Here is a 57,671-nt window from a genome sequence, read left to right as displayed (position 1 = left end):
CGGTTTGATAAATTAGAAATCATTGCATCGATCTTGTCGCCTTCAGCCTTGCGTAGTCGATCAATGAGACCAACAAACAACCTGTTGTAGTTTTTGTTTGTCAATCCGCAAATGTCGCGCCTGAGGATATAGCTTTCAAGAACTTCCAGAGCCCTGTCGATTTCATTCGCCACAGTAGGTTCAATGGCGAGGTAAATTACCAAAGGCATGACGGTCGACACGTCAAATGCATCTGCGAAACGCCCAAAGTTACCGATTGGATCATCAATGTCTTGATTGAATAAGCGCTGTTCGATGGCCGCGGTAGCCGAAATAGACTCAAGTTCCTTTGTCACATTATCAAATGGGCGCTCGGTGAGGATCCATCGGCGATAGCTCTCGAATAACCCCTCAATCGAAACTAGATTGCCGACGTGCATGGCCAGATGATCTGTAAGCATCCAGTCGAGACGCGCCCGTGTCTGCCGCCCACGAGAAGCCACTTGACTCCAAAACGCACGGTCCAATGGAAGCCAATGCTTCTCGTAGAGCTTGTCCACCACGAGAGAATGGTCGGCTTGGCCCAGCCCCTTTGCCCGCTGAAATATGAAATTGCGCATCAAGTCACCGGGAGTTAGGTCTACGCCGCGGCTGTTGAGCGTCTCAAATATTGTCTGGGGATCGTCTCCTCCTTCCAATTCGATTGATACCGCGGCCAATCCCTCCTTGAGCGCTTCGAACAGGATTTCAAGCCGGTGTTCTTCGAATACACCATCCTGAATTACCTGGCTTTCAATGCAACCTTTGAAATAGGAGTGAGCAGCAACTGAGAGCCTGACGACTCCATCTTCGTCAGTCGGAGGCGGAGAGACTGCATCCAGATCGGCAGTTGGGTCGATTATTGAAACGAAAGATCGTCTATCCGTGATCGATGGCCAGAGCTTAAATCGCTCAACACTTGGGCGCTCCATCACGCCGTCATTCAATAAATACTTTTGAATCTCTGTTTCATAGTTTGAGCCATTGGCCTTGGCGACATCTCGCAATGCCGCCAAAAGTAGCTGGAACGTCGTTAGCCTCTGCTGTCCATCAATAATTTCATAGGCTTGCACCTGTTTACCAAAGGTCTTTATTTGGGCAATAACAATGGCGCCCATGAAATGCGGAGTGAGAGAAGTGCGGTCCTCCATCAGTCTTGAGACTGCACGCTCAATATCTTCCCAAAGAAGTTCAAGCTGAGGGGTTTCTTTCCAAGCGTACCGTCTCTGATACAGTGGAATCAAAAAACGCTTCTTGCCATCAAACAGCTCGATTATCGACCTTGTATAAGGCTTCATTGTCCCCCCTAGCGCAACTAAACCATATACCGTTAGTAGAATTCGCCTATGCTATGCAAGTCATCCTATAAAGTCACCGTCAATTTCAGTTCAGTCGTGGCTGATTCTCGACACGCCACTCATCACCAAAGGCCGCGACCCGAAATTACCGTCGCTTTACAGAAACGTGACGGTTGAGATGACACACAGCTGCTCGGCCGCCTTCAGAGTGCCCCTTTTTCCTAGAGCCGGATCACTATACTCTAGTGGAGCGGATGCATGCTGCTTGCGATATCGTGTCCGCTTTCGCGGCTTACCTCTAGAGCTTCAAACGACCGAAATGGGGGCGCAAAGCGAGCACTAGAACAGTTGTTTCTCAACACAGTGGATTCTAATTTATCTTGCCAACTTTTTTACAGTGCCGCCCCTTCGCTCAGGATATCCAGATAGGCTCTGTAGGCGAAAACGCGGCCACGTTTACGGCCCGTGATTTCCTCGACTAGGCCCAGCGATGGGTCCGCCCCCTTGCACAATTGAGGTAAGATTCTCACCTTTGCGTATATAAAACACGCGAAAGTCAGTATTTTTTGACAGTTGAGGCGGATAATCCTAACCTTCTCGTAGGTCGAATACGCGAAAGTTAGAACATTGCTCTATCTCGTTGGCGAGAACCTCGATAAAAGTCGTGCGCACTATCAGGCCGAAACCGGCAAGATCGTGCAACTCATGCGCGGCATCTACGTCGATGCCGGCGCCGATGCGGACGTCGATGTGCTTCGGCATTCCATCCGGATTGCCCGCTATCTCTATCCTCGCGCTTATCTCTCCGCTGCCAGCGCTGTCCTGCTCGCGCCGACGCGCGATGGACGGCTCTTCATCAGCGGGCCGCGCAGTCAGAGGACACGTATCAGAACCCTGGAAATCATCCAGAACGTGACCCCCGAACACCCGGCCGTTGCCACCGCCGTCATCGATGATGGCATGGGGGAATTCCACGCCAATGTCTCGTCCGTTCGTCAGCGATTTCTCGAAGGTTTTCGCCTGCGCAGTGAGCATGCCGCTTCAATCGATGAAGCAATGCGTGCCGACATCGCACAGCGACTGGTGGACGAGTATGGCAGCCCCAAAGCCGCTGCCGATGCGCTATGGGCGCTGGCCCGTGAAAACCAGTGGTATCGCGAGGGCGAGCAGGCAGAACGCTATCTTCTTCATACCGGCGCCAAAATTGAGATTCGCAACGAAGCGGCGCTCGATTTCATCGTTGCCTGGCATGGAACCCATATCGGGCATCTCTTGTACGACGGCTTTGAATGGCGCTGGAAACCGGAAGAGGGGTTCGATCTGCCACTGATTCAGCAGCGCGTTCCCGGCCAGCTGCCCCCTTTCATTCTCTCTCTTCTGCCTGAGGGGTGGCTGGAGCGCATTCTCAAGGAAAGCGATGAACGCGCCGTTCTGCGCTCGGGCAAGCGCTACATGTCGAACATCACCATCAGCACCAAGGCTGCCGAGCTTGACGCCTTGCCAGCCGACATTCTGACCTGTCGTCTGAACGATTTCAAAACGGATGGCATCTTCACCGGCACCTATGCGGGACCAGGCCGTGGCGACATCGAGCACAGCTTTGAAGAGAAGCTCGCGCGCCTTTACGCCAGCGCCGACACACCGCGTCTGTCCGGAGTGCAGATCAAGGCACCGATGTTCCTCGGTGAGGACGGGAGGCTCGTTCCCAGTACCCGGCTGCCATTTACGCACATACTCAAGCCCGCCGGGACAAGCGGCTTCCAAGCACTGCCGGTGATCGAATTCCTCGCCATGGCACTCGGTCGCCATGCCGGGCTCGACACGCCCTCGACGGCGCTGGTTGCCATGCCGGACGGGATGCCACCTGCGCTGATTGTCGAGCGCTTCGACATTAGCACTTCCGCTGACGACAAGCGGCGAATAGCGCTTGAAGATTTGTGTTCAGTTCTCGATCTGCCTCCCGAAGCGAAATATGACGGCACTATCGAGCGTATTGCGCGTGCAGTGCGGCCGCTCTCATCCGAGCCGGAAGCCGATCTGCTGCTCGTGCTCAAGCGCGCCTTGTTTGCCTGGCTCATTGCCGACGGAGACATGCACCTCAAGAACCTTGCACTGCTCAAGGTCGCCCAGCCGGATACACGCAGCTTCGAAACCGTACGTGTCGCGCCGCTCTATGACGCCGTCACCACGGTCGTCTTTCCTGGCCTCGAACATGATCGCATGGCACTGAAGATCAACGGCAAGGACAGTCGCCTTCGCCGCGCTGATTTCCTCAGGTCGGCAGCGATCGCCGGCTTGACCGCCGGCGCGGCCAACCAGGCGATCGACGCCGTCCTTACCGGGCTTCGTGTGGGCATTGATGCCGTCACCATTCCGGATGTTCCCGGCATAGACGAAGACATTGCCGCCAAGGCCGAGCAAATGCTCCGGCTCTGCCGCGAACGCGTTGACGCATTCGAATGATTTTGGGCCTAGTCATTCCAAAATTGCGTCACGCTCTAATCGCAATTCATCGTTGCGTTCGATATGGCGATAGACCCTTTTGCACAGCTCCTGATAGCCAGCCCAATAACCATAGTCGTTTGCCTGGTTTTCAAAGCTGGACGGTTGCCACCAATCTGAGAACCAAGATGACGACCGGGCCTGCTTGACTGCAAGAAGAGGGTTCAGGTCTCCATGTATGAGCTGAATAAATGGCTCTGGCTCCAAAAGATAACTGGAAGAGTCTAACCGCCTATAGTCCAAACTCAGCTTTCTGCATGTGTTTGAAAAACGGGCTTGATCATATTCGCCGGAGCCGCCAACCACTTCGCTTAGATTCAACGTCGTTTTGAAAATTTGGCAGACGAAACCATCATGCATCGTGACAATAGCCACGTTGCCTTCCCTCGCCATGCTCCGGATAAACACAATTCTTTTCGGGCGCTGCTTCGCAAGCATTTCCGCCAAGTCCACACCATAAGAGTACAAATCATGCACTTCAAAAGGGTGCCCTTCGCCATGCTTGAGCCAATCCGGCCGAACATTCAGATATTTGGCGACTCGGTCGGAAAGCTCAAAAGGTGGATATGCGCTCCCTCCAAAGACTCGTTCTAATTGCTCCGCCGTCTCTTCCGAAACAGCCTCAGCGACTTTCGAGACAGATATTTTCGCATGGACCGCGTCATTGATCTGCGCCAGCGCCCATTTGTACCTGGTGGAAACGCTGGACATAAACGTCTGCTCTAGCCGCGCAACGATTTCAGCGTTCATGGAGCGATTGCTGAGTTTTGCAGCCTCGGCGATTTGATCGCGCATACCGTCTGGAAGGCGGACGACAAATTGATCTTTATCTTTGGCTTTGGTCTGGCTCGTCATGGCCTGTTGATACTCGCAAAGTGCTATGCAGAAAATACTAGCAGAATGCGATCTTTGTGACATATGGTGCGCCGATAGATAGCACTATGCTATTAACTCGGAGCATGTGAAATGAATAAACAAAACTGGCCAAAGGTCCTCCTGCGCCTGCCTGTTGAGACCAAGCGATTTCTGGAATTGGAAACCCAGAAGAACGCCTCTTCGTTGAACAGCGAAATCGTGCGATGCATCCGGCATCGAATGGAAGACTTGGCCTGCGCATCCCGTCAGGCGCCCAGCTCTCCTCAGTCTGGTCGATAAACGGTCGTCATTGTGATTGAATCGACAACACTTCCCAAGGCTTTGACCGAGGCAAAAACGGCCGTGGAATGGGTGTCCATCTTCGCTGAGAAGGGCATTCGGATTTCTGCTCGCCAGTTGACGGCCAAGGCCCGCAGGTTGGGCGCATTTTACACCTGCACGCGCCCCATGCTGCTTCACCCCGATCACATCGAACTCATTCTCAGTCAGATAGAGCAATGCCCCTCGAACTTATCAAGCGCAAAGACACCGACGTATGGCACATCCGCGGCCGTATCGACGAGATCCCGGACTGTAAGTACATCCGTAAGAGCACGGGAAAGGCTCGAAAAGCTGATGCAGAAACGTACCTAGCCTGGTTCAAGCAGCAACAGATCAGAGCCTATTACGCCTCGGACCTCCCTGAAGAAGAAAGGCCGTTTCTGTTTTCTGACGCCGTTGAGCTTTATAATCCGACCCCGGAATATGCCGGCTACCTGTTGAAGCTCATGCCCTACCTGGAGAACAAGCCGGTCAATGAAATCACACCAAAAATGGTGCGCGAGCTGGGTCCGGCAATCTCGCCGGGCAACTCGACGAGCACATGGCGCAAGCAGGTTATTGGGCCGGTTCGCGCGGTGATCAATAACGCACATGACCTTGGGAAGTGCCAGCCAATTAAGATCAAGGCTTACTCGAACATGGAAAGCGAAAAGCAGGACGTCCTGCGCGGCAAACAAAGCAATGTCGAAAAGGTGCCCGGAGATTGGCTCTGGATATTTTTATTCAAAGAGCACAGCGATTTGCGTTTTGGCCTGATGGCGCAGTTCATGTTCGAGACTGCAGCGAGGATTAGCCAAACACTGGCACTCACACCAGATCATCTGAACCTGGAGAACCGTCGCGTGAAAATGCCGTCCGCCAAGGGCTATGGCGAGACGCCAGTTACGCTGTCTGAAGAGCTGGCGAAAGAGTTGGCCACGCTGAAGCCGCGTCGTCCGAGAAAAACAGGTGATCCAAACCAGAAGCGCCCACTGCTCGTGTTTGGCTACGCCTCGCGCAGCAGCATCTACAAGCCTTGGAAACGCATTTGCGACGCTGCGGGCATAGACCGCCGCATGCCACATGCGGCGGGCCGACACGGCTTTGCTACAGAAATGCTCAATCGACACGGGATCGACCCTCACACAGTGGCAAAGCTGGGCCGTTGGAAAGACGTGAAGTTGCTCTTCGATACATACGGTCATTCGGAGAACGAAGAGCAGAAGATTATGGACGCTCTTCGTACAGGACGCGTACAGGTCTTGCAGCAGATGCGCGATAACGCATTGAATTTAAAGAAAGAATCATAAAATGATATCTTCCCTCCGAAGGCAGAGGTCACAGGTTCGAATCCTGTCGGGTGCGCCAAAAATCTCAGTGTCCGACCCGGAGACATAGGTAACAGTTTGTACCGGAAACACGGGTTACAACTTCGTGCTGACCCGCGCTCGTGAGGATTTCGCGTTTTGAGGCTGGTCTGTTTCCAGTTTGAAGGACATGGACGATGGAGCGATCCGGGGTCCGAAGAACAGAGTATCAGGCCCGGCCTGTCAGCATTCGTCTCAGGGGAGAAGGTGACCACCGGTCGAAAAGTGAACGCCCAATTGAAGACAGGACGGCGACCAGCCCGAAGGGTGGCGGCCGGAATTTTATGGTATCCGGACCGCGCTCTCGCGGGTTCATAGCCTCAGGAAGACGCCCGAGGCGGCGTTCGCAGTGCAGTGCTTTCGGGTGGCCTCCCGAATTTAACTTAATGCAACATGCTCCGGGCAAAAAATATTTCCCGCGAAACACCACGGCGATGTCCGTGTCCTCTACCCATGGGCGATCATCACATGGCGGACGGCGGTATAGTCTTCCAGCGCATAATGAGACATGTCCTTGCCGTAACCGGACTGCTTCATGCCACCATGCGGCATTTCGTTCACCAGCATGAAGTGGGTGTTGACCCAGGTGCAGCCATATTGAAGGCGGGCGGAGGTGGCCATCGCCTTGGAGACGTCCTTGGTCCAGACGGACGAGGCAAGACCATAGTCACTGTCGTTTGCCCAGGTCACGGCGTCATCGACATCCGAAAAACGCGTCACAGAGACGACCGGCCCGAACACCTCGCGGCGCACGATTTCATCGGATTGCAGCGCTCCGGCGATCACCGTCGGCTGATAGAAGAAGCCGTTGCCGTCATGGACCTTGCCACCGGTTGTCGCTTCCATGTGTGAATGTTCCAGGGCACGCTCGACGAAGCTGGCGACCCGGTCCCGTTGACGCATTGAAATCAGCGGGCCGATTTCGTTCCGGGTATCGTCTTCCTGGGCATAGGCGATTTTGGAAACTTCCGACGTCAGCTCGGCGACAAACCGGTCATAGATCTTGTCGCTGGCGTAGATCCGGCAGGCGGCGGTGCAATCCTGGCCGGCATTGTAGTAGCCGAAGGCGCGCAAGCCGGAGACGACGGCGTCCAGATCCGCATCATCAAAGACGATGACCGGTGCCTTGCCACCCAATTCCAGATGCGTGCGCTTGACCGTCCTGGACGCGGCCTGAAGGACCTTTTTGCCGGTGGCAACATCGCCGGTGATGGAAATCATGTTCACCCTGGGATGGTTGATCAGCGCGTTGCCGACGCTTTCCCCACGGCCCAGAACAATGTTCACCACCCCTTCGGGCAAGATGTCCGCGAGGATCTTCGCCATCTTCAGCGCGGTCAGAGGGGTCTGCTCCGACGGTTTGAAGATGACCGTGTTGCCACCGGCAATCGCGGGCGCCAGTTTCCAGGCCATCATCATCAGCGGATAATTCCAAGGGGCGATCGACGCCACGATCCCGATCGGGTCGCGCCGGATCATGGACGTATGCCCCTCCATGTATTCGCCCGCCGCGCTTGCGGGAACACAGCGTGCGGCTCCGGCGAAGAAACGGTAACAATCGACGATCGCGGGAATTTCGTCGTCCCCGACCGCATTGATCGGCTTGCCGCAGTTGAGGGCCTCGAGAGCTGCGAAGCCACCGGCCTCGGCCTCGATCCTGTCGGCGATCTTCAACAGATAGCCGGATCTTTCCGCGGGCGTTGTCCGGGACCAGGTCCTGAACGCCTTGTCCGCCGCCTCGACCGCCCGCTCGACCTGCGCGCTCGAGGCTTCCGGCAGCTTCAGGATGCTTTCACCCGTCTTGGGGTTGAAGATGGTTTCTTCGTGCTCTGTTCCAGCCTCGAAGTCGGCTCCGATCAGCATTTGAGTGTCCACGATCAACCTCCGTTTCCTTGTTATTTTCCGTGCCCGGCGACCCTGTCGCCATCGCGGGTGAGATAATAAGCGCCGAGTATCGGCAGGAACGTCACGAGAACCACGACCATGGCGACCACATTGGTCACCGGGCGCTGCCGCGGCCGGACAAGCTCTTCAAGCATCCAGATCGGCAAGGTCGCCTGCTGGCCTGCTGTGAAGGTCGTGACGATGACTTCATCGAAAGACAGGGCGAAAGCCAGCATTCCACCGGCCAGCAGAGCAGTTCCGATGTTGGGGAGAATGACATGGCGCAATGTCTGGAAACCGTTTGCCCCCAGATCCATGGACGCCTCGATCAGGGATCCCGAGGTGCGGCGGAACCGGGCAACCGCATTGTTGTAGACCACCACCACGCAAAATGTGGCGTGGCCCAGGATGATCGTCCAGATGGAAAAGGGAATATCGGCAATGTTGAATGCCGAGCGCAGCGCGATCCCCGTGATGATCCCCGGCAGGGCGATCGGCAGGATCACCAGTAGCGAAATCGTCTCACGCCCGAAGAACTTCGTGCGGGCGACTGCGGCTGCGCACAGAGTTCCAAGAATCATCGCGACGGCTGTCGAGATCGCGGCGACCTGGACGGAAAGTCCAAGCGCTTCCCAGACATCGGGCCGGTTCCAGGTCACCGAGAACCACTTCACCGTCAAGTCGGGCGGCGGCCAGCGGTAGCTCTTTTCCTCTGTCGTGAAGGCATAGACGAAGATGAGCAGGATGGGCAGATGCAGGAACGCCAGTCCGCAGCCTGCCGCGATCGTCAGCCCGAGCGACGCCCTTTTTTGCCTGTCAAAGGGCATCGAAAGCTCCCATGCGTTTGGCGCCCCACAGGTAGAAGCCCATGATCACGATGGGCACGACCGTGAAGGCGGCCGCCAGCGGGATATTGCCCGCTGTTCCCTGATGAGCGTAAACGGCCTGGCCGATAAACAGCCGCGACGATCCGACGATCTGCGGGATGATGTAGTCGCCGAGAGTGAGCGAGAAGGTGAAGATCGAACCGGCAATCACGCCCGGCAGGGCCAGGGGGAACGTCACATGGCGAAACGTCTGGCGCGGCCCGCCCCCCTGATCGGCGGAGGCTTCCAGAAGGCTGACCGGCACCCGCTCCAGCGCGGCTTGCACAGGCAGGATCATGAAAGGCAGCCACACGTAGAGAAAGACCAGAAACGTGCCGATGTAACTTACAGACAGGGAATTGCCACCGATCACCGGAATGCCGAGCACGGCGTCGAGCAGCCAGGTCATGTGCAGTTTGGCAAAGATCCAGTTCAGAATGCCTTCCTTGGCCAGGATCAGTTTCCACGCATAGACCTTGACCAGGTAACTCGACCAGAGCGGCAACATGATCCCCAGATAGAACAGGGCTTTCCAGCGCCCACGAGCGTAGCGGGCCGCGTAATAGGCGATCGGAAAAGCAATGACGGCCGCCGCGAGTGTCACGGTTGCAGCCATGAGAACCGTGCGCAGGATGATGTCCAGATTCGCCGGATGCAGAAGTTCGCCGTAGGTCTTCAGCGTCCATTCGTACTGAATGAGGCCCGAGAACTCGTCAATTGAAAAGAAGCTCTGGGCAAGCAGCGCCAGAAGCGACCCGAGATAGATCACCCCGAGCCACAGAACCGGCGGACCAAGCAGCACCGCCAGAAGCACGGAAGGCCTGCGCCAGAAGAGGTCCGACAGCCGGGCGAGCACGCCGCCGCCTGGCGGGAGGATGGCTGGTGCCAGCACTGTCATGCGTCCGCGCCCATGACATGAAGAGCGGCAGCGTCCCATGAGGCGGTTACGCTGGCACCAACGGCAGGAACAGGCACGTCGGCCGGAACGGTCGCCGTCAGGCGCACACCCCGGATTTCCAGCCCAATCCGGTTCATCGCGCCGGTATAGCTGCGTGACACGACGGTCGCGGGATGACCGTCTTCATCGCCGATCCGGATGGCTTCGGGACGCAGGCTGGCCCAGGTACCGGTGCCTGTCAGATCCTTCACGAACGACGGTTCAAGCACATTTGACGAGCCGACGAAATCCGCCACGAACCGGCTCCGGGGCCGCTGATAGATGTCCTCGGGAGAACCGATCTGCCGGATCCTGCCCTGGTTGAAGACCGCGACCCGGTCCGCCATGGACAGCGCTTCGCCCTGATCATGGGTGACGAAAATGAAGGTAATGTCCAGTGCCTGCTGAAGCGATTTCAGCTCCTCCTGCATCTGCTCTCGCAGCTTCAGGTCGAGGGCACCGAGAGGTTCGTCCAGAAGCAGAACCCTGGGCTTGTTGACGATCGCCCGCGCGAGCGCCACCCGTTGGCGCTGCCCCCCTGAAAGCGCGCTCGGCGGCCGGTCGCCATAGCCCGGCAAACGCACCATCTCCAGGGCATCCTCGGCGGCGAGATAGCGGTCCTTGCGCCCCATGCCCCGGATCATCAGACCGTAGGCAACATTGTCGCGCACCGACATATGCGGGAAAAGCGCATAGTCCTGGAACACGGTATTCACGTTGCGCCGATACGGCGGCACGCCCTCGGCGGTCTCGCCGAAGATCTCGATATGCCCGGAGGTCGGCTGATCAAATCCGGCGATCAGGCGCAGACTTGTGGTCTTTCCCGACCCGGAGGGACCAAGGAGGGCAAAGAACTCGCCCTCGCCGACCTCAAGATCGACGCTATCGACCGCACGTACATCACCGTAGTGCCGGCTCACCTTTGAAAACTGGACTGCTGGTTGCATCTCACAAACTTCATGCTGCCACCTGCCGGGTGCCCGGCAGGTGGCCGTTTCGTTTCAGGAGAAGGCGCAGGACTTAACGCCCGCCGATCACGCCGATGTAGTCGGATACCCAGCGATAGTAGGGAACGCACTGTTCCTGGCTGTCGCATTTGGAAACCGGCGTGGTCCAGAACTTGATCTTCTCGAAGTCATCCATGCCGTTCCTGGTGCAACCTTCCGCGGTCTGCATGCCGCGGCCATCGGTACAGGCAGCCGGGACGGCAGGGTTTGCGCCGAACCAGACGGCCAGATCACTCATCAGGTTGGAGGACAGCGTGTGTTCCATCCACAGATACGAACAGGTCGGGTTTTCCGCCTCCGCATGCATCATCGTGGTGTCCGCCCAGCCTGTTGCCCCTTCTTCAGGAATGGTGGAAGCAATCGGCAGATCTTCCCCTTGCAGCAGATTGACCTGGAATGGCCAGGAACCGGAGGCAACGACGCCCTCGTTCTTGAAGTCGTCGATCTGGATGAAGGCATCATGCCAGTAGCGGGAAACCAGCGCTCTCTGCTGACGCAACAGATCCAGTGCAGCCGCATATTGATCGGCATTGAGCTCGTAGGGGCTCACGATGCCCAGCTCCGGCTTGTGCGTCATCAGGTAGTTGGCGGCATCGGCAATATGGATCGGCCCGTCATAGGCCTGGACACGTCCCTTGTTGGACTTGCCGTCCGACAGGGTCATCTCCTCGAAGACCACGTTCCAGCTTTTCGGCGGCTCCGCGAATGCTTCCGTGTTGTACATCAACACGTTGGGCCCCCACATGTACGGCACGCCGTAATGGACACCGTCCACCGTATGCCATTTCGCCTCCTTCAGGCGGTCATCGACCGTTGACCAGCTCGGAACAAGATCGACATTGACCGGCTGAACACGCTTGCCCGCAATCAGGCGCAAGGACGCATCCCCGGAGGCGGTAACAAGGTCAAAACCGCCTTCATTCATCAGGGCGACCATTTCATCGGACGTATTGGCCGTCTTGATCTGAACCTTGCAGCCGCTTTCTTCCTCGAATTTCGTTACCCAGTCGAACTTCGGATCGGTTTCGCCACGCTCCAGGTAACCCGGCCAGGCGACGATATTGACCTGGCCTTCCGGATCGCCAAGTTCGGTGAGCATCTCTGCCGCCTGTACACTGGCCGCTTGGGCAACGATCATGGACAGGGCGGAACAACACGTAAGAAATTTCTTCATTTCACAAGCCTTCCCCTCAGAATGGCAGCTCTGCTTCTGCAGTTTTTATGTGAGCGGATATCAGATTGTGCGCTTGTCCAAGCTTTCGCAATTCCAAAAATCAGAAAGCGCATATCGGAAATTCCGATACCTTATCGGTTGCGCAACATCCTGTGCGCCTTCGCGATGTTGATGAAATTCAACGTTGTCTGTTTTGGCGGGGATCCCTTGCGCCAGACGATGCCGACCTGCACGACAGGCAGGGCTCCCGACACATCGCGCGACTCTATTCTGTCCCCTTCCAGCGACCAGGGCCGATAAACGAGATCCGGCAGGATCGCGATGCCCGCCCCGGTCGCGACAAGACTGCGCACGGCTTCAACCGACCGTGTCCTGAAGGCGACGGGAGGCCGCGATCCCAGCGCGCCGAGAAGTTTGCCCGTTGCCTCTTCGATTTCGTCCAGGGTCAACATGATCAGCGGCTCGTCGGATATATCCGCCAGCGCTATGCTGTCAGGCGTCTCCAGCCTGTGTCCGAGCGGCAACCAGAGGCGATAAGGCGACACTTCGAGAATTTCGGCCTGAAGGGCCATTCGATCGCGCAGGTTGGAGACGACCATGACGGCAACATCAAGCTCACCGCCAATCATCAGGTGTTCCAGGTATTCACCACTATCCTCGGTCGCCGTGATCTGCACCGCCGGATAGGCCCTGCGAAAACGGGCGAGAATGTCGGACAGAACATACCCGGCAACCAGGGATGTCACACCCAGGTTCAAGGTGCCGGTGACCTCGTTTTCGCGGTCGACGAAGGCACGCTGCGCATCCGAAACGCTTGACAGGATCTCGGTCGCATGACGCAGGAACTGGTGTCCCTTGTGAGTGATGATCAAACCGCGTGAATGCCGGTCGAACAGGATCACACCGAGGTCCCGCTCCAGTTCCTTGATGCCTTCCGTGACCGAAGACTGTGAAATCGACAATGACTGGGCCGCGCCCGATATCGACCCTTTCTCGGCGGCGGCCACGAAAAACTGAAGCTGGCGAAGAGTAAAAGACATTCGAAATACCTTGCACCAACATGAGACCGATGCAAGCTCAGCGTCTGGTTGGCTCCAAACGCCGTATCAGCCTCGGTGTCGTCAGCGTCATCCGCGACCCACGGCACACTCTGCAATCCACCGTCTGCAACCTGCGCATCCACCAAATATTGGATCATGTGTGGACACAAGGCAGTGGTGCCAGAGCTTGTTGTTTTAAACCACCAGGAATTGACAGGCGGCGATGCGGAACCGGAGCGGCCGGGACACGAAGGCGAGGCGTATCGAGACCGGACAGGCATCCGGGGTCACTCCACGGCAAACCTATCGGCTCCGCCGGTTTCCCTCACGACCTTTTTGGCGCATTCGAACAGGGCCCGCCGGTCCTCCGGCTTGTGCATCAGCCCGAGATTGGTGACGGTCGTCATGACACAGGCGATTTCCTGCTGGGCATCGAAAACCGGGACCGCCTGTCCCGTGATTCCCGGCAGAAGGTGATCGGTCAGCTCGGACCAGCAGGTCTTGCGTACCTCGTCCACCTGGTTACGCGAAGCGCGTTTGCCACGGAAATGCGCAGGCTGCAGTTTTCTCGCCATGTCGATCTGGCTCTCCGGAAGAAACGCCTGGAAGACCAGCCCGCAAGCCGAATTGTCGACCGGCAGGACATCGCCGAGACCGACGGAACTGATTGAAAACAGGGAGCTGCGATACCAGCGCACGACGGTCGGCCCGCGCTCGGTCCAGATCGCAACCCCCGCGCTCGCGGCAAATCCGCTCGCAAGTTCCTTCATGTATCTGGCGGCGATCTCGACCGGATGAATCCTTTTCAAGGCACCAATACCGATGCTGAGTGCGGTCGGACCCAGGTCGTAGAAACCGGTTTGCGGATCCTGCATGGCCAGGCCTTCCTTCACCAGGCTCTGCAGGTAGCGGTGTGCGGTGGGGCCGCCGGTTCCCGCCTCGCGGGCAATCACCCCGAGGGCCGTGGGTTCGGCTGCGTTTGCGAGGATGTTCAGAAAGCGGGTTGCGATCGAAACCGACTGTATGTTTCCCGACCGCTTCGGGGTGTCTTCGCCACCGTCCTTGTCGTTATCTTCACTCATGAAACCGGCGTCCGCCCATGATCCTTGCAGCATTTGCCGCTGGATCCCGATCCTGAACAGTCTTGCAAAGCGATCTCCCCCGTTTGCCCGTCAGCCTATTGGGCATTCGCCTCCAGTTCAATCGGGAAACCGACAAAATTCCCGTTCAGATTCAGATCGTTGCCCGGTCATGTTGCTGCAATGCAACTTTTATTCATGAGTTTTTAACTCATGTTGAAATGTGTAATCTATTCTGTATAGTGGAACCCGATTGATCCATACGTCCGGGGCCGGGGGGCAAGTTCTGACCACTGACGGCAATGGATTTCTGTCTCCGAAATCTGTCGCGGCAAGAGTTATCCAGCTGGCGCAGAATCATCACTATCAGGGTAAAAAAATGAAACCTACTCGGATTGCGAATTTGCTTGGCAGTACGGCTGTGTTCACAGTTTCACAGCTCGTATCGAGTATCGCGTGGGCTCAGGACAACGGAACGAACACCGCATCGGGAAGCACGCTGCTCGACACGATCTACGTGAGCGGCGAGAACATCACCCGTACCCTGCAGGAAACGGCCAGTTCGGTGGAGATCATCACCGGAGCCGACCTTGAAACACGGCCGGACGAACAAAACGTCCAGAGCGCCATCGGGGATGTTCCGAACGTCTATTATCCGGGAACGGTCGGTGTCGCTCCGGTGATCCGGGGACAGGACACCCAGGGACCGAACACAGGCGCCGTCGCCTTTTATTCCGGCACGGTGCCGCGTGCCTCGATCAACATCGACGGGCACTATCAGAGCTATTTCGAAACCGTGTTTGGCGCGACCTCCATCTGGGATGTGGATCAGATCGAAGTGTTCCGCGGCCCACAGACAACATCGCAGGGCGCCAACAGCATCGCAGGCGCGATCATCGTCAAGACCAAAGATCCGACCTTCACCCCGGAAGGCGCGCTGCAGGCCGAATACGGCAACTACAATACGCACCGGGTGTCCGGCATGCTGAGTGGACCGCTGAGCAGCCAGCTCGCCGCCCGCGTCGCTGTTGACTATTATGGCCGCGACACCTTCATCGACTTCATCAATTCGGGTTTCACCGAGGAGGCCACAGACCTCGATATCATGTCGTTCAACGGACGTGCGAAACTGCTCTATACACCGGACGCCATTCCCGGCCTGACGGCCAAGCTCACCTATGCAACGGCGCAGAATAACCAGCCGACCTATGAAGCGGCCACCGTTCAGCCCTTCGACAAGCTTGAGAACGATCAGGCCAGTGTGCCGAGCTTCTATTCGCGCACGCATACCGGAATTGCCGATCTGTCCTACGAGTTCGATAATGGCGTCGTCATCAGCAATCAGGCGCAGTATACCGACCTCTATGTGGACCGCAGCCTGGATCCCGTCGGCAATGGCGACGCAAAGATCGACCAGCAGAACTGGTCGAACGAGACGCTGGTGAATTTCGGCAGCGCGGACAGCACGATCAGTGGTGTTGCCGGTCTCTATGGCTCTTATACCCACTCGGATGAAAGCCTGCTGCTGCCCTACAACGGGTCGCCAGACTTCGAAGATTCCAAAACCAACCTCGGTATCTTCACCGAGCTCGATTACCGCATCAATGAGGCCTGGATGCTGACCGGCGGACTGCGCTTCGAGAGCGACCGGATCAAGCGCGAAGGTCAATCGACGACTGCGGGCGCCGTGCCGGTGAGTTTCGACTATGACGAGACTTTCAACGCGCTTCTGCCGAAGATCGCGCTTGCCTACAACATCACACCCGACGTGACCGTTGGCGGCCTGGTGAACCGGGGCTTCAACCCCGGAGGGGTCGGCTTCGATTTCTTCAGCGGAACGGCGCGACCGTTCAAGGAGGAAACGTCCTGGAACTATGAGATCTTCGGCCGCGCCAATCTGCTGGACGACGCGCTGCTTGTCTCGGCGAACCTGTTCTACACGGATTATCAGGATTCCCAGCGGTATTTCCAGACCACCCTTCCGGGCAGCAGCGTGACCCAGTTGCTGACGCTGAACGCGGAGGAGGCGCATGCCTACGGTCTTGAACTTGCGATGAGCTACCAGGTTCTGGACAACCTGCGCGTCAACGCAAATGCGGGCGTGATGCAGAGCGAAATCACGCAATTCGATACGCTTCCCAACGTGGAAGGCAACGAATTCAGCAAGGCTCCGGGGTATACGATCGGTGCCGGCGTGGACTGGACTGTCATGGAAAAGCTGACGCTCTCGGCGAATGTCGAACATTTCGACGGCTATTATTCCGACGATCTCAACACGCAGGCCCTCCAGGTGGATCCCTATACGATCGCCAATGCCCGTGCGACTTTCCAGGTTCACGACCACTTCCAGATCTATGGGTACGTGAACAACATTTTCGACGAGCGTGTCCCGACCTACATGGAAAACCGGCCGGGTGTCGCCAACTTCGCGATCATGACGGAACCACGCATGTTCGGTATCGGCGCGAAGGCGACTTTCTAGAACAGGCGGAACCTGAAACACAAAAGCGCCTGCATCGAAACCGATGCAGGCGCTTCATGCTGTTTGAAACCCTTCAGCTCGTCTTTACGGGCAGGTGCAGCACAAGCTGCGCGCCGACCCGGAATGCAGGGTATCATTCGCACCGCGGGCGCGGCCTTTCCAAACCGATGAACACAGAACGCTTGCTCGCTTACGCTCGCTCTGATGCATTGTATTCCGGATCTGTGCTCGACTTGCGTCTCACCTGTCCGGAATTACCGGCGTAAAGGGGCGCTCAGTCTCTCAATACGGTCATCAGAACGGATGGTCTCGTAAAGACCTCAACACACAAAAACGCCTGCATACCGATTGAATGCAGGCGCTTTTGTCAAGGGCTCTCAGCCTGGGCCGGAACTGGCGACCTGGAAATCAGAATTCGATTGCCCGGTCGCCGTCGGCGTCCCTGATGCGGGTCGGCAGGCCGATCCGGTTGAGGATGGCGAGGAAGGGATGCGGCGGCAGTTCTTCCACGTTGGCCATCTTCTTCACGTCCCATTCGCCGGTGGCGATCAGCATTGCTGCCGCAACAGGCGGCACGCCGGCCGTATAGGAGATGCCCTGGCTGCCGACTTCCTCATAGGCTTCCTTGTGATCGGCAACATTGTAGATGAACACCTCGTGTTCCTTGCCGTCCTTGATACCCTTGACGAAGTCGCCGATGCAGGTCTTGCCGGTATATTCCGGCGCCAGGGAGGATGGATCCGGCAGGCAGGCCTTGACCACTTTCAGCGGCACCACTTCCAGCCCTTCCGCCGTGGTGACCGGCTTTTCCGAAAGCAGACCGATGTTCTTCAGGACGGTGAAGACGTTGATGTAGTGTTCGCCGAACCCCATCCAGAAGCGCACATCCGCGCCATCCATGTTCTTCGACAGGGAATGCACCTCGTCATGGCCGCACAGATAGGCCTTGCTCTTGCCGACGACCGGCAGGTCATATTCCTTGCCGACCTCGAACATGCTGTTCTCCTGCCATTTTCCCTTCTGCCAGGAGTAGACCGTGCCGGTGAATTCACGGAAGTTGATCTCAGGATCGAAATTGGTGGCGAAATACTGCTGGTGGCTGCCCGCATTGATGTCGACGATGTCAACCTCGGTGACCTTGTCGAGATAGTCTTCCTTGGCAAGACGCGCAAAGGCGTTGACCACACCGGGGTCGAAGCCGGCTCCGAGAATGGCGGTCACCCCGGCCTTTTCGCACTCCTCGGCGCGCTTCCATTCATAGTTCGCGTACCAGGGCGGCGTTTCGCAGATCTTGCCCGGCTCTTCGTGTATCGCCGTATCGATATAGGCCGTACCGGTCTTGATGCAGGCGCTGAGCACCGACATGTTCAGGAAAGCTGTGCCGACATTGATGACAATTTGAGAGCCGGTCTTGCGGATCAGGTCCGCGGTGGCATCAATATCGAGCGCGTTCAACTCGTGCCCTTCAAGGACACCGGGCTGTTTCAGTGCGTTCTTCTCATGAACTGACTTGATGATGTCGTCGCACTTGGACTTTGTGCGCGACGCGATGTGAATATCGCCGAGAACGTCGTTGTTCTGTGCGCATTTGTGCGCGACCACCTGAGCGACACCTCCGGCGCCGATGATGAGAACAGTCTTTTTCATTGGATCCCATACCTTCCTTGGAACTTGAAGGGAGAGTTTTGGAGCAAGGCCTCAGGACAAACTCTGTTCGTAGTCCTGATAAGTGAATTCGCGGACGGACGTGATGGACCCATCCAGTTCCTTCACAGCGATGGCCGGCATTTTCACGCCGTTAAACCAGTTTTTCTTGACCATCGTGTAACCGGCCGCATCCTGAATGGACACGCGGTCACCGGTCTTGAGCTTTTCGGAAAAGCGGAACTCCCCGAAAATATCGCCGGCAAGACAGGACTTGCCGCAGATCATGTAGGGATGGTCTCCCTCGTTCGGCGCGACCCTGGCGCTTTCGCGGTAGATCAGAAGATCAAGCATATGCGCTTCGATGGACGCATCCACGACCGCCAGGTCCTTGCCGTTGAACAGCGTGTCCAGCACGGTTGTCTCCAGCGTCGTGGAGTTGGTGATCGCAGCTTCTCCGGGCTCCAGGTAAACCTGGACGCCATATTTCTCCGCGAACGCTTTCAGCCGGTCGGCGAACAGGTCCAGCGGATAATTCTCACCGGTGAAGTGGATGCCCCCGCCGAGGCTGACCCACCCGGCCTGTTCCAGCAGTGCGCCGAACTTCGCCTCGATGTCTGCGAGCATTCGATCGAACAGCGCGAAATCGGAATTCTCGCAGTTGTTGTGGATCATGAGGCCGCTGATCCGGTCCATGACCTTTTCCACCTTTACCGCATCCCACTCGCCAAGTCGCGAGAACGGACGGGCGGGATCCGCCAGGTCGAAGCTGGATGAGCTCACCTGAGGATTGAGACGCAGTCCGCACACGATGCCCGCCGACTTTCCGGCGAATCGCTCCAACTGGCTGATCGAATTGAAGATGATCTTGTCCGCATGGGAAATCACCTCGTCGATTTCATAATCGGCATAGGCGACCGAATAGGCATGCGTTTCCTTGCCGAAACGCTCATGGCCGAGCCGGACCTCGTTCAGAGAGGACGAGGTGGTTCCGTCCATAAAATCTCGCATGAAGTCGAACACGCACCACGTCGCAAAGCACTTCAGTGCCAGAAGCGCCTTGGCGCCCGAACGGTCGCGCACGTAGGCGATCTTCTCCAGATTACGGAGCAGGCCTGCCTTGTCGATCAGGTAATAGGGGGTCTCGATCATGTGTCCGTGTCCAAATTGCATGTGGCCGAACCATCGGCCACATCTTCAGGCGAAGGAGCGCATGCCCCGGTTTCCAGACGTCGCGTGACAGACCAGCACTCCGGTGTCAAACCGCCGGGCGGAACTCCAGGATGCTGACCGGACTTGCGGTTGGTGTGACGGATAGCGTCTCGAAGCCGGATTTGGCAAGAAGGCTGGAAAATTCTTCCGCCGTTCGCTCCCGCCCGCCGAGTTGCGTGAGCATGAAAATATCCTGCGAGGACCCGCGCGCTCCGGCCTGCGCGTCATTGACCATCATGTCGATCAACAACAGGCGCTCGTTGCCTGCCAGGGCACGTTTGGTGTTCTTAAGGATGACCGTGGCCGCCTCGTCGTTGAAGTCGTGAAAGACACGGCTGAACAGGTAGACATCCGCGCCGCCGGGAACGCTCTCGAAAAACGATCCGTTGATGACAGACGCACGGCCCTGCAGCCGCATCTCCTCAAACAACGGGTCGAAGTCTTCCGCGGAGCGTGGCAGTTCGAACAGGATGCCCTCGGTTCCCGGATTTTTCTCCAGCGTCTGGGCCAGGAACGATCCGTTGCCTCCGCCGACATCCGTCAGCTTCGTGCCCGGATCGAACTGCATGCTCTGGACGACCACCGCCCCGATCCCGCGCGAGGCACCGTTCATCTGGTCGTCGAAACGCTTCTGGGCTGCGCTGTCCTGTGCGTGCCGCTCGAAAAACGCGGACCCGTGGGCCAGGTCGAAAGCCGTTGTGCCCGACCTCAGCTGTTCCGTGAGGTTCTCCCAGGAGCGCCACAGCAACGGATCGAGTTCGCAGGCGACCCAGTTGTTCAGGCTCTGCGGGTGACCGGGCACAAGATGGCGGGTGATGGGCAGCGCGATATAACGGCCCTCATCATTCTTGCCTATGACCTCCTCGTTGACGAGGTGATTGAGGAGCCGGTCAAGCAGACCCGGCTGCGTCCCGGTTGCCTGTGCGAGGTCTTCCACCGACCTTGCGTCTTGCGCCAGAAGCGCGGGAATGCCGAGTTCGACCAGGACCCTGATACATTGAGAGGTTCGATAAGCCGTGATCTGCGCCATCAGTTTGAACGGCGGGATAGCGGCAGATTGATCTTGCGAGACTGCTTGGGGTGCGGACATTTACCCAATCCTTTTTGTCTGATGAATTTCTGAAATTCCTGAATGCGCCCGGGCAAAATCCGGAAATCCGGCTTTTCACACGTGCCCCCCCTAGGCGCCGAGGGTTGCCCCTCCATCCACCACGATATCCTGAAGGGTGATGTGGCCGGCCAGGTCGGAGGCAAGGAACAGAGCCGTTTCGGCGATATCGTCGATGGTCGCGATCTTGGCGAGGGGGATACCGAGTTTGAACTGATCGGGCAGGCCCGACACCAGTTGCCGGTATCCGACACTTCCGCCGACCATGTTGCTCAGCATCGGCGTATCCGTCGACCCTGGCGAGACGACGTTGCAGCGGACGCCAAAGGGCGCCAGTTCCAGGCCGATACAGTGACTGAGGCTGGCCATGGCCGCCTTCGAGGCGCAATAGGCGGTCATGCCCGTGCGCGGCACATGCCCCGCGTTCGACGCGATATTGACGATGGCACCCGCGCGCTGTGCCTTGAACACGGGGATCCAGTGCCGAAGCAGGTAAAACGGACCACTCGCGTTGACGGCAAAGCAGGCCTGCCAGTCTTCCGGGGTCAGGTCTTCGGCCGCCCCGGTTCTCAGAACACCTGCCGCATTGATCAGGATATCCAGGCGATCAATGTCGGTCATGAGCGCGTTGCAGACATCGGAGACCTGCTCCGCATCGGTCACATCGAGCTGAACGAGCCGGAACGGCAGGCCGGGATCTCCCGGCTGCCGGTCCAGTCCGACGACGTCCGCACCGGACTCGCAAAAGCGTTCGGCGATGCGGCGGCCGATCCCGCTGGCCGCCCCCGTCACCAGAACCCGCTTGCCGCCGAACTGACGGTGCCACATTGCGGGCTCTCCCTTGTCCTCAGGCAGCAAGACGTCTGCTTTCGATCAGGGACCACCAGCCGTTCAAAGTGGGAACCTTGGCGAGCTCGTCGAAGCCGACCACGACACCGCGCTCTTTCAGTTCGCTGGCGAGCTTCATCACCTGGATGGAATCGAGACCGTAGAAAATCAGGTTTTCCTCCGGATCGAGTTCCGCATCGTCCTCGATCAGTTCCTGAACGCGGGCCTGCAACCACTCCCGGGTCGGATTCGACGCCGCCGCGTCTCCTGTCAGACTGGCGGTGTCCGTGACCGCGCCGCAGCGGGTGGCGACGTATTTGAGGGCCATGCGATGGTCGTCCTCGGAGAAATCGGCCACAGCGTCGGAGATCATGAAGGCCTGAATGTCATTCATGAAGGCATCGGCGACGGTCATCAGGCAGCCGATATGCGCATAGATGCCGCCGACGATGAGCTGATCCCGGCCGAGGTCCTGCATGCGTTGCTTCAGGTCCGAGCGTTGAAACGCGCTGTAGCGCCATTTGGTCAGGACCACGTCGTCCTCGCCCGGCTCCAGGCCCGCGACCACCTGCTGCAGGGCCGGATCGGCCACGGTCAGTCCCGGGCCCCACATGTCGTTGAGAAGCGCCCGGTCCTCAGGCGCCTGGTCGTGCGGCTGGGCGGTGTAGATCACCGGAACGTTGTTTTCATGCGCCCAGTCGCGGACGCGGCGCAGATTTGCGATCAGTTTGCGGCGGAGATCGCCGTCCTCACCATAAAAACGCAGGAAATAGTTCTGCATGTCATGGATCAGCAGAACGGCCCGCGCGGCCTCCGGTTTCCAGGAGGTCTTGTTTGCGGGAACATCCTGCGGCATCGGGTAATCGGAAATTGTCGGAATGGTCATGAGATACCTTTATGCGGTTAGTGCGGGTGCGAATTTCTGCGCGAGTTCCGCACGCAGCTTTTTCTTGTCGGGCTTGCCGAAGGCTGTGAGGGGGATGGCTTCTGCGAAACTGAAACGGTCGGGCAGCTTGTAATCGGCGATACCGAGCGACATCAGATGACGCCGGAGCGAGAGCGGCTTGATGCAGGAATTGTCGGAGACGATGACGGCGCAGCTTTTTTCGCCGAGCGCCGGATCCTGAATCGCCACCAGGGCGGCCTCGCGCACATCCGGATGAAGCAGAAGCAGGCTTTCGACCTCTTCGGCGGCGATCTTCTCGCCTCCCCGGTTGATCTGGTCCTTCACCCGCCCTACCACGCTCAGGTAACCGCCGTCCGTGCGGCAGACCAGGTCACCGGAATAGTAGAAACCCTCGTCGTCGAAGACCTCACGGTTATGGTCCGGGCTCTGGTAGTAGCCCTGGAATGTGTAGGGGCCACGGGTCGCGAGCCGGCCTTCTTCACCATCGGCAACCGGACGTCCGTCCTCGTCCACGACCTTGATCTCGTCATCGGGGCTGATCGGGCGTCCCTGCGTGGTGAAGACACGTTCATCCGGATCGTCTAGGCGTGTGTAGTTCACCAGTCCCTCGGCCATGCCGAAGACCTGCTGCAGCCTGCAGCCGAGAACCTTGGGAACCAGGCGCGCATGGGATTCGGGGAAATGCGCCCCTCCCACCTGCAGCACGTCCAGACTGCCAAGGGCGGTGCGGTGATCGGGCGCCGCCTGAAGCCAAAGGTTGACGGCCGACGGCACCAGACCCGCCATGGTCACGCCATGCTTGCGGACAAGCGCGAAACAGGTAAGCGGTTCCGGGTTCGGCGCCAACACCACGCAGCCTCCCGCATGGAAGACGCCAAGCGCACCTGGAGAACTGAGCGGAAAGTTATGCGCCGCCGGTAACGCGCACAGATACCGCGTTTGCGGCGTCAACCCACAGATTTCAGCGCTGGCCCGGACGCTGTAGTCGTAGTCGTTATGCGTTCGCGGTATGAGCTTGGGTGTGCCCGTGCTGCCGCCGGAAAGCTGGAAAAAGGCCACCTCGCCGGGGTCCGTCGGGCCAAGGTCCGGTTGCGCCCCATCCGGTTCGCTCTGCAGCCACTGCGACAGACTGGAGCCGGGAGCATCCTCCCCCAACAGGAGCACTGCCAGCGGGTCATCGTGCAGGGTGCGCAGCTCCTTGATAAAATCATCGGTCTTGAACAGCTCGTGCAGACGGCTCGCCACCAGAAGCCTTGGCTTGATCTGCCGGGCATAGGCCGTCATTTCGTGCTTGCGGTGGCTGTAAAGCGCGTTGACCGGCGCCACGCCGACTTTCAGCAGCGCAAAGAAAACGATGTAGAACTCGGCGACGTTCGGCAGTTGCACGAGCGCCGTATCGCCCGGCCCGAGGCCCTTGGAAGCCAGTCTGGCGGCAAGGTTGGAGGACAGGCGATCAAGCCGCTCGTAACTGAACGTCCGCTCGCCGCAGATCACCGCCGGCGTGGACGGTTGCTCTTCCAGATGCTGTTCCAGAATTCGCGTTAGCGGCCTGTCGATCCAGTAGCCACGCGCCCGGTAGCGCCCGGCCAGCTCGGCAGGCCAATGATGAAAATCGATAGTCATTGTTGAGACCTGATATTTATTGAGAATTCAGAAATTCAGGCGGCGATGCCGCAGGCGTTGAGCATGGTGCCCAACTTGGTCTGGACCTCGGCCCATTCGCTTTCCGGCTGAGATGCCTCGACGATGCCAGCACCCGCGAAAAGCCGTATTGTCTCGTGCTCGACGATGCCGCAGCGGATGGTGATCACCCACTCGCCGTTGCCTTGCGCGTCGCACCAGCCGACCATTCCGGTAAACAGTCCCCGTTCGAAGGGTTCGACAAAACGAATGAGCCTGTGCGCCAGTTCGGTCGGATAGCCGCAAACGGCAGGTGTCGGGTGGAGCATGCAGGCAAGCTGCAGCGCCGTCATCGACGGGTCGTCCAGCAATCCCCCGATTCGTGACGAAAGATGCCAAAGGGCCGCCGTGCTCAGGAGCGAGGGACTGTCCGGAACGTCAAGCCCGGCGCAATGGGGTTCAAGGATACGTTTTATGTCCTCAACGACCAGCTTGTGCTCGTAAAGGTCCTTCTCCGACACCATCAACGCCTCGCTGGCGTCTTTGTCCGCGCTCGGATCGGTCAGCCGTTTCGTGGAGCCGGCGAGCGGATTGGAGACAAACCGGCTCCCGGTTTTGCGCACCAGCAGTTCCGGGCTGACGCCAATCAGCTCGCCACCTTCGGGCAGAGGCACCTGAAACTGGTAGCCGTCCCTGTTCTGCGCCCGCAGACTTCGCAGCAGCCCGTCGACATCGATCGGTGCCGCAAACTGCAATTCCCGCACGACGGAGAGCACCGCCTTGCGGACATCGCTGTGCTGGAAGTTGACGATCGCGTGCCGCACCGCACGTTTGAAACCTGATTCGTCAGGAAGGCTTCGCTGCTCGAGCAGGGCCGGCATACCGAACTGGTTATCCGGCACGTTTTCTCCTGTGGCACGAACCCGCCATTCGTGATTTTCCGGCACGTAGAGGCAGGAAACCTCACCCAAATCGAACGGAATGGCACCGACAACGATCGGATTCTCCTGTCCGGCCGATTTTGCCCGCTCCAGAGCGTCGTCGACCGCTTCCTTGAAGAAATTTCCCACCGTTCCGCCGTTCCGGACCGGCACCGTGATTCGTTCCCGAATCCCGTCCGCGTGCAGCTCATTTTCGCCTGAGGAGAACAGAAATTTTGTCTTGGTATCAGGCAGGATGGCCATGTCTTCATGGCACATAACTCGCGCTCCAATTGTCATGGAACATCTCCTGTATAAAAGGTTGACCTGCGCGAATACCTGAGTATAAGACTCATGTTTTGTCAATACCAAAAGTCGCAATGAAAAACCTCACACCAATGCAAGCGGCCTACTGGACGGGCCGACAAGCCAACGGCTTCCTGGGAAACGTCTCAGCCCATCTTTATGTGGAGTTCGATTGTGGACCGATCGACCCGCAGAGGCTCGGCGAGGCCGTCCGGAAGCTCTATGAAACCCATGGCATGATGCGCATGCGCATCACCGCTGATGGAGGCCAAGATATTGTAAACGCTGAGGAAAGCCTTTCCTACGCTATCGAGGACCTGAGGGAGCTGGACGCGGATGCGCTCGACCGGCACATGGAGCGAAAGCGGCAGGAATGGACCTGCCGGACCCTCGACCTCACGGCCGGACAAACCTCCGCCTTCGAGCTCAGTCTCCTGCCGGACGGCAACAGCCGCCTGCATGTCGACACGGACATGACAGCCATCGATCCTCCGAGCTTCTGCCTTTTAATGGAGGACCTTGCGCGGTTTTATGACAGTCCCGAAATCAATGCCCGGGACGCCGAAACAGGCTTTTTCGACTGGCTCGATCGAAAAAATTCCGACGCGGAACTCGCCCGGAAACTGCCCGAGGACAAACGATGGTGGCAGAGCCGTCTGGCCGATCTGCCTCCGGCGCCGAAATTGCCGGCGATCGCCGCTTCCGGGGAGGTTCGAAGCGGACGGTTGGCGGCTATGCTCACATCAGAGGAGCGCGGGTCTCTTGAACGGTCCGCCCGCGACTTGCGCATCACTCCCTCGGCCCTCATGCTGGGACTTTTCGCCGCAGTGATCGCCAGGGCGACGGGCGATGAGCGATTTCGCCTCAATGTGCCGATGTTCTGGCGTGCGCCCTACACACCGGACGTCGAGCGGACGGTCGGAGACTTTTCCAACATCCTCATTCTTGCGGTCGCCCCTCCCCCCGATGAAAGCCTCCGGTCTCTTTGCAAAAGCCTGGCGGAACAGATGGTCGATCTGCTGGCGCATTCCGCCTATCCGGGCGTGAGCGTGATGCGGGATCTGTCGCGGACGCGGCGTTCGCTGCAGACGGCTCCGGTGGTGTTCACCTCCGGCCTCGACCTGCCGGCAGGTGACCTGTTTTCACCGCGGGTAATCCGCGTCTTCGGGCCGATGATCTGGGCGGTGTCCCAGGGTCCCCAGGTCGCCCTGGACGCCCAGGTTGCCCACATGGATGGCGGCATCCTCATAAACTGGGATATCCGCTACGACGCCCTGCCCGAAAACTGGATCAACACCGCCTTCGACAGCTACCTGACGCTGGTCAGGGAGATTGCCGCAGATCCGGCCGTACTTGACCGGCCGGCGTTTTCCAGCCGGACACCGGCACATTCCGCCGGCTGGCACGAAAGCCCGACCGAAGGCATGTTGAAGGAGTTGCTGGGACGGCTGGCGCCCGGCATGAGCACACACGCCACCGGAAAAATCCGCGAACTCGGTCTGTCGGAGGGCGATCTGTCGAGCATCGTTGCGTTCATCAACCGCTACATCCCGGCAGCCGCCTTGAGTCTGGACGACATCGGCCCGGCAAGCACCGCCGGAACGATCGCCGGCCTTCTCAAGGCGCGATCCGGTGGCGCGTCCGAGAAGGTCGGCCGCGCCTATCTGGACGCCGTCGACACACGCAAACGGGCATCGCTGGACGCCCAACCCGCCGAATAAACCCACCGGAGACACAATGGAAACCGACCTGACGTCCTTGCAGCGCGCCTATCTTCTGGGCCGGAGCGAATATGTACCGCTTGGCGGCGTCGCCATGCAGGAGTTCCGCGAATACCGCGGCCGTTTCGATTTGTCGCTTCTGGAGCGGCGGCTGACGTTGCTGGCGGAACGGCACGAAAGCCTGCGCACCGTTATCGACCGCAAGACCTATTCAAGACACGTCCTGCAAACCCCGGTCGTCGATTTCGTCACCATCGATCTGTCAGGGCTGCCGCTGAACGAAGCCGATCTCAAGATCCTCGAATTGAAACAGGAGTTCACCCATCAGCTTTTCGATCTGACCGCTCCCCCCTGGCGTGCCGTTGCCTTCACGCTGCCCGAAGCTGCGGAAAAGACCGGGGACACCTGTGCGGTGTTCTTCCGCTTCGACGCACTGATATTGGACGGGTTTTCCATCGCGGCCCTTATGGTCGAACTGTTCGAGGACAAACGGCTTGAAATCAGCGCTCCCGCCGAACTCGCGAAGGAACCGGATCGCGACAAGGTCGGGCAGGATGCGGTCTACTGGAAGGCAAAGCTGACAGGCTACGAGGGGGCTCCGCGCCTGCCATGGAAACAGCCCCTGGAAACCATCCGGACTTCCCGTTACGAACGGGAAAAACTGATTCTCGACGGAGGCCGCTTCCGGAAACTCTCCCGCCTGGGCGCGAAGAACGGTCTCTTCCGGAACACGGCCTTGTCCGCGGTGATCCTCGAAGTCCTGTCGCACTGGCTCAGCGAGGGATCGCTCCATGTCGGCATCCCCGCGGCACCCCAGGCCGGCGGTGCCTATGCGAACAAATCAACCTTTTTCGCGGTGGCGTGGGATTCGCCAGCCGCGGGTGATCTGCCGGCACGCGCGCAAACACTGCAGAAAGACGTTCTGGAAGGACTGGAGCACCTTTCTTTCTCCGGGGTCGAGATCAACCGTTTTCTGCTCGACAGGAGCGGTCCGGACAACGGCATCGCCTTGCCGGTTGTCCTCACCAATGGCCTTTCGTGGCCGACGCTTTCAGCGGATCATGCCGTGCGGATGCAGGACGGCCTGACCCAGACCCCCCAGGTCGCGATCGACATTCGCCTGTCCGCAGGCAGTGACGGCGAACTCCTGATCGATTTCGACTATGCCGTGGAAGCGGTTGACGGCGCCGTCATTCAGGACATGCTGACGGCAATCGACAAGGCCGTGACCACTATCTGCGAGATCGGAGATTTCCGGTTTTCCAGCCGCGACATTCTGGATTTCGACCACTACCGGTTCAATGCGCCGGAAGAGGACTATGTGGCCTGCGGCTACCTGAGCCGCATCGCGGACAACCTGTTCAAACAGCCCCCCGCGAACCCGGCGCTCATCTATGGGGATCGCCGTCTTTCCTATGCGGAGCTCGGCGAAGGTGTGCACAAGGCCATGACCTTCCTGGAAGAGCGAAAGCTTGGAAACGGCAACATCGTCGTCCTGTCGCTGCTGCGCTCTCCGGAACAGACTATGCTGACCCTCGCCTGTGCGCTCAGGGGCATCATCTGGGTGCCCGTCGATGCCTGCGCACCCCGGGACCGCCTGAAATACCTTTATGACAACTGCAAGCCGGACCTGGTTATCGGGTCCGCCCCCGTGGAAGGCCACGAGGTGATCGGCGCCGAAACCGTTCTGAGCGCAGAAGCAATACAAGACCCGTTTGCCCTGACCCAGCCACTTGAAGACCTCTCGGCCAGCACGCAAACGGCCTATTATCTCTACACCTCCGGCACGACAGGGAAGCCGAAATGCGTTGTCCTGTCCAACAGGTCCACCGACAACGTCGTCGGCAGCACCAATGCGGAGTGGGACATAACTTCCGACGACGTCTTCATCTCCGTCAGCCCGCTGTATCACGACATGTCGGTCTACGAGGTCTTCGGCTGTCTTACCGCCGGAGCCACGCTGATCCAGCCCGTTCAGGGCGAGGAAAAGGACGCCTTGCGCTGGAACCAGCTTGTCGCCGAACACGGTGTGACCATCTGGTCCTCCGTACCAACGATCTTCGAAATGCTGCTCTCGTGCCAGCAAGGGGACGAACTCAAGACCCTGCGGCTTATCAACCAGGGCGGTGACTATCTGAAGCCTGCGGTGATCGCGCAGTTGCGCAAAACCAATCCCGGAACGCGGCTGAGCTCGATCGGTGGACCGACCGAAACCACCATCTGGAGCATCTGGCACCGGATCGGCCCAGAGGATACCGGCAACATCCCTTATGGCCGCCCCCTGCCGGCCAACGGCTACTTCATCCTCAACGAATACGGTGAGCACTGCCCGCCCGGCGTCGTCGGCCGCATCCATTCCAGTGGCGTGAGCACAGCACTCGGATACCTGGAGGACGGCGCGCTGCATCAGCATGACTTCGTCACCATCGAGGATCAACACGGCCGGAGTGTTCGTGCTTTCAGGTCGGGAGATCGGGGCAAATACCGCCGCGACGGCGTCATTTTGTTCGACAGCCGTGTCCAAGGGTACATCAAGGTGCGCGGCGTCCGGATTTCGATTCCCGACGTCGAGAACGAACTCGTTAAACATCCCGAGATTTCACGGATTCTGCTGACAGATCTGGGAGACGAAAGAAGCGGTGAGACTGAGCTTGGGGCGCTCTACGAACCGGTGGCCGGGAGCAGTCTCACGGATGCGGACCTGCGCAGCTTTGCACGGCAGCATCTGCAGGAATCGCATGTTCCCTCGCGGCTCCTGAAAGTGGACAGCATTCCGCTTTCAGCCAACGGCAAGCCGGACCGGAGGCAGGCCCGGCGCTTCTTTGCCGAGACCCCGGCCGTCAGGCGGCCATCTCGGCCGCAACCGCAGCCGGAAAGCCGCCGTGTCCTCGATATCTATCTGGGCGTGGTCGGCAACAGGCAAAGCGGCCCCGTGGACGGCTCCACCGATTTTCTGTCGATAGGCCTTCTGCCGTCGCATCTCAAATCGATCTCGACCCGGATAAATGCGGAATTCGGAGTTGAGGTTCTCCCCAGGCAGCTTCTGCAATGCCGCAATGCCGACCAGGTGCAAAAACTTGTGTCCGCTCTGTGAGCCGGGCCGCGACGAGACGCTGACTATTCAAAAAGGACGGACAGGCGCTGTCCGTATCCGAACTGATTTCAAGGAGGATTGTTCATGCCGGACATCAACCCCAACGGCGACTGGATGCCGCTGACCCTGCCGCAACTCGATTTCTGGGAGGAATTCACCTTCCAGCCCGACCAGCCCGTCTCAACGGTGGCGCATTATGTTGAAATCGAAGGGGACGTGGATGAAGCCGCGCTGAAACGCGCGATAGATCAAACCATCGGGGAAGCCGAAATCCTGTCCGCGAGGTTCCGCGCCGAGAAACAGGGCGACGCGCCCATGCAATTCTGCGATCCCGACCTCGTCCCGGAGCTGCAGGTCATCGATTTGAGAGGCAGGGAACATCCGCTGGCCACAGCCGGCGAGTTGATGGAGCAGGACCTGAATGCGAAACTGGACCTCAGGAACGACAAGCTGTCGGCCCACGCGCTCTACCGTGTCGGCGATGCGCGCTATTTCTGGTACATCCGGGCGCATCATATCATTGTCGACGGCTACGGCCTTGCCCTGATCGAGCGGCGCTGCGCCCAACTCTACAATCATTTTTGCGGGACGGGTGACGCCGGCCTTCCGTTTCACTCCCTCGCGAGTTTTCTGGACGAAGAAAACCGGTATCAGGACAGTGCCCAATGGCGAACCGACCGGGCCTACTGGACGGAATATTTCGGCAAGGCCGAAGGTATCGAAGTGCTGGAACGCGGGGACGAGGACTACGGCGAACCCGGTTTTCACAGCAGAATACCGTTGCCGTCCGAATTCACCGCAAGGCTGCAGGAAGCCGCGGCCACCGTGGATCTCGGCTGGCCCGATCTGCTCACGCTGATGTCCGGACTCTATTTGTTCGCAACAGCGCCCGAGACACAAGAACGGTCTTCGGACTCACTGACCCTGTGGCTTCCGTTCATGAGCCGCTGGGGCAGCGTCGGGGCGCATATGCCGGCCCTTCTCGTCAACATCCTGCCGTTCCGCATGCAGGTGAACAGCTCCGAGCCGTTGTCGGATTTTCTGAAACGGTGCGCCGAGGAACTGAGACAACAAAGGCGTCACAGCCGGTTCAGGATCGAGCAGATTTCGAAGGATCAGGGACTTTCGGAAGGAAGCCGGTACTTCTTCTCCCCGCTGATCAACGTGCTGCCGTTCAATTCGCCGGTCTTCAACGGCTGCCGGGCACAGCGGCATATTCTGGGCAGCGGACCGGCCGACGGTTTCAACCTCACTTTCCGGGGAGAAGGCGACGGCAAGGAACTTGTCCTCAGCCTGGACGCGGATCCGGATCTGACCGGCAGGAAGGAATTCGAGAGGCATGAAAAACAATTGCCGTCGTTCCTGTCCCGCAACCTTCAGCCGGAAATGCTCGGCCGTCCTGTCGGCGATCTTGTCGGAGAAACGCCTTCTGCAACGCACCTTCGAACAGTGGCGCAGCATTTCCCGATGTAACTGTTTTGTCCTTGCGGAGCATCGCGCGTTCAACTGAACCCGCGATGCTCATTTTTGGGTTTTTTGCTGCCGGACAGGCGTTCGAAACCGATTGATCGCCCGCTGATCCGGAAGGCAGGTTCAAGCCTGCGTCAACTCACTCAGCGGCGTTAGGGACACACCGGGCCGGGAAAACTGGCTGAACGTGTTCATGACCGCCGCCTGGATTGCATCCACCTGTTGCGGGCTGTAGCGCCTTGACTGGTAACTCATCAGCACCCGGATGGCCCGGTCGCCGTCGATCACCTCCTCCATCACCTCGAACTGCAGCCCCAGGTGCGACTCGTGCTTGTCGGGATCGACCTGACGGAACGCGATCCGGCCACCGTCGGGCTTCGGAAGATTGCCGTTCAGTTTGTTCTGGGCATGGATCTGAATGAACACGTCGAAAAGATGATCCCGTTCGGATGTCATGCCGAGCGCCGATTCCACAAGGTCGATGGGAATATCGGTATAGGGCATCGACCCGTTGATCATGTCCTTGACGTTGCCGATCAGAGTTCCCACCGTCGGCTCACCCGCGAACCGGACGCGATGGGCAACGACCGTTGTGAAATAGCCGATCGTGTCGAAAAAATCCGGGTCCGTTCGTCCTGACGCGGACGTGCCGATCACCAGGTCTGTCAGATTGCCGATCCTTTGCAGGGCTGCGGAAATCGCGGCGTAGACGACATTGAACAAAGAGGCGCTGTTTTCCTTGGCGATTGCGTAAAGGCCTTCGGAAATCTCCTTTTCCAACCGCATCTCGACCCAGCCGCCGGCAACGGCCTCGCTGTCCGGCTGCTCCGCCGGTGCGGGTGCTTCGACAAACAGGACCAGTTCTCTTGGTGCATCGGCGAGCATGTCGGTCCAGTAGGCGAGATGCTCCTTGTTGACACCCGCCTGAACCTGCTTGCGCGCGAAGTCATGAAAAGGGGCCGGATTTCCGGACCAGACCGGTTCGGAGCCGGCCGCCCTGGCCCCATAGGCCTCCACGAGTTCGTCCATCAACAGGTTGACCGACCATTCGTCGAGCGCAAGGTGCTGGAACAGGAACGACAACACCTGCCGGCCGGTTTCAGGATCCTTCAGGAACCGCAACCTGACCGGCAATTCCTTCGACAGGTCGAAGCAATAGCCGGCTTCGGTACGGCGGTCCGCTCCCGTGCTCTCGCCGCTTGTCCAGAACCACTTGTGGGTCTCCAGCTCCGAAACAGGAACGACCTTCTGCAGAACCTCCCCTTCCTCATCTTCGAAGAACTGGGTTCTGAGGCCGGCATGCCGCTTCATGAGATCCAGAAAAGCCTCACCGAAAACCGCTTCGTCGACGGTGTCGAGAAAATCCAGGGCGAAAGGCAGATTGAAAATCTCGTTGTAGCCGAGGGCTGAATAAATCTTCCACAAAGACATCTGCGCCAGAGCCAGCGGTGCAATCGCGGCATCGGTGTTACCCGTGGAGATCTCGACAGATCCGTTGCCGACAGACTTTTTGGCGCTCTCGACAAGTCTGGCGTGACGGGCTAGCGCGGATGCCGTCGGATTGCCGAACAGGTCGTTGAAGCGAACCTCGATGCCATGGTTGTGAAGAAGCCGGCCGATGATCCGGGTTGCGACCAGGGAATGGCCGCCGAAATCGAAGAAATCGTCGGCTGCCGTCAGTTCTGGCGTGGCGAGTGCTTCGCGGAACTCGAACAGAATGGCTGACTGGATCGCGGCACTGTCAGCGCCATGCTCCTCTTCGGCACTTCCGGCAAGCTCTGCAACGGGCCTGTCACCAGCCATGGAAACCGGCCAGCTGACCGGCTGGCCCCCTTCAGCCGCCTTTCCGGTCTCTGTCTTCAATTGCTGTGTGAACAGATCCAGCATCAGGTTGCCCGCATGCGGACTGACCTTCTGGCCCGTGACCAGTTCCAGAAGTGTGCGACCTTCCGCATCCCGGCCGATGGCCAGTTCAAAATCGGGGCGCGATTCGAAAGTCGGCAGCGGCACGCGCTCCAGTGTGACGGTCCGCGCATCGAAGAAAAGATGCGGGTCGGTCAACCATTTGACCGACACTTTCGGCAGGGCCTCCTCCAGGTCCACGTCATTAGCCTGCGTGTTTTCATTCGCGTGAGAAAGCAGCGAGAACAGCCGGGATTCGTCTTCCTGCAATGCCGTGTCACGCGAGATCCGCACCTTGAGACTGTCCCTGAAGGAAAAAGCCGCGGAATGATCTCCCAGCCGGTCTTCCGGCTTTGCCGGAAAGCTGATTTCGATCTGCTCATGGCCGCCGAACCTGCAGAGCAACCTGGCAAAGCGGGTACCAATAAACGCCAGCAAACCGGAAATGTCAGACGCAAGGTGCGAGGGACTCGGCAAGATTCCGGTTTCGATCACGGCGCCATAGCGGTGCGCGTACCGTCCGCTCGCGGCAGGAAGCAGGGACGATGCGCCGAATTCGGCAATCGCCGCACCCGGCTCCTCCCGGCACAGCCAGGCGACGGGGGCAACATCGCGAAACGTCAGATCAAGGTCCTCCACGCGGTTGGTGGTCTGCGGGAGGAAGGGCTTGCGGTCATAGGCACGAGCGAGATTTTTCAGCACATCTTCCGGCGTGCACATTTCCTCGACAATGCGATGCATGAGGAGACCCAGGATGACTTCGTCGAGGCAGAAGATCACCAGAGCCTTGAAGGGCGGTTCGGAGTCCGACACCCAGGGCGCCTGTTGACGTGCCAGGATCAAAGCAATGGCTTCCTGCCGGCTGTCGACATTGACGATCTCCAGTGTGTCGCCTTGCTCACCTGCCTGATGTTTCACCAGTTCGCCGTCATCGCTGAAACGGTAGCGCATCGTGAGCTCCGGCAGAGCTCCGACCACACCGTCCACGGCTCGCGTCAGGCGTGCGATCTCCGGGATTCCGCCCAGCCTGTATGCCAGCGCATGGCGCAAGGTCAGCGCCGGGTCCTGTTGCTGGGCCAGCCAGATCCGCTCCTGATGCTGTGTGACGCCGAGCGGTTCTGAAAGAGACCACGTGTCCGAAGTCCGGACAGCTTCCCCGGCACCCTGATTGTGATCCTCCTGGGATTTGAGCATCTCATCGAAGTGCTCAAGCTCGCTTTCCGTCAACAGGCGGTCGAAACCTCCGGTCATTGCAGTCTCCTGATACTCATTTTGGTGCTGGTTGCACGTCATCGAGAGCCCTGAAGCCGCGAGAACTTCCGACAGTTCATCTTTGCGGCGCGCGGGATCGCTCGGAACGGATCAATGGCAGTTGCAACTATTAGCAGGCGCACCCATCAGGGGCAATTAAACTTGTATCAAAAACTCATGTTTTTTATGCCGTCTGTTCCTTGCCTTATGACACAGCTCGATTTCCGGGGGCGCCCGGGCAGGGCTGCAAAAGACACGCAAGACCACTCGAACCCCGGTTGCCCGGTTCGAGTGGTCTGTTTGCGCGGCGTTCGAGACCTCGGGGGCAGGCTGCTATCGCTCCTGCCCGCCCCAATGCTCAACAGCGTCCAGCATGTGTTCCGCACTCGCCACTGTCGGCGTGATGACCTTTGCGGGATCGACAAAGAGGATGCGTTTTTCCAGGGCGGGTTTCATGAAACGGTCCCAGCCGGGAACGATCCTGTCGAGCTTTTCACGCGTGCCGGTCTCGTCGCGACTGCTGTCCATATAGCTGTTCAACAGGACAAGGATATCCGGGTTCAAACCGCCGAATACCTCGGCGCTGAGCGGCATCAGCATCATGGAACCGCCGCTCGCCGAGGTGGTGCTCGCCTCGGCAACCTCGAGCCGGGTGTAGCCGAGATCTTCCAGCGCCTGCACCATGCCTGAAGAGTCGCCGACAACGTTGATCTGATCCGTCAGGAAAACCGGAAGATAGGTCTGGCCGGCCGCATTGCCCGGCAGGGTGGCGCGCAGCTCGGCGACACGGTCCATATAGCCAGCCTTCCGGGCTTCAAACAGATCCTCCCGGCCGAGGAGCACCGCAAGGTCCTCCTGAATGTCAAAGCCGTGCACCTTGTCGCCGCTTATGTTCTGCAGATAGACAGGTGCGACAGTGGAGAGCTGATCGACCTTTCCGGCATCCAGCTCGCTCGCAAGGATCAGGTCGGGCTCCAGCGCCCGCAACTTTTCCAGGTCCGGCTGGCCGACCGGTCCGAACCCCTTCGGTTTTGCCTTCCCTTCGCCAAGCACGGTGTCGATGAAGTCCACAGCGATCACGAAGCCGCCGTCGTCCGCACGGCCGTAGCTTCCGGCGAGATCCAGGTCAAGATCCATCAGGGGCACGCCGAGCAGAGGTTCGTGCATGACGACGATCCGTTCCGGAGTGTCCGGGACAGTTATCTCCCGGCCGGTATCGTCGATGAGAAGACGGTCGGCCGCAAGGACGGGACTTGTCGCCAGAACGGCCGCGACTGCGCAGGAAACGAGAAACCGCATGAGGAACCTTTCAATGAGACTGGAGTTTTCGCAACGCCTGAAGACGCAGCGCGATGATGAAAAGCGGAACACCGACCATCGTCAGACTGAGACCGAGCGGCAGGGGAAGGCCGGCGGCAATGCCGCGGGTGAGCGCATCGGCGGCAACGACAAGAATGCCCCCCACCAGTCCGGACAGCAACAAGCGGGCGCGGCCGACGGCCGGTGAAAGGAAACCGGCGATATGCGGCGCGAGCACACCCAGAAAGACCAGAGGCCCGACGGCCGTCACCGCCGCGGCACTCAGAACGACCGCGAACAGAAGGATCAACGGCCGCGATCTGGCGACAGGTTCGCCGAGCGCCTGCGCCATCTCCGTGCCGAGGTCATAGGCGGAAGTCGCCCCCCCTGCCAGAAGACTGCCTACAAGACCCAGAACGAACAGCGGTGTGAAAGCTGCAATCACGCTCCAGTTGGCCTGGAACAACGAGCCGGCAAGCCATTCGGACAAGGTAATGGAGGTTTCGGTCGGCAGATAAAGCAGCAGCAGAGAGCCGAAGGAGGACAGAACCGTCTCGACGGCGATCCCCAGCAGCACGATCGTAAGGCCGCTTGACCGCTCGCCGCCAACCAGCCAGAGCAGCAGTCCGGCAACGCACAGCCCACCGGTCACGGCTGCCAGCGCAACCAGGCTTTTCGGCGCGACCGGAGCAATCACCAAAAGCAGCATGATCATGATCATCGAGCCCTGGCTGAAGCCGAACAGGCCGGGGTCGGCGAGCGGGTTGCGTGCGATCGACTGAAGCAGCGCACCAGAGAGCGCCACCGCCCAGCCGACCATGAAGCCCAGCAGGATCCGTGGCAGCCGAACCGTCAAGAGCGCATATGTTTCGGCATCGGACAGAGAGCTGCCCGAGAGCGCCCGCAGCAAGTCGGCAAGTCCGGTATCCGTCAAGCCGAGCCCGGTGGACCAGGCAGCCAGGATCAGCGTGGCCGCAACAAGCCCGCAGCCCGCCAGGAGATTTCCGGTCCGCATCTGGAGACCGTTCGCCAGCCGCAGAACCGGTTTGCCGTCGGTAGCTGTGCCGCGCCTGATCATGCCGCCTCCCTGTTGGCGGGAGTAAGATAGAAACGCTTGACGATGATGACAAAAACGACGCCGCCGATCAGATCCGTCACCAGGCCCGTGCTCAGCACATAGGGGTAAAGGGCTTCCCGCGCGAAAACATCCGCCAGCAGGCAGACCACGGCGCCTGTTGCAAGCGAGGCAGGCAGTGCAAAGACAAGATTGTTGCCCACAAAAGGCCGAACCATATGCGGCACGATCAGTCCCACGAAGCCGATAGGGCCGCACACTGCGACGACGGATCCGGAGCCAAGCACGGCAGCCAGGATCGCGATACGGGAGACAAGGGGCACATTGACACCGGTCGATGCCGCCTTCTCCGCGCCGAACAGGATCAGCGTGAGGGGCCGCGCGAGCAGGAGGAAGGCGACAATGGCGGCCGCCCCGACCCACCAGAACATGGCGAGCCTGTCGATATAGGCATGATTGATCGTGCCGACCACCCAACTCAGGAACTCCGAACGCCGGGCGGGGTCGGACAGCAGAAAGGCATTGGTCATGCCCGTAAACAGCATGGATACCAGAGCTCCGGAAAGGATCAGCGACAGACCGCGCGGGTCGTTCCGGCGGCCGGCAAAGCGGGCGATGACAATGCAGGAGACGAAGCCGGCCAGCGCCCCGGCAAGGGCGGCCACACCCTGCAGCGCGGGTCCGATATCAAAGACAAGCGCCCCCGCGACGAGAAACAGGGCGGCCCCCGCATTGACACCCATTGTTGCCGGGGACGCCAGCGGGTTGCGCACAAGGCTCTGCAGCACAAAGCCGCTTGCGGCGGCGATACTGCCGACATAAATCGCGATGAGGCTGCGCGGCAGCCGCTGGAACAGGAGCACGGCCTCTTCGTAGCTTTGTGCCTCGAAGCGAAGCACCGCGCCGATGAGGCCCGGCATGTCCTCCGGCCGGTAACCCACCAGCAAATTCAGGGCGAGCGCGACCACCAACAGGGGAAGAACCGCAAGCAGGAAGATCGTGCGCCTTTCCATCAGGACACCGCTGCTTGTCCCGAGCGCTCCGGAAAGCAGACGAGACGTCCATCCCTTGGAAAAATCTGGGTCTTGAGATCGAAGACACGTTCGACGTTGCCGGTGGTCACCGTCTCGGCAACCGGCCCGGACGTCACGCATTTGCCCGAGCGCATCAGGACGACGTCATCGGCAAATGTGGTGGTCAGGTTCAGGTCGTGCAGCACCGCGACGACGGTCTTTCCGTAGATCTCGGTCAGCTCCCTGATCAGTTCGAGAACGGCAAATTGATACTTCATGTCGAGATGGTTCACCGGTTCATCCAGCAGCACAATGTCCGTGTCCTGGGCCAGCACCATTGCAATCCAGGCACGTTGGCGCTGACCGCCCGAAAGCTTGTTGACGGGAAATCCCGCCCTGTCGCTCAATCCGACCGTTTCGAGCACCTGCCGGTAGAGCGCGCGGTCACGCTCGGAAGGTCCGCCGACCAGCGCGTAGCGGGAATAGCCGGCCAACTCGATCAGTTCGCCAAGGGTCATGTAGTCCGGGCAGAAACAGTCCTGCGGCAGATAGGCGATGCGGCGGGCAAGCTTTTTCCGGCCGATCCGCGCCACCGGTTCACCTTCCAGAACGATCTCGCCGCCACTGACAGGCAGAAACCCCATGATGGCTTTCAGCAGGCTGGACTTGCCGCAACCGTTTGGACCGGCGACCGCTGTCAGCCGTCCCTTCCGGAAACGGACGGAGACGTCGCTCAGCACTTCCAGTTTTCCATAAGCTGCGGTTACGTGCCGTGTCTCGAGCAAAATCGACCTCTTGACCTTCTGCATTGCAGAAGTCTTTATACTATCCGAAACGAACCAGCAAACCCAAAGCAAGCTCCCAACTCGTTTTTCAATCCAGTCATGAGCGGATGAGATGACCCCCTCGAAGAAATTGCATATCGGCATGTCGCTCGCCCCGACGTGGCTCAGCGGCGACGCCTGGCGGCGCCCGGACAGCGGCGTGGAAGGCCTTTACGGCAGCGACTTTTATCTCGACATCGCACAACGCGCCGAGCGGGCGAAACTCGACTTTGCCTTCCTGCCGGACTCGCTCTTTCTGAACACGGACCTGCTGGCGTCAGGGACGGGGTTCGCAAGCCTCGATCCGACGCTGCTGCTGGCCTCCATTGCCCGTGAGACCTCGAAGATCGGACTGCTCTCCACCGCATCGACGACCTTCTTCCCGCCTTATATCGTTGCCCGGCAGATCCAGTCGCTGAACTGGCTCAGCAACGGCCGCGCGGGCTGGAATATCGTCACGGCACTGGACGGCAACGGCAATTTCGGTCTCACCGAAATGCCGAGCCCTGAAGATCGCTATGCCAGGGCGGCCGAGTTCACCGAAGTCGTCCGCCGGCTCTGGGCGAGTTTCCCGCAGGATGCCCTGAAACTGGACAAGGCCGGTGGGCGATTTGCCAACCCGGACGGAGTCAAGGCAGTCGATCATCAGGGAGCTTTTTTCAGCGTCAAGGGACCGTTGAACCTGCCCCGTTACGACAAGGCCCCGATCCCGCTGGTGCAGGCGGGCGCATCGGCTGCCGGACGCGCCTTCGCCTCCTCTGTGGCCGACGCAATCTTTGCCTCGACGCCGGACATGGCCGCGGCCATCGACCTGCGCTCCGACCTGCGCAGCCGCGCCGAGGCACAGGGGCGGCAAGGGGACGACATCCGCGTCCTGCCGGGGTTGAGTCTTTACCTGGCTCCGACACAGGCCGAAGCGCAGGAACTCTTCGCCGAGACGAATGCGCGCATGAGCCGTCAACGGGCCTTTGCCACGGTGCTGGAGATGACGGGACTGGACCTGTCCGACTGGCCGGCAGACAGCAATGTGACTGCTTCGGATCTGCCTCCACCGCCGGAAAAAGTGCGCAGCCGGACCCATTCCCAGCTGTTGCGCCGCATGATCGAGCGGGACGAGCCAACCCTTGAGGATCTGCTTCGGCGGCCGGAAGTCATCGGCTCCGCCCATTGGCTGGTGGTCGGTACGCCCGCCGACGCGGTGGCCGCGATCAAGGACTGGGCGGCGGGTGGCGCCATTGACGGGTTTGTTGCCTTCCCGGGTGGGTCGGTGGAGTCGGTGCAGTTGTTCCTGGAGCAGGTCGTCCCCGCCCTGAGCGACCTTGGCCTCTTCCGCAAGGACTATCGGGGCACGACCTTTTTCGATCATCTTAACGACCGCTGACCGGAAAGAAGCTACCGGCACCACTGCTGCTGCAGCAGTGGTGCCCGACCACACGAGGGAGACGCGCACAGGCTGACAACAGGCCTTCCAAACCGGTGGAGACCCGCATGACCACAAGAAAGATTCTCAATTTTCTGGACTGCCGCGACCCTGCCGGGCCATGCCTTGTCGTTGATCTGGAGATCGTGCGGAAGACCTACCGCGCCCTGCAGCGCGCGCTGCCGCAAACCAGGATCCATTATGCGGTCAAAGCCAATCCCGCGCCGGAAATCCTTGAACTGCTGGCCGGGCTGGGAGCCTCCTTCGATGTCGCCTCCGTTGCCGAGGCGAGAATGGTGCTCGAGGCTGGTGCTCCCACTTGCAGCATTTCCTATGGCAACACCATAAAGAAGGAACGCGACATCGCCCAGGCGCACCGTCTGGGTGTCCGGCAATTCGCGGTCGATTGCCCGGCGGAAGTCGAAAAGATCGCCCGCTCGGCCCCCGGTTCGCAGGTGATCTGCCGGTTGTTGTCCGACGGGGCCGGCGCCGAGTGGCCGCTGTCGCGAAAATTCGGCTGCGATCCGAGTGTCGCGACAGGCGTCATGCGCCTTGCCCGGCAACGCGGCCTCGATCCCTGCGGGCTGTCCTTTCATGTCGGCTCCCAGCAGACCGATCCCCGCGCCTGGCAACGTGGCCTGGAGCAGGCTGCCAAGGTGGTCCACACGCTGGCCGGCGAGGGCATCCTGATCAGGTGCCTCAATCTGGGCGGCGGTTTTCCGGCACGGTATCTGAGCGACGTTCCCGGACCGGGCGACTACGGCCGGGAAATCCAGCGCGCCCTGAGAACCCATTTCGGTAACGCGATTCCCGACACGGTGATCGAACCGGGCCGCGGCCTTGTCGGCAATGCGGGCACGATAAAGTCCGAAGTCGTGCTGATTTCCACCAAGTCCCCCGATGATCCGCTGCAATGGGTTTATCTCGACATCGGCAAGTTCGGCGGACTTGCGGAAACCATGGGCGAGGCCATACGTTACCCGCTGAAGACCAGATACGGAAACACGGCAACGGTTCCGTATATTCTCGCGGGGCCAACCTGCGATTCAGCCGATGTGCTTTATGAACAAAGGCCCTGCCGCCTCCCGCACAACTTGCAGATCGGCGACGACGTCCTGATCGAGGGAACCGGCGCCTATACGTCCACCTATGCCTCGGTCGGCTTCAACGGCTTCGGACCGCTGGAAGTGCATGTTGTGTAAATCTGCAAGCAGCGCGCCCGTTCGCCCGATTCCGGTTCGACGCTGACGCTACGTCTGGATCAGGCACCATACGGTTCCGGCAGGCTCGCTCCAGCTTTCGGGAAGATGGGCGGAGATCAGCGGCGCCAGGGACGCAGCCGGACGACAGGACACGCCACGCCTGCATCAAGGACTGCGCGCAGGAGAAGATCGATCCGCGACAGGCTTTTTCCGGGCGGAATTTCATCCGGATCCCTTCAGCCGGCCACCTTCAGGAAGCCGACCGCATGGGGGTCAGGAAATCGTCAGTTCCAGCGCGGGGTGCAAACGCTGAAGATTGCGGAGAGATTTCGACTGCCAGGGGATCGACTTCGATCCGAGAACCCGGACGCCGACATCCGGCTGCTTCCTGATTTCGATCGTGAATTTGGCAAGCAGGTTGATGCCCGAGCTGTTGAGAAACTGCAGGCTGGTCAGGTCCAGCGTGATAAGTTCCGGCTTGGCGGCCAGAATGGAATTCATGGCTTCCAGGATCGGCGCATAGGCATCCGTGCCGGAGAGCCGCATCGTACCTTCATAGTGGATGGTCGAACCTTCAGTCCAAACGCGGTAATCGTTCGTGCTGATTTCCATTGTGGTATCTTCCTTTGGAATATTTCAGCGATCAGGAAAGTCGCAAAGACGCGTAAGTCGTCAACTCAACGCCTTCACTTACATGCCCGGAGGCGAAAGACCAGCCCAATTTGGCTTCGTAATCGCTCATGAGCGTGAGGATTCCAAGTCCCGAACCGGTCGAGTCCGGATTGAGCGCATTCTCCTCAATGCGCTCCAGCAGCAGCTCGCCAGGCTCGCGCTTGAGCAGTGTTGCCAGGTGCGCCTTGAAGCTTTCCGCCGTGTGCGCATCGATCAGGTTCCGGATCAGGATTTCAAATGTCCCGCCCTCCAGGCTGCCGGTAATGTCGATATTGCCGCCCTTGCGGAACTTGATGGCGTTTTCAAGGATCTCGTTGATCATGTAACTGATGCTGTGGCGGGCGTCCACGGGATCGACGCTCCCGTCACAAGCGCGGCTGAAATACTCACCGATGAAATCGGAGGTGACACCGCAATGATGCCAGCTCAGCTCCAGCGGCTCCGCCATCAACTTGATGTCAAAACGCCTGGCGTCGGCACCGTTGACTGCAGCCGTGTTTCCGTAATCCTCGACCATACCCTACCTATGCTTCAGTACGACAAGTGTGATGTCATCGAATACCTTGTGCCCGCCGATATGCGACTTGACGTCAATTATGATCGCTTCGGCAATACCCTTTGCCGATTTCAACCGGTTTTCATGAGCACTGTCGCTGAGCCGGTCGAGACCGAACATCTCGCCCTTTTCGTTTTCCGCTTCGGTGATGCCGTCCGTATGCAGGATGAGAACATCCTCCGGTCCGAAGGGCATGTCCAGCGTGGCGACGAAGGGGGAGATGTCCTCTTCAAGGCCGACCGGGAAGCCGAGATCAATGGTGTCGATGCGTTCCGTCTCGCCGTTCGCGCGGATGATCAGCACTTCTTCATGCTGGCCGGACAGGGTCACCTGACCTTCCTGATAATCGACAAAGGCGAGCGTCAGATGCTTGTCTGAGCGGGTTCTTGTGATGTTCTTGTAAACCGCCCGGTTCAGGACATCGAGGAAGGCGACGGGATCCTTGTCACCCTTTTCCTGAAGCGCCAGGGCGACAGACTGGACCATCAGCATCAGGACGCCACTTTCCAGTCCGTGCCCGGTCACATCACCTATGCCGACCTTGATGTGCTCGCCGTCAAACAGAACGTCGTAATAGTCTCCACCGACTTCGTCCGCCGGCTCCATGAAGGCGGCGATCTCGATCTGCGGGATGACTTCCAGCTCGCTGAGGCGCGGAAGCACCATTTCCTGAATACGCTTGGCGACGTCGAGCTCCGCGCCCAGTCTGCTGTTCTCTGACTTCAAGCGCGCATTCAGCGCGACAATCTCGCTGTTCGCGGTCTCGAGCTTCTTGGTGCGTTCCTCGACCAGGTTCTCCAGGTTTTCGGTGTGATAGCTGATCTCTTCCGCCATGCGGTTGAACGCCAGCCCTACCGCCGCGACTTCGTCGCGGGTGGGAATCTCGACACGGACGGAATAGTCCTTGTTCTGCAGAGCCCTGGCAGCATCCGCCAGCCGCGACAGGCCTTTTGTGATGCGGCCTGAAATCGCGTAGACAGCCAGGAAGACAACCACGATGCTGAAGAAGAAGGCGATGATCTGATAGTTCAGGATGCGCGCCGTCGCCGCGGAGATATTTTCGGTCGCGTCGATCAGGGACTGGTAAATCTCCCGCTCCGATACGACGAAGCCGAGGGTCATCGTTTCACCGGTGATCCCCGCACCGTCCCAAAGGTTGGTGGGATTGAGCTGCTTGAGCACGAGAAGATAGGGCACTTCCTCCCCGCCCTGATCCAGGAAAATATGCTCGATAACCGTTTCGTGGGTGGTGTTGAGCTCAAGCGAGGCAATCGCAACCTGGCTGCTCTCCTTGAGGTTCCGATTGACCCCGGTAACGCCCTGTCCGCTGACATCGGTGGACACAAGGCCCAGCGTCGTCTCGCCTATGGTGTTGGTCGCCACCACATTGCCATCGGACATGGCCAGGAAGCCGAAGCCGGTCGCGGAAATTTCAAGGCTCTCGACCAGCGATGTGAGCTGTTCGAGAGTGATGTCGACCGCCACCATGCCGGCCAGGTCCTTGCGGTCCTTGCTCCAAAGCGGATGAAAGAAACTGACGATCAGCTCGCCGGTGATCGCATCGACATAGGGCGCCGTGGTGACGATGTTGGAGTTCACCGGTTTCGAGGACGGGTCCTCGATCCAGGCCTGCCATCCTTCATAGACGCCGGGGAAAAAGAAATCCCAGAAATTCGGGCCTTCGTTGTGTCCCGGATAGAGCAGATCGAAGGTCTGCGCCTGTTCAGAATAAGGTGTCGCCCGCATGATCGAGGCGTCTTTCGGGCCGACATAATAGATCTGCAGCTTGGGTGCGCCCGTCGCCATCATCGAAGGGCCTACAAGGCTGAGGAAAGCGCTCTTTTTCAGCTCTTCGGCGGCCTTGGGCACCGGTTGCCTGTTTTCGTCGAGCAGGTATCCCCAGACGCTGACGGCGGATGGCACGCCGGCTCCGTTTTGAGCCCAGCCACCGTTGGCGTCATAAGCCAGGGGCGAGGAAAAATCCGGGCTGCCGGTCACCGTATCGCCGACCGCTTCCTGGATTTCAGGATGATCGATCAACGTCTGCATGGTGGTGGCGAGCGTCGCAAGTTCCGAATGCACCCGCTCGATCAGCAGATCCGCCCGGAACGCCGTCGTATCGATATAGGTCTCGAGGTATTCCTCGGTCGCCGTGGTGAGGCCGTCACCGACCTGCTGGGTGGCGTCCCTGGACAGCCGCTGGACGTTCCAGATGCCGATACCGCCAGCAAGCGCGAGGTCGAACAGAACCGCCACGCCCACGACCAGCATGAATTTGGCGCGGAAGCTGCGCAACGAAAAGCGGCCAATCTGCCTTTCGTTCGGCGAAGTGGTTGCCGGTGTCGTCATAGCGGTTTGCGCCCCGAAGCCACCCAGATCGGCCATCCGGCATACCCCTTGGGATGCAGCGCCGCGAAGATGTGATCGTCGAACCCCTTCGCGAAACGCTCGACAAAAGCCGCATCGTCCCCGCGTTCGCTTGCCATCTTGCCGGCAAAGAGGTTCTTCCACGACGCAATGATATCGGCGAAACCCTGGGGATCCCCATCCGTGCTGGTGACCATGAAGGACCCGATTGTCACATCCTCGAACCCGCCCTCAAGCAACAGTCGCCGGCTTTTCGGACCGATTTCGATGTCCATGTCGAAATGATGCCAGAGCTTGGCGACCTCGTTGTAGGTCCACTGGATCGACTCACCGCGCGGCTCGCCCAGGCAGTGGGAGTTCTTCTCGTTGGTGACGTAGATCCGGCCACCCGGTTTGCAGATGCGGAAAAGTTCCTTGAGGATCAGTTCGGGGCGGTCGAACACCTGGAGGGAATGTCTGCAGGTCACGAAATCGAACTGATCGTCCTCCAGCAGCATGTCGGCCGCATCGCCGAAAACATAGTCGATCCCCTTGATGCCGAAGTCCGCCGCCACCTGACGCGCATAATCGAGGCTCGATTTGGAATGGTCCAGCGCGACCAGCCGATCCGGGCTGAACTCCTTTTGCAGCAGAACCGCGAAATCGCCGATCCCGCAGCAGATGTCGGCGACCTGCATGCCCGGCTTCAGGCCGTGCTCTCGCAGCAGGTCCTTTTCGTGCTTCCAAGTCAGTTTCGTCTGGGTGCGCAGGACGTGGATGAACTCGCTGTCCTCGACAAAGGATTGACCCGGATAGAACTCGCTGTCGTATTCGCTCACCGTGATCTTTTCAGACATGGTTTCAAGCACCGCGAATTTCCGCGTTGCCCAACCGACCACGCTCGACGTGGTCACATGCACGTCCAGATCGCTGCGACCGCGCACCAGATCCAGAATCTTGCCGGCGATGGCATGAAAGGCGACATTGTTCATCCGGACCAGACGGCGGACATTCACGTAGAATTTGCCGCTCACGTTGGAGACAGACTGATCGAGCGCCGAAATGCATTTGCTCAGCTCTTCCGCCTTCTGCGGGCGGAGACTGCCGTGCAGGGCGAACTCCTGATCGTTTTCGTTATAGGTCCACTGAAACGACTGGGTGGAATTTTCCGCAATCATTCGTTTTCGTCCTCAAGCGTGAGTTCGGCAACCAAACACATCCGACCGTCACCGGCCCGGTCGATGGCGAGCCTGGCGCCGTAGTCAACGCCGAGTTCCAGAAGTCCGAGACTTGCGTCCGGTTCGTCCTCGGTAAACAACGCTTCCAGATACAGCTTTTCCGCATCCTTGCCGGACAGCTTGTCGATCGCTTCCCGGTAAACCGCGAAAGTATCTTCGTCCGCCGGAAAAACCAGTTCGATCCGGTCCAGGCCACCCTGCCGCCGGACCGAGCATTCCAGCTTGCCCGAGTTGCCGTGAACCCTGAAAACGGTTTCCAGCAACTCGTTCAGCGCCGAGGAATAAAGATTGGAAAACAGGAGTGAATCGAGCCGGTTGTGACTGACCATGCGGGCCAGATATGCCGAGAAAAGATCGCAATGCGCCCAGTTCGAGCAGAAATCCCCGATATCCAAATCCATCTGAAGCATCTGCGGCAAATCCGAGCCCGGCAACGAGACTTCAGAAGGTGCAGGCATTTCTATTCCCCCGTTGGCGCAGTCCATCGTTCCCCGGCGCGGTGAGATACCGTTTTACGATGAACCTGGAAATTCAGCCGTTATCATACGTGTCATCGATAATTAGTTTATTTAACAATACGGTGTCGCTTATTTCCAAGGATTTATCAACAGCAACGCTCGTGCCGATTTCTTTAAAAACCGGCACGAGAGCAGAATTTCATCTTCGACTTGCCCTTTCAGGCCCGGATCGGACAGGTCAGAGACGCGCTTCCTGTTCCGGCATTTATCGAACACAAATTAGCGGCGCATGTCCTGTGTGCCGCAGGGTTCCGAGCGCCATACCTTTGCAGCAAGCCGGTTTGCGCCATCACACCTTAAACGCGATACGCTCTAGCCGACGATATTGTTCTCCGGCCCGAACGGAAAACCGGTTATGTTTTCAGCGCCGGTTTCCGTCACGATCAGAATGTCGTGTTCGCGGTAACCGCCAGCGCCCGCCTGGCCTTCCGGCACCATGATCATCGGTTCCATGGAAACCACCATGCCCGGTTCCAGCACAGTGTCGACATCCTCGCGCAGCTCCACCGAGGCCTCGCGGCCGTAGTAGTGGCTGAGCACGCCGAAGGAGTGTCCGTAGCCGAAGCTGCGGTATTTGAGCAGGTCGTGGCTCCGGTAGATTTCGTTGAGTTCGGCCGCGATATCGCGGCACCGGGCGCCCGGCCGGATCAGCTTCAGACCCTCACGATGCACATGGCAATTGACTTCCCAGAGCCGCAGATGCGCGTCGGGGACGTAGTCGCAAAAGAGCGTGCGTTCCAGCGCGGTGTAATAGCCGAAGATCATCGGAAAGCAGTTGAGGCTGAGGATGTCGCCTGTGGCGACCAGCTTGTTGGTGACCGGGTTGTGCGCTCCGTCCGTGTTGATGCCCGACTGGAACCAGGTCCAGGTGTCCATCAGCTCCACAAAGGGGAACGATCCGGCGATCTCGCGGATCATGGCGTTGGTGGAGGCCATCGCCACTTCATGCTCGGGTACGCCGGCCGCGACCGCCTCCACAAGCGCGGCTCCTCCGGCATCGCAGATCCGGGCGCCTTCGCGGATCAGCACATGCTCCTCCGCGCTCTTGATCGTGCGCTGCGCCATGGCGTCCGCGGCGATATCCACCAGCTCAACACCCGGCAGCGCGGCTTCAAGCTGCTTCAGGAGATCGAGAGAAACATGATCGAGCTCGATACCGATCCGCTTGACCGACGGGTTCGGCATCGCCAGCAGCGACTGGATGGCATGGAAATAATTGTCGCGCCGCCAATCCGTATAGATGACCGTATCGCCATGTGTCCGGCGCCAGGGCTGGCCGCCGTCGATGCCGGCAGCAATGGTGGTCGCGTTTTCCTGCGTAACGAGGAAGCCGTATTTGCGGCCGAAGTAGCAATAAAGGAAGCCGGAGTAATAGCAGATGTTGTGATAGGAGGTGAAAAGGCAGGCGTCTATCCGCCGCTCCGCCATGATCTTTCTCAGCCCCGTCTGCCGGCGGTCCATCTCCGGGGGCGAGAAAGGTGAAAAGGCCTTTTCGCCATTGTTCATCTCGTAGATGCGGATCATATCGTCACTCATGGAAGTTCTCCTTTTTCCTTCCGGTTCGCGTCCCGGCCTGCCGTTCGTGTTGCCGGTTCTGGTTTTGGGCCTGAAACGCAAAACGGGCCGGCTTCCGAAAAAGAAGCCGGCCCGCCAGGCCCGTAATCAGATTGTCTGCTGCCGGGAAAGTCCTTCGGACCCGTCCCCCGGTGGCTGGCGTTCCGCCACCGGCTCCTGTGGAATGCAGCGGAGCCGGTCGCGGCTCCTTACCGGGTCAGCCCGGCGAAAGTCCCCTCAGCCGTTCCGACCTGCGCCGCAGCATTTCCAGCACCGTCAGAAGAATGATCGAAATCGCAACCATCAGCGAAGCCACGGCAAGGATGGTTGGAGAAATCTGTTCGCGCAAGCCGGTGAACATCTGCCAGGGCAGGGTTTTCTGTCCGGCTGAGCCCAGAAACAGGACCACCACCACTTCGTCGAAGGACGTTATGAAGGCGAACAGGGCGCCGGACACGACACCGGGGACGATCAGCGGCATCTGCACCTTGAAGAAGGTGGTGACCGGGTTGGCGCCGAGACTTGCCGAGGCCCGCACAAGGGACCGGTCGAAGCCGACCAGCGTCGCCGTCACCGTGATGATCACGAAGGGTGTGCCAAGCGCGGCATGGGCCAGCACAACGCCCCAGTAAGTGCCCTGCAATCCGATGCGCGAATAGAAGAAATACATGCCCGCGGCGGAAATGATCAGAGGCACGATCATCGGCGAGATCAGCACGGCCATGATCGCCGGCTTGTAGGGCACATGCGACTGGGACAGGCCAACAGCGGCGACGGTACCGAAGGACGTGGCCAGCAGGGTCGCCACGGGCGCGATCATCACCGAGTTGGTCAGGGCCTGCTGCCAGTCCGGGTTGGTGAAGAAGTCCTCATAGTGCTTGAAGGAATAGCCGTCCGGGTTAAGCGCCAGCATTTCCTTGGTGAAGGTGAAAAAATCCTGCGCATTGAAGCTGAGCGGCAGGATCACCAGGATCGGAAAGATCAGAAAGAAGAAGATCAGTCCGCAGATCACCCGGAAGGAGTAGTACCAGGTCCGCTGCAAGGGGGACGCATAGGGGGGAAGTGCGCTCATAATCGTGCCCTAGCCCAGTTTCACGTTATCGATGCCGACGATCTTGTCGTAGACAACAAAAAGAACCATCACGGCGACAAGGAGCAGTGTACCCAGAGCAGCTGCCAGTCCCCAGTTCAGTGACGAGGATATGTGATAGGCGATCCGGTTCGAGATGAAGATGCCCGATGTGCCGCCAACAAGTTCCGGCGTGATGTAGTAGCCGATCGACAGGATGAAGACGAGCACCGCGCCCGCGCCGATCCCCGGAACGGATTGCGGGAAATAGACCCGCCAGAACGCCGTCCAGTCATTGGCGCCAAGGCTCTTCGCAGCACGCACATACGTAGGCGAGATGGTTTTCATCACCGAATAGAGCGGCAGGATCATGAAGGGCAGAAGAATATGCGTCATGGCTATGATTGTGCCGGTCTGGTTGTTGATCATCACCAGACGGCTCGCGTCACTGATCAGACCTGTCCAGACCAGGAAGTCGTTGATCACCCCTTGTTGCTGCAAAAGCACTTTCCACGCGGACGTTCGGACCAGGAGACTGGTCCAGAAGGGCAGCAGCACGAGGATCATCAGAAGATTCGAGGTGCGCAGCGGCAAAGCCGCGAGCAGAAATGCGATCGGATAGCCGAGCAGCAGACAGGAAACGGTGATCACGATCGACAGGAACAAGGTTCTGCCGAACAGGAGCATATAGATCCGCTCGTCCTCCGGCTTCATCTCGATACCATCGGACGTCCTCTGCGCGTCGAAGGCACTCAGGAAGTACCCGTCGGTATATGGAGGCGCGAATTGCCTCAGTACCTGCCAGGTGCCGACGTCGCCCCACTTGTCGTCAGCGTCAATAAACTGTTCCTTGAACGGGGCGGCCTCGTCCATGCGGTTGACGCGCCGTCCGGTCTTGCGGAACAGACTGGAAATACCGCTTTCCTCATAGTTCAGCCGGGAACCGAGGCGGGTATGTTTCTTTTCCTCGACGGCGACCAGCAGATCCCCGTAAAGAGCGGCGAAGACTTCTTCGTCAGGCACCTCACCGGACTTCGGGTCCCATACACGCAGGGCGACCACGGTCCTGGGAAGCGTATCCTCGACGATGCTGTTTTCAACGGACCGGAACAACATGTCCAAGATCGGCGCGACAAAGGTCAGCAGCACAAAGATGAGCAACGGTGCGATCAGAGCCAGGGAACGCAGTTTTTCCCGGCGCAGCGCCCTTGCAAGGGCGGCCTTGAGAGGCTTCCCGTCCTTGGTGGTGAGAACCTGACCGGCTGTGGTATCGCTCATGAAACAGTCTTCCGCAAATCAATTTGAAGATCCGGGTGGGACAATGCCCACCCGGACCGGAGCCGCAAAGGCTTACTGGGACAGCCACGCCTGGAATTTGGCGTCGATGTCGTCGCGGTAATCCGCCCACCATTCGTAGTTATACAGGAAGGTGTTCTTGGCGTTGTTCGGATCGGTCGGCATATGCGGAGCCATGTCGATGCCGAGATCGGCGTGCTTGCCGACCAGCGGAGCGGACGACTTGCGGGCCGGGCCGTAGGAGATGTACTTCGCCTGATCCGCCAGACGCTGAGTGTCCGTGGCGAATTTGACGAAGTCCTTCACCGCGGCAAGGCGCTCTGCCGGAAGACCGGTCGGGATGATCCAGCCGTCAAGGTCGAACACCTGAGCATCCCACAGCATCTTGACCGGCTGCTTCTGCTCTTCGATCAGGGCAAACAGGCGGCCGTTGTAGGTGGAGCCGATGACGACTTCACTGTCAGCCAGAAGCTGCGGCGTTTCCGCACCCGCAGACCACCAGACTACGCTGTCCTTGATGGTGTCGAGCTTGGCAAAGGCACGGTCAAGACCTTCTTCGGTCTCCAGAACGTCGTAGACGTCTTCCTTCGCAACGCCGTCACACAGCAGCGCCCATTCCATGTTGTTGATCGGACGCTTTTCCAGAGCGCGCTTGCCCGGGAATGCTTCCAGATCGAACACGTCACAAATGTCGTCCGGCTCCTTGCCACCCCAGTCCGCAACGTCGGAGCGGTAGCCGAAGGTGGTGGAGTAGACGATCTGCGGGATGAAGCACTCGGAGACCAGCAGGTCGCCGAAATCGTCAGCCGCGGAAGTGCCGTCCGGAGCGGCAGCAAGGTCGACGTCCGGATCGATTTCCATGGCCAGGCCTTCGTCGCACAGACGAATGGCGTCGGAGGCAACAACGTCAACCAGGTCCCAGGTGACGTTACCGGCTTCGTTCATTGCGCGCAGTTTCGCAACGGCTTCAGCGGAGGACTCGTCCCAGATAATGGTCACGTCCGGATGGTCCGCGACATAAGGATCCGCGTAGGCGGCCTTCTGGGACGCCTGATAAGCGCCACCCCAGGAGACCAGGGTCATATCTTCAGCAACGGCGGCGCTACCGGCAAATGCCAGTGCGGTGCCTGCAAGAACTACGGTTTTGAGCTTCATGGATTCTAGCTCCCTCTTTTAGGATTTTAACGGATGCTCTTCCGTTTTGGTCGCTGACGGCCGGACCCCGGCCGCCGGGCGATTTCAGACAACAGCGTCGAGTGCCTTGCAGTCGTTCAGCGCCCAGCCCACCTGGACTGTCTCGCCGACATTCAGCTTGCGCTTCTCTCCGCGGTTGCGAACCTTGACGATGAACTCACTATTGCCGGCCACATTCATACGAACGCGAATATGGTCGCCGAGATAAATGAGTTCCTCAATCTGGCCGTTCACCAGATTGTCCATCGAAGTATTGGTGTCGAATTCGACTCGTTCCGGCCGCAGCGACACGGTCGTCTTGTCGCCGACATCCGACACGTTGACCCTGTCCGCCTTGAGCTGGGTGCCGTCGTCGAGTTCAACGAGGCACTCCTCCCCCTGAACGCCGATCACTTTGCCGCTCAGCTTGTTGTTCTCGCCGATGAACTGGGCGACGAACGAGTTCTGGGGGTCTTCGTAAAGGTCGTCCGGCGTCGACAGCTGCTGGATGATGCCGTCATTGAATACGGCCACCCGGTCGGACATGGTCAGAGCCTCGGTTTGGTCATGGGTGACATAGACCACCGTAACGCCGAGATTCTCGTGAATGTGCTTGATTTCATACTGCATCTGCTCGCGCAGCTGCTTGTCGAGCGCTCCCAGCGGCTCGTCCATCAGTACGAGTTCCGGATCGAAAACCAAAGCGCGGGCCACGGCGACGCGCTGCTGCTGTCCGCCGGACAATTGCGCCGGACGGCGGTTGCCGAATGCGCCGAGTTCGACCATTTCCAGCGCCCGCTGCACCTTCTCGCTCTGCTCGGCCTTGCCGACGCCGCGAACCTGAAGCGGAAACGCCAGATTTTCGGCCACCGTCATATGCGGAAAAAGGGCGTAGTTCTGAAACACCATGCCGATGCCGCGCTTGTGCGGCGGCACGTTGTTGATCGGTCGATCATTGAGAAAAATCTCTCCATGGGTCGCCGGTTCAAAACCCGCCAGCATCATCAGGCAGGTGGTTTTTCCGGATCCCGACGGCCCGAGCATTGTCAGGAATTCGCCAGGTGGGATGTCGAGATTGAGGTTCTTTACGACAAGGGTTTCCCCGTCATAGCTCTTTTGAACGCCGTCATACTTAACAGCAGCGCCCCGTGTGTTCGCCATTTTGTCCCCAAGTCCGGTTTCATTCATTATTATTAGAAGCGCAACCAATAACACTCAGGTGACGATCGTCCCCTTGGAGCTATCGAGTGACACGAACTCACATAGAAAAACAAAAATGCCGCCGCATTGAAAGGGGGCATTGAAAAAAAATGAATATTTTTTGGTCAGGGGGCGAATTAATATTTTGCAGCGCTGCTGTCTGGCGAGATTTCTACTCAAGAGAAAGCCCTCCGGAGAAAGAAATAACTTTACCCGGACGAAAGTATCCCTAAATCAACCAGCTTTCAGGTGAAAGCAGTCAGGTTGATCGAACCAGATGCGTCTGCACCTTTTTTCTGGTGTCGTCCATGAGCAGGGTCCCGGAGAACCCCGCACATCGGCGAACTACATGAAGAGCATGGCCCATGATTTCTTTTTACAGTTGTCCGGAATCGTCACAAAACAATTCCGGAACGTCGCTTTTATGCAACGAAACGTCTGTCGGCACCTGGCCGGGCACCGGCCTGAAAAGAAACAGTTTCTGGCCAAGGCGGACCGCCGGCGTATAGTCAGGCGACCAACAATCACAGGATCAACAAGGATGAGCGATATCCGTCCGCATGAGATTTCCGTGTCGGGTCCGGTTCCCGACGATGCCCGGCTGCAATTCATCGGTCGAATTCACACACCCTGGAACGACAGGAAAGACTGCCCGCATCAAGGCAAGATCGACGGGCCGGAATGCCGGATCGAGATATTCGAGCCCTGGGACCAGGCGCTCAAGGGCATCGAAAAATTCGAGCGCATCGAAGTGCTCTACTGGCTCGACAAGTCCCGGCGTGATCTGGTGATCCAGAATCCCGGTCATAGCGAAGGGACCTCCGGCACCTTCGCCCTGCGCTCTCCCGTGCGACCGAACCCCATCGGAACCGTCATCGCCAGACTGGTCTCGATCGAAGGAGCGAACCTGATCGTTCGCGGCCTCGATTGCCTGAACGGGACACCGCTCATCGACCTGAAACCCGACCGGTGCAGTTTTTCTCCCAAATCACCTCCTGCTCGCTGATGGCGCAACCTCCAGGACGAAATCACGACGGCAGGTCCGCTTGACAAGTCCGGTTCGGAAATGACACTCGACAGCGCAACCGCTCGTGCGAAGCGGTCCTGGGAGACCTACATGCAGACAATTCCTGAAGCCGTTCCTGAAGCTGGCGAGATCGCTGTCAACGAAGTCGTGTCCATTGAACGGCGCGGGCCGGTCGCGCTCATTGCGCTTGACAATCCGCCGGTGAATGCCGCTTCTCATGCCCTGCGTACGGGCCTGTGCGAAGCGGTCGAACGCCTGCAGGACGACACGGACATCGCGGCCATCGGGCTCTACGCGAAGGGCCGGACATTCATTGCCGGGGCCGACATCAGGGAATTCGGCAAACCGCCTCTTGACCCGTGGCTACCGGAAGTCTGCAACTTTCTGGAAAACTCTTGCAAACCCATTGCCTGCGTCCTGCATGGCACGACACTTGGCGGCGGTTTCGAGGTCGCGCTTTCCTGCCACGCCCGTGTGGCCCTAAAAGGCACGAAAGTCGGCTTTCCGGAAGTAACGCTCGGCATTCTGCCCGGCGCCGGCGGAACCCAGCGGGCACCGCGGCTGGCGGGCATCCCCGCGTCTCTCGACATGATCACCAGCGGCAAGCAGATCAGCGCGCAGGATGCCCTGAAATGGGGCCTCGTCGACGGGCTGAGCGAGGGTGACCCGCGCGAGGCCGCGCTGCAGGCGGCACAGGACCTGATCGACGGCAAGCTTACGTTGCGCAAGACCGGGGACCTGACCGTGGAGCCGGACGATGCCGCGCTCCAGGCGATGCGGGAAAAGCTCGCAAAATCCCAGCCCCTCCTTTATTCGCCGCACAAATGCGTGGACGCCGTCGAGGCGAGCAAACTGCCCATCGCCAAGGGTCTGAAGGAAGAACGCCGTCTTTACAACGCGTGTATGGATAGCCCCCAGCGCGCGGGCCTGATCCATGCGTTTTTCGCCGAACGGGCCGTCGCCAAGATTCCGGAAGTAGCCGCGGAGCCCAGGGACATCGCGTCCATCGGCGTGATCGGGGGAGGAACCATGGGTTCCGGCATCGCGACGGCGGCACTGCTGGCCGGTTTTCCGGTCACCTTGAGCGAACGGGATCAGGCAGGACTGGATCGCGGTACGGCTGCCATAGGCAGCAATCTGGATGGCGCCGTGAAGCGCGGAAAACTCTCGCCGGAAGGACGGGAGGCAATCCTAGCGTCGAAACTCGTGACTTCCACCGATCTTGCCGCCCTGTCACAGGCAGACCTGATCATCGAGGCGGTGTTCGAGGACATGAGCGTCAAACGCGAGATCTTCGAAACCCTCGACAGGGTCACCAAACCCGGAGCCGTGCTGGCATCCAACACATCCTATCTCGATATCAACGAGATCGCGGCGATGACGAACCGTCCGGAAGACGTCATCGGCCTGCATTTCTTTTCCCCCGCCCATGTAATGCGGCTTCTGGAAGTTGTCGTAGCGAAGAAGACCGGCATGGAGACGGTCGCGACGGGCTTTGCGCTTGCCAAGACCCTGAGGAAGATCGCCGTGCGCTCCGGCGTCTGCGACGGCTTCATCGGCAACCGCATCATGACCTTCTACAAGAAGTCCGCCGACTACATGATGATGGACGGCGCATCGCCGGAAGAGATCGACCGGGCGATGAGCGGTTTCGGCTTTGCCATGGGCCCTTATCAGGTGGCCGATCTTGCCGGTCTCGACATCAGCTGGGCCGCCAACAAGCGCCGCGCGGCCACGCGCCCGGCTGAGGAGCGCTACATCCCGATTGCCGACCGGCTGTGCGAAAACGGCTGGTTCGGCCGCAAGAGCGGCCAGGGGTTCTATATCTACGACGCGGAAGGCAATCGCCCCAACCCGGCCGCGCTCGAGATTATCGGCGAGGAACGCGCCAGGGCCGGGATCGCGCCGCGCGGTTTTACCTCCGACGAGATCGTCAGCCATTTCATGACCGCCATGATCCTGGAGGCGGCTCGCGTTCTGGAAGAAGGCATCGCTCTGAGGCCTATCGATATCGACGCGGTGTTCCTCTTCGGCTACGGCTTCCCGCGCTTCCGCGGCGGACCGATGCATGCGGCCGACCTTATCGGCGCCAGTGAACTTGTGCGCCGGATCGAGGCCTATGCAGCAGAGGATTCCTACTACTGGCGCGTCCCGGAATTGCTTCGCAAGATGGCCGAAATCGGGGAGAGCTTCGCGGATATGAACGACAGGGGGTGACAGCCTCAAATTCCTTCCCGGCTGTTCCCAAAACATGCCCGCGGCTATACCTTTTTGGCAGCTTCCAGCCCGCCCGCTGCATAGCGCGGAACGGCGGCCGCGAGGCGAAGGCCCTGCTCCGGATTGGAGGCATTGCCGTCGAGTGCGCGCTTTCCGACCCCCTGGAGGATCGCGCCCATGCGGAAGAAACAGAAGGCGAGATAGAACCCGAAATCCGGAATACCGGGAAGTCCTGTGCGGGCGCAGTAGCTGCCGATGAAGGCTTCGTCCTCCGGCAGGCCCAGCGCTTTCCGGTCGACCCCGGCGAGGCCGCGTCCTTCCGTACCGGGCGGGAGACGCCACTGCATGATCAGCGCTGCGAGATCGGCGAAGGGGTGGCCGATGGTTGAAAGTTCCCAGTCGAGAACGGCAACACAGGCCGGGCCATCTTCGGCAAAGAGCAGATTGTCGATGCGGTAATCGCCGTGAACCAGGGTCCGCATGCCATCCTCCTCCGGAACATTGGCATCCAGCCAGGCGATCAATTCGTCCATGGCCGCAATCTCTCCGGTTTCGCTCGCCCGGTACTGTTTGGTCCAACGGTCGATCTGCCGTCGGTAATAGTTGCCCGAAGGTCCGAAATCCGACAGGCCACGTGCCCGCAGATCGACGCTGTGAATGGCCGCCAGAACGCGGTTCATCTCCTCATAGATAGCTGCCCGCATCTCAAGACCGATATCCGGCAGACGCGGATCGTCGAAGTTGCGTCCCCGAACCAGGCCCATCACGTAAAAGGCGGAGCCGATGACGCTTTCGTCCTCGCACAGGACATGCATGCGGGCAACAGGAACGTCGGACCCGGCAAGAGCCTTTTGCACCCGGAATTCCCGATCGACAGCGTGGGCGGACTTCAGCAGCACGCCGGGCGGCTTGCGGCGCAGGACATAGTCGCCGGATGCCGCATGCAGCCTGTAGGTCGGATTGGACTGGCCTCGGTTGAACTTTTCCGCCCGCAGTGGGCCACGGAACCCGGGCAAGTGCCCTTCTAGCCAGATATCGAGAGCCTCAAGGTCCGGATCCACCGCGCCTGCTGTCATGGTCAGGTCCCGGTATTTGCATATTTGCGCAGCTCCATGCGGGCCACCTGGCGGCGGTGCACCGCATCCGGGCCATCGACAAA

The 57,671-nt window shown here is 59.3% G+C and carries 42 protein-coding genes and 1 pseudogene (2 of these 43 cut by a window edge); 10 read left to right on the top strand and 33 right to left on the bottom strand.

Annotation, left to right across the window (positions count from 1 at the left end):
- Positions 1-1,316: the 5' portion of a DUF262 domain-containing protein gene (locus OA90_RS07070; protein ID WP_068408952.1), read on the bottom strand. Its footprint begins 781 nt before the window's first position; only the first 1,316 of its 2,097 coding nucleotides appear in the window; the start codon lies at positions 1,314-1,316; its stop codon lies beyond the left edge, outside the window.
- Positions 1,317-1,943: 627 nt separating this feature from the next.
- Between OA90_RS07070 and OA90_RS07065 the strand changes: the two genes are divergently transcribed.
- Positions 1,944-3,779 carry a type II toxin-antitoxin system HipA family toxin gene (locus OA90_RS07065; RefSeq protein WP_068408951.1) on the top strand — a complete coding sequence of 612 codons (1,836 nt, stop codon included), beginning with the start codon at positions 1,944-1,946 and terminating at the stop codon, positions 3,777-3,779.
- Between the two features lie 747 nt (positions 3,780-4,526).
- On the opposite strand, the pseudogene OA90_RS29860 reads toward OA90_RS07065, so the two are convergent.
- Positions 4,527-4,673 (bottom strand): annotated as a pseudogene (locus tag OA90_RS29860) (Arc family DNA-binding protein); the annotation flags it as partial.
- A gap of 518 nt (positions 4,674-5,191) precedes the next feature.
- Here OA90_RS29860 and OA90_RS07055 point away from each other — a divergent pair.
- Complete coding sequence (locus OA90_RS07055; RefSeq protein ID WP_068408949.1) at positions 5,192-6,304, top strand: tyrosine-type recombinase/integrase; 1,113 nt, start codon at positions 5,192-5,194, stop codon at positions 6,302-6,304.
- Between the two features lie 504 nt (positions 6,305-6,808).
- Here the strand turns inward: OA90_RS07055 and OA90_RS07050 are convergent.
- The 7 genes from OA90_RS07050 to OA90_RS07020 form a co-directional block, all read right to left on the bottom strand.
- Positions 6,809-8,236: a gamma-aminobutyraldehyde dehydrogenase gene (locus OA90_RS07050; RefSeq protein WP_068409216.1), complete on the bottom strand. Its 1,428-nt coding sequence runs from the start codon at positions 8,234-8,236 to the stop codon at positions 6,809-6,811.
- Between the two features lie 20 nt (positions 8,237-8,256).
- Positions 8,257-9,072: an ABC transporter permease gene (locus OA90_RS07045; protein ID WP_068408948.1), complete on the bottom strand. Its 816-nt coding sequence runs from the start codon at positions 9,070-9,072 to the stop codon at positions 8,257-8,259.
- Entirely contained in the window at positions 9,062-10,009 is a 948-nt protein-coding gene (locus tag OA90_RS07040) for an ABC transporter permease (RefSeq protein WP_068408947.1), read from the bottom strand. Before OA90_RS07040 ends, OA90_RS07045 begins: the two co-directional genes overlap by 11 nt.
- Complete coding sequence (locus tag OA90_RS07035; protein ID WP_068408946.1) at positions 10,006-10,995, bottom strand: ABC transporter ATP-binding protein; 990 nt, start codon at positions 10,993-10,995, stop codon at positions 10,006-10,008. The genes OA90_RS07040 and OA90_RS07035 overlap by 4 nt, the downstream gene beginning before the upstream one ends.
- Before the next feature lie 73 nt (positions 10,996-11,068).
- Positions 11,069-12,229, bottom strand: a complete 1,161-nt coding sequence (locus OA90_RS07030) for an ABC transporter substrate-binding protein (protein ID WP_068408945.1) — start codon at positions 12,227-12,229, stop codon at positions 11,069-11,071.
- Between the two features lie 131 nt (positions 12,230-12,360).
- Positions 12,361-13,269: a LysR substrate-binding domain-containing protein gene (locus tag OA90_RS07025; RefSeq protein ID WP_068408944.1), complete on the bottom strand. Its 909-nt coding sequence runs from the start codon at positions 13,267-13,269 to the stop codon at positions 12,361-12,363.
- Between the two features lie 287 nt (positions 13,270-13,556).
- Complete coding sequence (locus OA90_RS07020) at positions 13,557-14,351, bottom strand: IclR family transcriptional regulator (RefSeq protein WP_068409215.1); 795 nt, start codon at positions 14,349-14,351, stop codon at positions 13,557-13,559.
- 418 nt (positions 14,352-14,769) lie between these two features.
- Here OA90_RS07020 and OA90_RS07015 point away from each other — a divergent pair, with 418 nt between their 5' ends.
- The gene (locus OA90_RS07015) at positions 14,770-16,830 is read left to right on the top strand and encodes a TonB-dependent receptor (protein ID WP_347876832.1); all 2,061 of its coding nucleotides are present in this window, start codon (positions 14,770-14,772) and stop codon (positions 16,828-16,830) included.
- 408 nt (positions 16,831-17,238) lie between these two features.
- Here OA90_RS07015 and OA90_RS07010 read toward each other — a convergent pair whose 3' ends face one another.
- The 7 genes from OA90_RS07010 to OA90_RS06980 form a co-directional block, all read right to left on the bottom strand.
- Positions 17,239-18,477, bottom strand: coding sequence for a saccharopine dehydrogenase family protein (locus OA90_RS07010; protein ID WP_068408943.1), 1,239 nt, complete (start codon positions 18,475-18,477; stop codon positions 17,239-17,241).
- Between the two features lie 51 nt (positions 18,478-18,528).
- Complete coding sequence (locus OA90_RS07005; RefSeq protein WP_068409210.1) at positions 18,529-19,626, bottom strand: carboxynorspermidine decarboxylase; 1,098 nt, start codon at positions 19,624-19,626, stop codon at positions 18,529-18,531.
- Between the two features lie 106 nt (positions 19,627-19,732).
- Entirely contained in the window at positions 19,733-20,776 is a 1,044-nt protein-coding gene (locus OA90_RS07000) for a methyltransferase (RefSeq protein WP_082836895.1), read from the bottom strand.
- A gap of 90 nt (positions 20,777-20,866) precedes the next feature.
- Positions 20,867-21,622, bottom strand: a complete 756-nt coding sequence (gene dhbA, locus OA90_RS06995) for a 2,3-dihydro-2,3-dihydroxybenzoate dehydrogenase (protein ID WP_068408941.1) — start codon at positions 21,620-21,622, stop codon at positions 20,867-20,869.
- Positions 21,623-21,641: 19 nt separating this feature from the next.
- Positions 21,642-22,508 (bottom strand): isochorismatase family protein, encoded by an 867-nt coding sequence (locus OA90_RS06990; protein ID WP_068408940.1) that lies wholly within the window; start codon positions 22,506-22,508, stop codon positions 21,642-21,644.
- Between the two features lie 9 nt (positions 22,509-22,517).
- Entirely contained in the window at positions 22,518-24,152 is a 1,635-nt protein-coding gene (locus OA90_RS06985; RefSeq protein WP_068408939.1) for a (2,3-dihydroxybenzoyl)adenylate synthase, read from the bottom strand.
- A gap of 35 nt (positions 24,153-24,187) precedes the next feature.
- A complete protein-coding gene (locus tag OA90_RS06980; protein WP_244274564.1) occupies positions 24,188-25,348 on the bottom strand; it encodes an isochorismate synthase MenF in 1,161 nt (386 codons plus the stop codon).
- A gap of 101 nt (positions 25,349-25,449) precedes the next feature.
- Here OA90_RS06980 and OA90_RS06975 point away from each other — a divergent pair, with 101 nt between their 5' ends.
- The 3 genes from OA90_RS06975 (at position 25,450) to OA90_RS06965 (ending at position 31,663) form a co-directional block, all read left to right on the top strand.
- Entirely contained in the window at positions 25,450-27,096 is a 1,647-nt protein-coding gene (locus tag OA90_RS06975; RefSeq protein ID WP_082836894.1) for a condensation domain-containing protein, read from the top strand.
- Between the two features lie 16 nt (positions 27,097-27,112).
- Complete coding sequence (locus tag OA90_RS06970; RefSeq protein ID WP_068408936.1) at positions 27,113-30,190, top strand: AMP-binding protein; 3,078 nt, start codon at positions 27,113-27,115, stop codon at positions 30,188-30,190.
- Positions 30,191-30,274: 84 nt separating this feature from the next.
- Positions 30,275-31,663: a condensation domain-containing protein gene (locus tag OA90_RS06965; protein ID WP_068408934.1), complete on the top strand. Its 1,389-nt coding sequence runs from the start codon at positions 30,275-30,277 to the stop codon at positions 31,661-31,663.
- A gap of 120 nt (positions 31,664-31,783) precedes the next feature.
- Here OA90_RS06965 and OA90_RS06960 read toward each other — a convergent pair whose 3' ends face one another.
- The 5 genes from OA90_RS06960 to OA90_RS06940 form a co-directional block, all read right to left on the bottom strand.
- The gene (locus OA90_RS06960; RefSeq protein ID WP_068408932.1) at positions 31,784-34,813 is read right to left on the bottom strand and encodes a condensation domain-containing protein; all 3,030 of its coding nucleotides are present in this window, start codon (positions 34,811-34,813) and stop codon (positions 31,784-31,786) included.
- A 333-nt stretch (positions 34,814-35,146) separates the two neighbouring features.
- Positions 35,147-36,112 (bottom strand): ABC transporter substrate-binding protein, encoded by a 966-nt coding sequence (locus OA90_RS06955; protein WP_068408930.1) that lies wholly within the window; start codon positions 36,110-36,112, stop codon positions 35,147-35,149.
- 10 nt (positions 36,113-36,122) lie between these two features.
- Positions 36,123-37,187, bottom strand: a complete 1,065-nt coding sequence (locus OA90_RS06950) for an iron ABC transporter permease (RefSeq protein ID WP_068409209.1) — start codon at positions 37,185-37,187, stop codon at positions 36,123-36,125.
- Entirely contained in the window at positions 37,187-38,200 is a 1,014-nt protein-coding gene (locus tag OA90_RS06945) for an iron ABC transporter permease (protein WP_068408928.1), read from the bottom strand. Before OA90_RS06945 ends, OA90_RS06950 begins: the two co-directional genes overlap by 1 nt.
- Positions 38,200-39,009 carry an ABC transporter ATP-binding protein gene (locus tag OA90_RS06940; protein ID WP_068408926.1) on the bottom strand — a complete coding sequence of 270 codons (810 nt, stop codon included), beginning with the start codon at positions 39,007-39,009 and terminating at the stop codon, positions 38,200-38,202. The genes OA90_RS06945 and OA90_RS06940 overlap by 1 nt, the downstream gene beginning before the upstream one ends.
- 88 nt (positions 39,010-39,097) lie before the next feature.
- Between OA90_RS06940 and OA90_RS06935 the strand changes: the two genes are divergently transcribed.
- Positions 39,098-40,405 (top strand): NtaA/DmoA family FMN-dependent monooxygenase, encoded by a 1,308-nt coding sequence (locus tag OA90_RS06935; RefSeq protein WP_068408924.1) that lies wholly within the window; start codon positions 39,098-39,100, stop codon positions 40,403-40,405.
- A gap of 107 nt (positions 40,406-40,512) precedes the next feature.
- Positions 40,513-41,646: a type III PLP-dependent enzyme gene (locus OA90_RS06930; protein ID WP_068408922.1), complete on the top strand. Its 1,134-nt coding sequence runs from the start codon at positions 40,513-40,515 to the stop codon at positions 41,644-41,646.
- A 273-nt stretch (positions 41,647-41,919) separates the two neighbouring features.
- Here OA90_RS06930 and OA90_RS06925 read toward each other — a convergent pair whose 3' ends face one another.
- The 10 genes from OA90_RS06925 to OA90_RS06880 all read right to left on the bottom strand — a co-directional run bounded on the left by OA90_RS06925 (position 41,920) and on the right by OA90_RS06880 (position 53,229).
- Positions 41,920-42,258 carry a hypothetical protein gene (locus OA90_RS06925; protein ID WP_068408920.1) on the bottom strand — a complete coding sequence of 113 codons (339 nt, stop codon included), beginning with the start codon at positions 42,256-42,258 and terminating at the stop codon, positions 41,920-41,922.
- Between the two features lie 31 nt (positions 42,259-42,289).
- Positions 42,290-42,835: an ATP-binding protein gene (locus OA90_RS06920; protein WP_068408918.1), complete on the bottom strand. Its 546-nt coding sequence runs from the start codon at positions 42,833-42,835 to the stop codon at positions 42,290-42,292.
- A 3-nt stretch (positions 42,836-42,838) separates the two neighbouring features.
- A complete protein-coding gene (locus tag OA90_RS06915) occupies positions 42,839-45,223 on the bottom strand; it encodes a SpoIIE family protein phosphatase (RefSeq protein ID WP_068408916.1) in 2,385 nt (794 codons plus the stop codon).
- The gene (locus OA90_RS06910) at positions 45,220-46,398 is read right to left on the bottom strand and encodes a class I SAM-dependent methyltransferase (RefSeq protein ID WP_068408914.1); all 1,179 of its coding nucleotides are present in this window, start codon (positions 46,396-46,398) and stop codon (positions 45,220-45,222) included. The genes OA90_RS06915 and OA90_RS06910 overlap by 4 nt, the downstream gene beginning before the upstream one ends.
- Positions 46,395-46,916 carry a ubiquinone biosynthesis methyltransferase UbiE gene (locus tag OA90_RS06905; RefSeq protein WP_156510415.1) on the bottom strand — a complete coding sequence of 174 codons (522 nt, stop codon included), beginning with the start codon at positions 46,914-46,916 and terminating at the stop codon, positions 46,395-46,397. The genes OA90_RS06910 and OA90_RS06905 overlap by 4 nt, the downstream gene beginning before the upstream one ends.
- A gap of 372 nt (positions 46,917-47,288) precedes the next feature.
- Positions 47,289-48,512, bottom strand: a complete 1,224-nt coding sequence (locus OA90_RS06900) for a M24 family metallopeptidase (protein WP_068408912.1) — start codon at positions 48,510-48,512, stop codon at positions 47,289-47,291.
- 235 nt (positions 48,513-48,747) lie between these two features.
- On the bottom strand, positions 48,748-49,602 hold the full coding sequence (locus tag OA90_RS06895; RefSeq protein WP_068408910.1) for an ABC transporter permease: 855 nt from the start codon (positions 49,600-49,602) through the stop codon (positions 48,748-48,750).
- 9 nt (positions 49,603-49,611) lie between these two features.
- On the bottom strand, positions 49,612-50,877 hold the full coding sequence (locus OA90_RS06890; RefSeq protein WP_068408908.1) for an ABC transporter permease: 1,266 nt from the start codon (positions 50,875-50,877) through the stop codon (positions 49,612-49,614).
- Positions 50,878-50,949: 72 nt separating this feature from the next.
- Positions 50,950-52,050 carry an extracellular solute-binding protein gene (locus tag OA90_RS06885; RefSeq protein ID WP_068408906.1) on the bottom strand — a complete coding sequence of 367 codons (1,101 nt, stop codon included), beginning with the start codon at positions 52,048-52,050 and terminating at the stop codon, positions 50,950-50,952.
- 84 nt (positions 52,051-52,134) lie between these two features.
- On the bottom strand, positions 52,135-53,229 hold the full coding sequence (locus OA90_RS06880; protein ID WP_068408904.1) for an ABC transporter ATP-binding protein: 1,095 nt from the start codon (positions 53,227-53,229) through the stop codon (positions 52,135-52,137).
- A gap of 580 nt (positions 53,230-53,809) precedes the next feature.
- Here OA90_RS06880 and tsaA point away from each other — a divergent pair.
- Positions 53,810-54,274, top strand: coding sequence for a tRNA (N6-threonylcarbamoyladenosine(37)-N6)-methyltransferase TrmO (gene tsaA, locus OA90_RS06875; RefSeq protein WP_068409205.1), 465 nt, complete (start codon positions 53,810-53,812; stop codon positions 54,272-54,274).
- Between the two features lie 111 nt (positions 54,275-54,385).
- Positions 54,386-56,512 (top strand): 3-hydroxyacyl-CoA dehydrogenase NAD-binding domain-containing protein, encoded by a 2,127-nt coding sequence (locus OA90_RS06870; RefSeq protein ID WP_068409203.1) that lies wholly within the window; start codon positions 54,386-54,388, stop codon positions 56,510-56,512.
- Positions 56,513-56,556: 44 nt separating this feature from the next.
- Here the strand turns inward: OA90_RS06870 and OA90_RS06865 are convergent, their stop codons facing one another.
- Positions 56,557-57,588 (bottom strand): phosphotransferase family protein, encoded by a 1,032-nt coding sequence (locus tag OA90_RS06865; protein ID WP_068408902.1) that lies wholly within the window; start codon positions 57,586-57,588, stop codon positions 56,557-56,559.
- Between the two features lie 2 nt (positions 57,589-57,590).
- Positions 57,591-57,671: the 3' portion of an acyl-CoA dehydrogenase family protein gene (locus tag OA90_RS06860; protein ID WP_068408900.1), read on the bottom strand. 1,155 nt of this gene lie beyond the right edge of the window; the window shows 81 of its 1,236 coding nt (coding positions 1,156-1,236); the start codon falls outside the window, past its right edge — the gene reads right to left on this strand; the stop codon is at positions 57,591-57,593.

The organism is Labrenzia sp. OB1 (assembly GCF_001624695.1).
Classification (GTDB): Bacteria; Pseudomonadota; Alphaproteobacteria; order Rhizobiales; family Stappiaceae; genus Roseibium.
This window is presented reverse-complemented; position numbering and strand designations above follow the sequence as displayed.

Bases quoted from the DNA above. Each gene is read 5' to 3' on its own strand.
- OA90_RS07045 (WP_068408948.1), bottom strand. From the start codon at position 9,072: ATGCCCTTTGACAGGCAAAAAAGGGCGTCGCTCGGGCTGACGATCGCG.
- OA90_RS06970 (WP_068408936.1), top strand. From the start codon at position 27,113: ATGGAAACCGACCTGACGTCCTTGCAGCGCGCCTATCTTCTGGGCCGG.
- OA90_RS07055 (WP_068408949.1), top strand. From the start codon at position 5,192: ATGCCCCTCGAACTTATCAAGCGCAAAGACACCGACGTATGGCACATC.
- OA90_RS07020 (WP_068409215.1), bottom strand. From the start codon at position 14,351: ATGAGTGAAGATAACGACAAGGACGGTGGCGAAGACACCCCGAAGCGG.
- OA90_RS06955 (WP_068408930.1), bottom strand. From the start codon at position 36,112: ATGCGGTTTCTCGTTTCCTGCGCAGTCGCGGCCGTTCTGGCGACAAGT.
- OA90_RS06920 (WP_068408918.1), bottom strand. From the start codon at position 42,835: ATGGTCGAGGATTACGGAAACACGGCTGCAGTCAACGGTGCCGACGCC.
- dhbA (WP_068408941.1), bottom strand. From the start codon at position 21,622: ATGTGGCACCGTCAGTTCGGCGGCAAGCGGGTTCTGGTGACGGGGGCG.
- OA90_RS06980 (WP_244274564.1), bottom strand. From the start codon at position 25,348: ATGTGCCATGAAGACATGGCCATCCTGCCTGATACCAAGACAAAATTT.
- OA90_RS06945 (WP_068408928.1), bottom strand. From the start codon at position 38,200: ATGGAAAGGCGCACGATCTTCCTGCTTGCGGTTCTTCCCCTGTTGGTG.
- OA90_RS07030 (WP_068408945.1), bottom strand. From the start codon at position 12,229: ATGAAGAAATTTCTTACGTGTTGTTCCGCCCTGTCCATGATCGTTGCC.
- OA90_RS06880 (WP_068408904.1), bottom strand. From the start codon at position 53,229: ATGGCGAACACACGGGGCGCTGCTGTTAAGTATGACGGCGTTCAAAAG.
- OA90_RS07000 (WP_082836895.1), bottom strand. From the start codon at position 20,776: ATGTCCGCACCCCAAGCAGTCTCGCAAGATCAATCTGCCGCTATCCCG.
- OA90_RS06915 (WP_068408916.1), bottom strand. From the start codon at position 45,223: ATGACGACACCGGCAACCACTTCGCCGAACGAAAGGCAGATTGGCCGC.
- OA90_RS06985 (WP_068408939.1), bottom strand. From the start codon at position 24,152: ATGACTATCGATTTTCATCATTGGCCTGCCGAGCTGGCCGGGCGCTAC.
- OA90_RS07010 (WP_068408943.1), bottom strand. From the start codon at position 18,477: ATGAAAAAGACTGTTCTCATCATCGGCGCCGGAGGTGTCGCTCAGGTG.
- OA90_RS06935 (WP_068408924.1), top strand. From the start codon at position 39,098: ATGACCCCCTCGAAGAAATTGCATATCGGCATGTCGCTCGCCCCGACG.
- OA90_RS06960 (WP_068408932.1), bottom strand. From the start codon at position 34,813: ATGACCGGAGGTTTCGACCGCCTGTTGACGGAAAGCGAGCTTGAGCAC.
- OA90_RS06940 (WP_068408926.1), bottom strand. From the start codon at position 39,009: ATGCAGAAGGTCAAGAGGTCGATTTTGCTCGAGACACGGCACGTAACC.
- OA90_RS06885 (WP_068408906.1), bottom strand. From the start codon at position 52,050: ATGAAGCTCAAAACCGTAGTTCTTGCAGGCACCGCACTGGCATTTGCC.
- OA90_RS06865 (WP_068408902.1), bottom strand. From the start codon at position 57,588: ATGACAGCAGGCGCGGTGGATCCGGACCTTGAGGCTCTCGATATCTGG.
- tsaA (WP_068409205.1), top strand. From the start codon at position 53,810: ATGAGCGATATCCGTCCGCATGAGATTTCCGTGTCGGGTCCGGTTCCC.
- OA90_RS06910 (WP_068408914.1), bottom strand. From the start codon at position 46,398: ATGATTGCGGAAAATTCCACCCAGTCGTTTCAGTGGACCTATAACGAA.
- OA90_RS07035 (WP_068408946.1), bottom strand. From the start codon at position 10,995: ATGCAACCAGCAGTCCAGTTTTCAAAGGTGAGCCGGCACTACGGTGAT.
- OA90_RS06890 (WP_068408908.1), bottom strand. From the start codon at position 50,877: ATGAGCGATACCACAGCCGGTCAGGTTCTCACCACCAAGGACGGGAAG.
- OA90_RS07005 (WP_068409210.1), bottom strand. From the start codon at position 19,626: ATGATCGAGACCCCCTATTACCTGATCGACAAGGCAGGCCTGCTCCGT.
- OA90_RS06900 (WP_068408912.1), bottom strand. From the start codon at position 48,512: ATGAGTGACGATATGATCCGCATCTACGAGATGAACAATGGCGAAAAG.
- OA90_RS06965 (WP_068408934.1), top strand. From the start codon at position 30,275: ATGCCGGACATCAACCCCAACGGCGACTGGATGCCGCTGACCCTGCCG.
- OA90_RS07040 (WP_068408947.1), bottom strand. From the start codon at position 10,009: ATGACAGTGCTGGCACCAGCCATCCTCCCGCCAGGCGGCGGCGTGCTC.
- OA90_RS06925 (WP_068408920.1), bottom strand. From the start codon at position 42,258: ATGGAAATCAGCACGAACGATTACCGCGTTTGGACTGAAGGTTCGACC.
- OA90_RS06930 (WP_068408922.1), top strand. From the start codon at position 40,513: ATGACCACAAGAAAGATTCTCAATTTTCTGGACTGCCGCGACCCTGCC.
- OA90_RS06895 (WP_068408910.1), bottom strand. From the start codon at position 49,602: ATGAGCGCACTTCCCCCCTATGCGTCCCCCTTGCAGCGGACCTGGTAC.
- OA90_RS06870 (WP_068409203.1), top strand. From the start codon at position 54,386: ATGCAGACAATTCCTGAAGCCGTTCCTGAAGCTGGCGAGATCGCTGTC.
- OA90_RS06975 (WP_082836894.1), top strand. From the start codon at position 25,450: ATGAAAAACCTCACACCAATGCAAGCGGCCTACTGGACGGGCCGACAA.
- OA90_RS06905 (WP_156510415.1), bottom strand. From the start codon at position 46,916: ATGCCTGCACCTTCTGAAGTCTCGTTGCCGGGCTCGGATTTGCCGCAG.
- OA90_RS07025 (WP_068408944.1), bottom strand. From the start codon at position 13,269: ATGTCTTTTACTCTTCGCCAGCTTCAGTTTTTCGTGGCCGCCGCCGAG.
- OA90_RS06990 (WP_068408940.1), bottom strand. From the start codon at position 22,508: ATGACCATTCCGACAATTTCCGATTACCCGATGCCGCAGGATGTTCCC.